This window comes from Paenibacillus silagei (assembly GCF_017874735.1).
Lineage (GTDB): Bacteria > Bacillota > Bacilli > Paenibacillales > Paenibacillaceae > Paenibacillus_AQ > Paenibacillus_AQ silagei.
Genome location: NZ_JAGGLV010000003.1, coordinates 1 through 57,671, shown reverse-complemented (window position 1 = coordinate 57,671; position 57,671 = coordinate 1). Strand labels below are relative to the sequence as shown.

Annotated in this window: 57 protein-coding genes (1 of these 57 running past the window's edge); 14 read left to right on the top strand and 43 right to left on the bottom strand. The window is 52.0% G+C overall.

Going from position 1 to position 57,671, the window contains the following annotated elements; genetic code table 11:
* The 3 genes from J2Z70_RS05785 to J2Z70_RS05775 all read left to right on the top strand — a co-directional run.
* Positions 1–409, top strand: the final stretch of a protein-coding gene (locus J2Z70_RS05785; protein ID WP_209870347.1) for a beta-galactosidase. Its footprint begins 1,655 nt before the window's first position; the window shows 409 of its 2,064 coding nt (coding positions 1,656–2,064); the start codon falls outside the window, past its left edge; it ends in the stop codon at positions 407–409.
* Positions 410–983: 574 nt separating this feature from the next.
* Entirely contained in the window at positions 984–1,748 is a 765-nt protein-coding gene (locus J2Z70_RS05780) for an AzlC family ABC transporter permease (RefSeq protein ID WP_083684804.1), read from the top strand.
* Positions 1,739–2,065, top strand: a complete 327-nt coding sequence (locus J2Z70_RS05775; protein WP_209870345.1) for an AzlD domain-containing protein — start codon at positions 1,739–1,741, stop codon at positions 2,063–2,065. Before J2Z70_RS05780 ends, J2Z70_RS05775 begins: the two co-directional genes overlap by 10 nt.
* 45 nt (positions 2,066–2,110) lie before the next feature.
* Here J2Z70_RS05775 and J2Z70_RS05770 read toward each other — a convergent pair whose 3' ends face one another.
* From J2Z70_RS05770 to J2Z70_RS05740, 7 genes are all read right to left on the bottom strand, one after another.
* Positions 2,111–3,076, bottom strand: a complete 966-nt coding sequence (locus J2Z70_RS05770; protein ID WP_209870342.1) for an alpha/beta hydrolase — start codon at positions 3,074–3,076, stop codon at positions 2,111–2,113.
* A gap of 102 nt (positions 3,077–3,178) precedes the next feature.
* The gene (locus J2Z70_RS05765; protein ID WP_209870339.1) at positions 3,179–3,619 is read right to left on the bottom strand and encodes a MerR family transcriptional regulator; all 441 of its coding nucleotides are present in this window, start codon (positions 3,617–3,619) and stop codon (positions 3,179–3,181) included.
* A gap of 10 nt (positions 3,620–3,629) precedes the next feature.
* The gene (locus tag J2Z70_RS05760) at positions 3,630–4,961 is read right to left on the bottom strand and encodes a hypothetical protein (RefSeq protein ID WP_209870337.1); all 1,332 of its coding nucleotides are present in this window, start codon (positions 4,959–4,961) and stop codon (positions 3,630–3,632) included.
* Positions 4,958–6,046, bottom strand: a complete 1,089-nt coding sequence (locus J2Z70_RS05755; protein ID WP_209870333.1) for a DUF58 domain-containing protein — start codon at positions 6,044–6,046, stop codon at positions 4,958–4,960. Before J2Z70_RS05755 ends, J2Z70_RS05760 begins: the two co-directional genes overlap by 4 nt.
* A gap of 3 nt (positions 6,047–6,049) precedes the next feature.
* On the bottom strand, positions 6,050–7,027 hold the full coding sequence (locus J2Z70_RS05750; protein WP_209870330.1) for an AAA family ATPase: 978 nt from the start codon (positions 7,025–7,027) through the stop codon (positions 6,050–6,052).
* Positions 7,028–7,190: 163 nt separating this feature from the next.
* Positions 7,191–8,168 (bottom strand): aldo/keto reductase, encoded by a 978-nt coding sequence (locus J2Z70_RS05745; protein WP_209871031.1) that lies wholly within the window; start codon positions 8,166–8,168, stop codon positions 7,191–7,193.
* A gap of 112 nt (positions 8,169–8,280) precedes the next feature.
* Positions 8,281–9,141: a DUF421 domain-containing protein gene (locus J2Z70_RS05740; RefSeq protein WP_036728733.1), complete on the bottom strand. Its 861-nt coding sequence runs from the start codon at positions 9,139–9,141 to the stop codon at positions 8,281–8,283.
* 219 nt (positions 9,142–9,360) lie between these two features.
* Here J2Z70_RS05740 and J2Z70_RS05735 point away from each other — a divergent pair, with 219 nt between their 5' ends.
* Positions 9,361–9,567, top strand: coding sequence for a DUF1657 domain-containing protein (locus tag J2Z70_RS05735; RefSeq protein WP_036728736.1), 207 nt, complete (start codon positions 9,361–9,363; stop codon positions 9,565–9,567).
* Between the two features lie 275 nt (positions 9,568–9,842).
* Positions 9,843–11,786, top strand: a complete 1,944-nt coding sequence (locus J2Z70_RS05730) for an AraC family transcriptional regulator (protein WP_209870328.1) — start codon at positions 9,843–9,845, stop codon at positions 11,784–11,786.
* A gap of 90 nt (positions 11,787–11,876) precedes the next feature.
* Here J2Z70_RS05730 and J2Z70_RS05725 read toward each other — a convergent pair whose 3' ends face one another.
* Complete coding sequence (locus J2Z70_RS05725) at positions 11,877–12,947, bottom strand: Gfo/Idh/MocA family protein (RefSeq protein WP_209870325.1); 1,071 nt, start codon at positions 12,945–12,947, stop codon at positions 11,877–11,879.
* A gap of 15 nt (positions 12,948–12,962) precedes the next feature.
* Positions 12,963–13,850, bottom strand: a complete 888-nt coding sequence (locus J2Z70_RS05720) for a sugar phosphate isomerase/epimerase family protein (protein WP_209870323.1) — start codon at positions 13,848–13,850, stop codon at positions 12,963–12,965.
* A gap of 123 nt (positions 13,851–13,973) precedes the next feature.
* Here J2Z70_RS05720 and J2Z70_RS05715 point away from each other — a divergent pair, with 123 nt between their 5' ends.
* A complete protein-coding gene (locus J2Z70_RS05715; protein WP_209870320.1) occupies positions 13,974–14,867 on the top strand; it encodes a helix-turn-helix transcriptional regulator in 894 nt (297 codons plus the stop codon).
* A 568-nt stretch (positions 14,868–15,435) separates the two neighbouring features.
* On the opposite strand, the gene J2Z70_RS05710 is transcribed toward J2Z70_RS05715, so the two are convergent.
* The 5 genes from J2Z70_RS05710 to J2Z70_RS05690 form a co-directional block, all read right to left on the bottom strand.
* Entirely contained in the window at positions 15,436–16,596 is a 1,161-nt protein-coding gene (locus tag J2Z70_RS05710; RefSeq protein WP_209870317.1) for a Gfo/Idh/MocA family protein, read from the bottom strand.
* Between the two features lie 185 nt (positions 16,597–16,781).
* The gene (locus J2Z70_RS05705) at positions 16,782–17,990 is read right to left on the bottom strand and encodes an L-serine ammonia-lyase, iron-sulfur-dependent, subunit alpha (protein WP_209870315.1); all 1,209 of its coding nucleotides are present in this window, start codon (positions 17,988–17,990) and stop codon (positions 16,782–16,784) included.
* Positions 17,991–18,007: 17 nt separating this feature from the next.
* Entirely contained in the window at positions 18,008–18,844 is an 837-nt protein-coding gene (locus J2Z70_RS05700) for an enoyl-CoA hydratase/isomerase family protein (protein ID WP_209870312.1), read from the bottom strand.
* The gene (locus J2Z70_RS05695) at positions 18,834–19,673 is read right to left on the bottom strand and encodes an enoyl-CoA hydratase/isomerase family protein (RefSeq protein WP_036728762.1); all 840 of its coding nucleotides are present in this window, start codon (positions 19,671–19,673) and stop codon (positions 18,834–18,836) included. The genes J2Z70_RS05700 and J2Z70_RS05695 overlap by 11 nt, the downstream gene beginning before the upstream one ends.
* Positions 19,674–19,702: 29 nt before the next feature.
* Entirely contained in the window at positions 19,703–20,929 is a 1,227-nt protein-coding gene (locus tag J2Z70_RS05690; RefSeq protein ID WP_245368045.1) for a M20 metallopeptidase family protein, read from the bottom strand.
* A gap of 225 nt (positions 20,930–21,154) precedes the next feature.
* Here J2Z70_RS05690 and J2Z70_RS05685 point away from each other — a divergent pair, with 225 nt between their 5' ends.
* A complete protein-coding gene (locus J2Z70_RS05685; protein WP_209870307.1) occupies positions 21,155–22,468 on the top strand; it encodes a transcriptional regulator in 1,314 nt (437 codons plus the stop codon).
* 74 nt (positions 22,469–22,542) lie between these two features.
* Here the strand turns inward: J2Z70_RS05685 and J2Z70_RS05680 are convergent, their stop codons facing one another.
* The gene (locus tag J2Z70_RS05680) at positions 22,543–23,424 is read right to left on the bottom strand and encodes a LysR family transcriptional regulator (RefSeq protein ID WP_209870304.1); all 882 of its coding nucleotides are present in this window, start codon (positions 23,422–23,424) and stop codon (positions 22,543–22,545) included.
* A gap of 120 nt (positions 23,425–23,544) precedes the next feature.
* Here J2Z70_RS05680 and J2Z70_RS05675 point away from each other — a divergent pair, with 120 nt between their 5' ends.
* Positions 23,545–24,444 (top strand): DMT family transporter, encoded by a 900-nt coding sequence (locus tag J2Z70_RS05675; RefSeq protein ID WP_209870301.1) that lies wholly within the window; start codon positions 23,545–23,547, stop codon positions 24,442–24,444.
* Positions 24,445–24,924: 480 nt separating this feature from the next.
* Here the strand turns inward: J2Z70_RS05675 and J2Z70_RS05670 are convergent, their stop codons facing one another.
* From J2Z70_RS05670 to J2Z70_RS05635, 8 genes are all read right to left on the bottom strand, one after another.
* Positions 24,925–26,412, bottom strand: a complete 1,488-nt coding sequence (locus tag J2Z70_RS05670; RefSeq protein ID WP_036728772.1) for a DHA2 family efflux MFS transporter permease subunit — start codon at positions 26,410–26,412, stop codon at positions 24,925–24,927.
* A 42-nt stretch (positions 26,413–26,454) separates the two neighbouring features.
* The gene (locus J2Z70_RS05665; RefSeq protein WP_209870298.1) at positions 26,455–27,069 is read right to left on the bottom strand and encodes a TetR/AcrR family transcriptional regulator; all 615 of its coding nucleotides are present in this window, start codon (positions 27,067–27,069) and stop codon (positions 26,455–26,457) included.
* A 204-nt stretch (positions 27,070–27,273) separates the two neighbouring features.
* Positions 27,274–28,050 (bottom strand): stalk domain-containing protein, encoded by a 777-nt coding sequence (locus J2Z70_RS05660; RefSeq protein ID WP_209870295.1) that lies wholly within the window; start codon positions 28,048–28,050, stop codon positions 27,274–27,276.
* A gap of 99 nt (positions 28,051–28,149) precedes the next feature.
* Positions 28,150–28,917 (bottom strand): M15 family metallopeptidase, encoded by a 768-nt coding sequence (locus J2Z70_RS05655; RefSeq protein ID WP_209870293.1) that lies wholly within the window; start codon positions 28,915–28,917, stop codon positions 28,150–28,152.
* Between the two features lie 69 nt (positions 28,918–28,986).
* Positions 28,987–30,321: an FtsW/RodA/SpoVE family cell cycle protein gene (locus J2Z70_RS05650; RefSeq protein WP_209870289.1), complete on the bottom strand. Its 1,335-nt coding sequence runs from the start codon at positions 30,319–30,321 to the stop codon at positions 28,987–28,989.
* Positions 30,321–30,653, bottom strand: coding sequence for a PadR family transcriptional regulator (locus tag J2Z70_RS05645; protein WP_036694109.1), 333 nt, complete (start codon positions 30,651–30,653; stop codon positions 30,321–30,323). The genes J2Z70_RS05650 and J2Z70_RS05645 overlap by 1 nt, the downstream gene beginning before the upstream one ends.
* Positions 30,654–30,836: 183 nt before the next feature.
* A complete protein-coding gene (locus tag J2Z70_RS05640) occupies positions 30,837–32,291 on the bottom strand; it encodes a DHA2 family efflux MFS transporter permease subunit (protein WP_209871028.1) in 1,455 nt (484 codons plus the stop codon).
* A gap of 66 nt (positions 32,292–32,357) precedes the next feature.
* A complete protein-coding gene (locus J2Z70_RS05635; RefSeq protein WP_036728785.1) occupies positions 32,358–32,927 on the bottom strand; it encodes a TetR/AcrR family transcriptional regulator in 570 nt (189 codons plus the stop codon).
* 208 nt (positions 32,928–33,135) lie between these two features.
* Here J2Z70_RS05635 and J2Z70_RS05630 point away from each other — a divergent pair, with 208 nt between their 5' ends.
* Positions 33,136–33,579, top strand: a complete 444-nt coding sequence (locus J2Z70_RS05630) for a DUF4395 domain-containing protein (protein WP_209870287.1) — start codon at positions 33,136–33,138, stop codon at positions 33,577–33,579.
* 174 nt (positions 33,580–33,753) lie between these two features.
* Here the strand turns inward: J2Z70_RS05630 and J2Z70_RS05625 are convergent, their stop codons facing one another.
* The 7 genes from J2Z70_RS05625 to J2Z70_RS05595 all read right to left on the bottom strand — a co-directional run bounded on the left by J2Z70_RS05625 (position 33,754) and on the right by J2Z70_RS05595 (position 40,439).
* Complete coding sequence (locus J2Z70_RS05625) at positions 33,754–34,284, bottom strand: hypothetical protein (RefSeq protein ID WP_209870284.1); 531 nt, start codon at positions 34,282–34,284, stop codon at positions 33,754–33,756.
* A gap of 115 nt (positions 34,285–34,399) precedes the next feature.
* Complete coding sequence (locus tag J2Z70_RS05620; RefSeq protein WP_209870281.1) at positions 34,400–35,332, bottom strand: NAD-dependent epimerase/dehydratase family protein; 933 nt, start codon at positions 35,330–35,332, stop codon at positions 34,400–34,402.
* Between the two features lie 312 nt (positions 35,333–35,644).
* Positions 35,645–36,634 carry an ROK family protein gene (locus J2Z70_RS05615; protein ID WP_209870278.1) on the bottom strand — a complete coding sequence of 330 codons (990 nt, stop codon included), beginning with the start codon at positions 36,632–36,634 and terminating at the stop codon, positions 35,645–35,647.
* A 232-nt stretch (positions 36,635–36,866) separates the two neighbouring features.
* Positions 36,867–37,652 carry an ABC transporter permease gene (locus J2Z70_RS05610; RefSeq protein WP_076077875.1) on the bottom strand — a complete coding sequence of 262 codons (786 nt, stop codon included), beginning with the start codon at positions 37,650–37,652 and terminating at the stop codon, positions 36,867–36,869.
* Positions 37,653–37,660: 8 nt separating this feature from the next.
* Positions 37,661–38,455 carry an ABC transporter permease gene (locus J2Z70_RS05605; protein WP_209871025.1) on the bottom strand — a complete coding sequence of 265 codons (795 nt, stop codon included), beginning with the start codon at positions 38,453–38,455 and terminating at the stop codon, positions 37,661–37,663.
* 70 nt (positions 38,456–38,525) lie between these two features.
* Complete coding sequence (locus J2Z70_RS05600) at positions 38,526–39,581, bottom strand: ABC transporter ATP-binding protein (protein WP_036728804.1); 1,056 nt, start codon at positions 39,579–39,581, stop codon at positions 38,526–38,528.
* 75 nt (positions 39,582–39,656) lie between these two features.
* Positions 39,657–40,439: a GTP cyclohydrolase II gene (locus J2Z70_RS05595; protein ID WP_209870275.1), complete on the bottom strand. Its 783-nt coding sequence runs from the start codon at positions 40,437–40,439 to the stop codon at positions 39,657–39,659.
* A 232-nt stretch (positions 40,440–40,671) separates the two neighbouring features.
* Between J2Z70_RS05595 and catR the strand changes: the two genes are divergently transcribed.
* Positions 40,672–40,998, top strand: coding sequence for a catDE operon transcriptional regulator CatR (catR, locus tag J2Z70_RS05590; protein WP_036728810.1), 327 nt, complete (start codon positions 40,672–40,674; stop codon positions 40,996–40,998).
* A 96-nt stretch (positions 40,999–41,094) separates the two neighbouring features.
* Here catR and J2Z70_RS05585 read toward each other — a convergent pair whose 3' ends face one another.
* The 5 genes from J2Z70_RS05585 to J2Z70_RS05565 all read right to left on the bottom strand — a co-directional run bounded on the left by J2Z70_RS05585 (position 41,095) and on the right by J2Z70_RS05565 (position 45,253).
* On the bottom strand, positions 41,095–41,976 hold the full coding sequence (locus tag J2Z70_RS05585; RefSeq protein WP_036694126.1) for an ABC transporter permease subunit: 882 nt from the start codon (positions 41,974–41,976) through the stop codon (positions 41,095–41,097).
* Positions 41,973–42,965, bottom strand: a complete 993-nt coding sequence (locus J2Z70_RS05580; RefSeq protein ID WP_209870273.1) for an ABC transporter ATP-binding protein — start codon at positions 42,963–42,965, stop codon at positions 41,973–41,975. Before J2Z70_RS05580 ends, J2Z70_RS05585 begins: the two co-directional genes overlap by 4 nt.
* Positions 42,962–44,089, bottom strand: a complete 1,128-nt coding sequence (locus J2Z70_RS05575) for a hypothetical protein (RefSeq protein WP_209870270.1) — start codon at positions 44,087–44,089, stop codon at positions 42,962–42,964. Before J2Z70_RS05575 ends, J2Z70_RS05580 begins: the two co-directional genes overlap by 4 nt.
* A 23-nt stretch (positions 44,090–44,112) precedes the next feature.
* A complete protein-coding gene (locus J2Z70_RS05570; RefSeq protein WP_036728818.1) occupies positions 44,113–44,628 on the bottom strand; it encodes a sigma-70 family RNA polymerase sigma factor in 516 nt (171 codons plus the stop codon).
* A gap of 61 nt (positions 44,629–44,689) precedes the next feature.
* Entirely contained in the window at positions 44,690–45,253 is a 564-nt protein-coding gene (locus J2Z70_RS05565) for a TetR/AcrR family transcriptional regulator (protein ID WP_209870267.1), read from the bottom strand.
* A 165-nt stretch (positions 45,254–45,418) separates the two neighbouring features.
* Here J2Z70_RS05565 and J2Z70_RS05560 point away from each other — a divergent pair, with 165 nt between their 5' ends.
* A complete protein-coding gene (locus J2Z70_RS05560) occupies positions 45,419–46,123 on the top strand; it encodes an NAD(P)-dependent oxidoreductase (RefSeq protein WP_209870264.1) in 705 nt (234 codons plus the stop codon).
* A gap of 109 nt (positions 46,124–46,232) precedes the next feature.
* Here J2Z70_RS05560 and J2Z70_RS05555 read toward each other — a convergent pair whose 3' ends face one another.
* The 7 genes from J2Z70_RS05555 to J2Z70_RS05525 all read right to left on the bottom strand — a co-directional run bounded on the left by J2Z70_RS05555 (position 46,233) and on the right by J2Z70_RS05525 (position 54,612).
* Entirely contained in the window at positions 46,233–47,513 is a 1,281-nt protein-coding gene (locus tag J2Z70_RS05555; RefSeq protein ID WP_209870261.1) for a stalk domain-containing protein, read from the bottom strand.
* Positions 47,514–47,858: 345 nt separating this feature from the next.
* A complete protein-coding gene (locus J2Z70_RS05550) occupies positions 47,859–48,173 on the bottom strand; it encodes a hypothetical protein (protein WP_036728829.1) in 315 nt (104 codons plus the stop codon).
* Between the two features lie 142 nt (positions 48,174–48,315).
* Positions 48,316–49,773 (bottom strand): N-acetylglucosamine-specific PTS transporter subunit IIBC, encoded by a 1,458-nt coding sequence (gene nagE, locus J2Z70_RS05545; RefSeq protein WP_209870258.1) that lies wholly within the window; start codon positions 49,771–49,773, stop codon positions 48,316–48,318.
* A 43-nt stretch (positions 49,774–49,816) separates the two neighbouring features.
* Complete coding sequence (locus J2Z70_RS05540; RefSeq protein WP_209870256.1) at positions 49,817–50,338, bottom strand: PTS sugar transporter subunit IIA; 522 nt, start codon at positions 50,336–50,338, stop codon at positions 49,817–49,819.
* 21 nt (positions 50,339–50,359) lie between these two features.
* Positions 50,360–51,226, bottom strand: a complete 867-nt coding sequence (locus tag J2Z70_RS05535) for a PRD domain-containing protein (RefSeq protein ID WP_036728836.1) — start codon at positions 51,224–51,226, stop codon at positions 50,360–50,362.
* Positions 51,227–51,412: 186 nt separating this feature from the next.
* Entirely contained in the window at positions 51,413–54,145 is a 2,733-nt protein-coding gene (locus tag J2Z70_RS05530; protein WP_209870253.1) for a CHASE3 domain-containing protein, read from the bottom strand.
* Between the two features lie 71 nt (positions 54,146–54,216).
* Positions 54,217–54,612: a DivIVA domain-containing protein gene (locus tag J2Z70_RS05525; RefSeq protein ID WP_036728841.1), complete on the bottom strand. Its 396-nt coding sequence runs from the start codon at positions 54,610–54,612 to the stop codon at positions 54,217–54,219.
* Positions 54,613–54,799: 187 nt separating this feature from the next.
* Here J2Z70_RS05525 and J2Z70_RS05520 point away from each other — a divergent pair, with 187 nt between their 5' ends.
* Positions 54,800–55,363 (top strand): TraR/DksA C4-type zinc finger protein, encoded by a 564-nt coding sequence (locus J2Z70_RS05520; protein WP_036728843.1) that lies wholly within the window; start codon positions 54,800–54,802, stop codon positions 55,361–55,363.
* Between the two features lie 107 nt (positions 55,364–55,470).
* Here the strand turns inward: J2Z70_RS05520 and J2Z70_RS05515 are convergent, their stop codons facing one another.
* Complete coding sequence (locus tag J2Z70_RS05515; RefSeq protein WP_036694148.1) at positions 55,471–55,830, bottom strand: replication termination protein; 360 nt, start codon at positions 55,828–55,830, stop codon at positions 55,471–55,473.
* 666 nt (positions 55,831–56,496) lie between these two features.
* Between J2Z70_RS05515 and J2Z70_RS05510 the strand changes: the two genes are divergently transcribed.
* Positions 56,497–56,949, top strand: coding sequence for a MarR family winged helix-turn-helix transcriptional regulator (locus J2Z70_RS05510; protein ID WP_209870251.1), 453 nt, complete (start codon positions 56,497–56,499; stop codon positions 56,947–56,949).
* Between the two features lie 22 nt (positions 56,950–56,971).
* Positions 56,972–57,490 (top strand): spermidine/spermine N(1)-acetyltransferase, encoded by a 519-nt coding sequence (gene paiA / locus J2Z70_RS05505; protein ID WP_209870248.1) that lies wholly within the window; start codon positions 56,972–56,974, stop codon positions 57,488–57,490.
* The last annotated feature ends 181 nt before the right edge of the window (positions 57,491–57,671 follow it).

Genomic DNA, 57,671 nt, shown 5'->3' with positions numbered 1-57,671 from the left:
TGCAGATGCCTTCAATGACATCCTGCATGTGGAAGAGGACAGTGTGGAGGTCATGGCAACCTATGCGACCGACTACTATGCCGGCAAACCGGCGGTAACCCGCAACACCAGGGGCAAAGGCGAAGTATGGTATTACGGCGCCGTGTTCAATGAGCCTGCTGTGCTGCAGATGCTTGGCAGTCTGGGTCTGGTCTCGCCAGCCGCCGATTGGGCGGAGCTGCCGCCAGAGGTTGAGTTGCAGATTCGTGCTACGGGGGAAGACGCCTCTTCCGGTGTCGCCTTCCTGCTCAACTACAGCGAAGAACCGGCACAGATTGTGCTTAAGACAGCCAAGACGGACCTATTAAGCGGCCAGACCCTGTCAGGGAGCTATACGATGGAAGGGTTCGGCGTACTCATCTTGAAATAACCACGAACTCCAAAAGGGTTCCGCTGCCGCAGATCGCTCTGCGGACGGCGGAACCCTTTTTACAGTTACAGCTAATATTCCCTTGCAATTCGCTATGAATTATTAGATATTAATACAATGTATTTATTATCGGCGATAGTAGAGTATCCGATGTAACTCTGTGAATAGGGTCGAATCCCGGAGGTTCCGTAAAACGAAAATACACCGGCCAGAAGAGTGTGTTCCTAACGGACCTGAGATACCCTATCCCCAGTCAAACGCCACTTTTTGCGGTTTAACGGACTGAGGAGCCCTTATCGTCTCTCTACGAGAGGTTTAGGAGTAGAAAATCCAGGAATAAGCTCCATGAGGTCCGTTACTTGCCCAAGTGGTGACTTTATACTAGAATAAGCGCACCTCAGTCCGTTACGTCAGGCCAACTGTCCCTAATGGACAACTCTCGTCTTCATCTGGGAATGACACCTGTAGGTGTGGCTCCACTCTTGTACTCATTCAGGTATGATAGCGCCCCATCGACTAGTTTAAATCGGACACTATACTAGTCATTATTCCATGAAACAGAAGGAGCATGCCCATGAAGCCAGAATCCATTCATCAGGAGCCGCTATCCGGCGGCAGCCTGGTTACAGATAGCCCAAGTGTGCCGGAGAGCAGTGATACGTTCTGGCAAGGGGTCAAGGACTGCCTCCCCACGCTGCTCGGATACTTAAGCATCGGGTTCGCCGCAGGCGTTGTGGAGAAAACAGCGGGGCTGACCCTTGCCGAAATCGCCATGATCTCTATCATCCTGTACGCCGGTTCGGCCCAGTTTATTGCCGCTGGCATGATTGCCGCCGGGAGCAGCGCCTCCGGTATTGTCATTACGATTCTGCTGGTTAACCTGCGGCATCTGCTGTTAAGCGCAGCATTGTCGCCGTACTTCCGGCATCTGACTCCGCTGCGCAACCTGCTGATCGGCTCGCTGCTTACAGATGAGACCTTCGGAGTAGCCATTCAGAAGAGTGCCGCAAGGAAGCAGATCAGCGAGAGATGGATGCACGGCCTGAATATTACCGCTTATCTGAACTGGTTCCTGGCCAATATCGCCGGGGCTATTCTCGGTCAATGGATATCCAGCCCTGAGAAGTGGGGACTGGATTTCGCCCTGCCGGCTATGTTCATCGGGCTGCTGGTCCTGACCATTATGGGACGGCGCAAGTATAGACTGGATATCACTGTCGGCTTAGCGGCTGTTGTAGTTGCCGTGCTCGTCTCTGTGCTGTGGTCGCCCAGTATGGGCGTCATAGCTGCCGCGTTGGTAGCCTCAACGATTGGAGTGGTGATGGAACAATGGAAATAAGACTGGATATTGCTGTAATCATTCTTGGTGCCGCGCTCGTTACCTTCATTCCCCGTGTCCTTCCGCTGATGCTGCTAAGCCGGATCACGATCTCGGAATGGGGCATGCGCTGGCTGAGCTATGTGCCGATTGCTGTCATGGCTGCGCTGGTTGCCCAAGAGCTGCTCGTAACCGGCGGCAGGTTCGCAGTCCTGTCCACCAATGTGGAGCTAATCGCCGCCCTCCCCACTTTCTGGGTAGCCGTCAAGACCCGCAGCCTGCTGGCCACCGTATTGACCGGTATTGTGACGCTGATGCTGCTGCGGCTGCTGTTCTGACCCTGTTCACTGGTGCGCTGAACGATCACTTTCAGGCTACGGGTGCTAATCTTGCCTGCCCTCCAGCTGCAATACTCTCTTAATGAAGCTGCCTATGTTCCCGATGGCCTGCTGCGCTTCAGGAAGCATGGCAGCCATCAGCTGAAAGGCGCACCACATGTTCTTCCAGATTTGAAGTTCTACAGTGATGCCCGCCGCCTTTGCCTGTTCAGCCAAGCGTTCTGCATCACTCAGCAGCACCTCATGATCTCCCGCCTGTATGAGCAGGGGCGGCAAGCCCCGGAGATCCATTCTTAAGGGTGATAATATTGCAGGCCACGCACCGCCATAGTCCCCCATATATTCCTCAATCATTCTCTGATTCGCTTCCCGGCTTCCTGTCGGGTCCGTTCCCGCACGGCTGTCATAAGACTCCCCGTCCAAATGAATAAGGTCGGCATGGGGAGATAGCAGGCATGCACCGGCAGGGAGCTTATCCCCCTGGTCCCGCAGCGTAATTAATGTCATCAGCGCAAGCGTGGCTCCGACGGACTCTCCGCAGACTATAATATTCCCGGCAAGAACGCCCCGTTCCAGTAGCCAGTGGTACGCTGCAAGGCAATCCTCATTGGCTGCAGGGAAGCAGAACTCCGGTGCAAGCCGGTACTCCACAGTTAAAATGGCAATTCCCCCAGCTGCTTCAGATAGGCGGGCTGCCAGATCCCTATAGATCTCGCAGCTGCCAGACACAAACCCTCCGCCGTGATAATAAAGAATTACCTTGTTCTCTGCGGGTTGCGATTGTCCTTCACCTTGTAGACTTTTCTCCTCCGCTCTGACCCACTCTCCGCTGAAGGTCTCCACCTCAACCGGTTCAACCTTCACGCCTTCAAGAAAGGGTAATTGCCTGGAAGCTTCGAGAGCCGCCGCACGGATCTCCTGAACCGGTCTTCTGGAGTAACTATTATTGCTTTTCAGATAAGCTGTAATGGCCTGCAACTGTTCAATTGGGGTACTGCTCGAATACAACATACGTGTAATTCCTCCTGTTATCCCGGGATGCCCATACTATAAACCCTGTAGCAATGTACAGAGTCAAGCGGCAATCCCGGCAGAATTACAGGTGGCAACAGATTAATCATTCATGTTCAACATATTAAGAGTATCCTGCACGCCCGGGTGCCTGTCCTGAACCAGAAGGCCGGACTTCAGTGCTTCAAGCCGTCTGCGTGTCTCGTTCCGCCGGGCAATCTCCAGATCGACAGCGGCGATCTTCCGCTCAATGACTTGGGCGAAATCACTGATGCCAATGCTGCGGTCTGCCGATTTATCAAGTGCTTTCTTAATCTCCTTAAGCGTGAATCCGCAGCTCTTGGCATTACGGATAAAAGCAATCCGGAGGAGCGTCTCCTCCGGATACAGCCGATAACCGCCTGCTGAACGCTGCGGCAGCGGAATCAGCCCGTTTTTCTCATAAAACCTGAGCGTCTCCATATTAATCTGAGCCTCTTTAGCCAGCTCACCGCGCAGATAAGGGGTCATGCCTGCCGCTCCTTTCCAGTATTCGCTGAACATAATGATTCAGCTACAGCTTCAGCTGCTCCTTAAGCGCCGCCGCCTCAGCGGCAGTAAGTTCAGGCAGCTCCTCCTCGGTATAGCGGGCCCTGTGGTATAGGCCCAGTAGACGGTCATTGACAGAGGCATCTCCGCCAGGGTGCTTGCTCGAACGCTTCTGGCCTTGCGACCAGGCGGCTACATCAGCTGCTGTCTCCTGCGGGGTCAGGTAGGGCTTCACCTCATACCCTTCCGCATGTCTGGCCCGCAGCCAGTGCCGGTACAGCCAGCGGATGCGCTCGCGGCTTCCGTCCATCCCTTCCCAGCGGTCCCTGCGGCTGGCAGGTGTCAGCTTGGAACGCACGTATTGGCGGAAGTCCTGAACGGTCTGCTCCCAGTTGAACAGGCTGGTCTCCTCATCCTGATACCCTGTGACCGCAGGAGTCTCTCTGCGCAGGAGGGACAGCAGCCTGTCCATCGCTCTGCGCAGGATGCCTCCTGTATTTCTGTACAACCAACGCAGGATAAAATACAGTACCGCAAGAATGGCTGCCGCTCCTAGAATATAGAAGCCTATATTTAGAATCATCGACAGCAATCCCGGTTCACCCGGCTCCGCAGCCGGCATGGCAGGGATGGCCTCAGGCAGAGCTTCTGCTGGCGGTGCCTCCTCGGAACCGGAGGATAACCGGCTGAGCCAGGCGAAGAATGCCCGCACCATATTCCACAGCAGCATCCCAACCGCCCTACCGCCCCCCGCTGCAAGCAATGCTGCCAGGATAATAAAGCCAATCACGAATACCCGGTTATGCCGCCGCAGTCCTTGAGGCAGATTTCCTGCACCTCCGTTCAAGGAGCTATAACGCAGGTGGGTGCTGTTCGTAGCCAGCAGTGCCAGGATCAGGCACAAGCTGCCGCTCCAGGTAAGCACCGGGGCACTAGGCTGTAAACCGGGTATGCGCGAGAAGGCAATGGAAGCTACAAAATACAGTATGATCCCGCTGATATACAGCCACAGCCGGTTGACCCGTGTGGCTGCTGTCATGCCAAGGAAGGCAGACACAGCCGCTCCGGCTGCCAGCGGAAGACCTATAAGTGTCAGCGTACCGGTTAACGCCGCAGATATAGCTCCGAGAATTAGCGCCGCGAGCAGCTGCTTCCAGCGGCGGTTGCATATCTCCCGCAGCAGCACACCGGCTGCGGCCAGTACCGGCAGCAGATAGATCCAGCGCAGCGCCTCGGCCTCCGGCTGGAAATAAGTCTGGAGCACCAGCCATACCGGGAGCAGCAGCAGCCATTCGATGAAGGCTGCCATCCATATGGCGTAATTTTCTTTGAAGGCATCCGGGATTCGGGAAGTCATAGCTCACCGCCCCCTTCAGAAGGAATATCCAGCCACTCTACACCGTTTCCGAGGAAGCTTAAGCCTGAGGCTGCCAGCTGAAGCTCTGCCCCCCGGTGACAGGTAATGATCAGATAATCCTTATCTGCCTCCCGCTTGTCCGCTTCAATCTCCATCAGCCTGCTCATCGGCACGGTCCGGTCCAGATTCAGTCTGGCCAGCAGGCCAAGGAACTCCTCGGTATGAACAATGGACCAGGTGTCCACCGAATCTCTCGCCCCGCTCCCCTCCAGTCTTCCATTGCTGAGCAGCCGCACCTCAATACCGTGGCTGATCGCATACTCGGCTACAGTCGCTGCATAGCGGATTCCCAGCTCTATACGCTGCACATCGGTAACCGTTCTCCACATGGACTCACTCGTCTCCACGTTGAGGCAGATGACCAGCCGGGAATCGGCGGTGTAATCCTTTTGATGCACCTGCATACTTCCCGTACGGGCTGTCGCTTTCCAGTTAATGCTCGCCAGAGAATCCCCGGCGCTGTATTCTCTTGTACCGGCGGTCAGGAACGGATCTTCGACAATCCAGCGCTTGACCGGCAGCTCTCCAAGCCAGCTGTGAACCGGCAACGGAAGGTCATGGAAACGCAGCAAACCGGGGTAGACCAGCAGCTCCAGATGAAGCGGGAAGGTCTTGGCGCTGCGGCTCAGTCCGAACAGATCGCCGGTAGTCATGGTTGCCGTCTCAAGGACGAACAGCCCCCGCTCCCTGCAAGTGATATTATGCCGCCGTTTGATATGGCGGAAAGACCTCAGGAAGAACAGGCTGACATGATTCTGGGAAATCTCTCCGCTGCTGATGCCCAGATTCTCCTGGTTACCGAATTCAAGCCCCTTAGCTATGCTGGATTCCAGCCGCAGCCACGGCAGCGGCAGCAGCTTCTTATTCATGATCTCCTCAACCATCTCTACCTGTTCACCGGCGTACACCGCTTTGGCAGAGAAGTAACGGGTATAGCTGACCTTCTTCAGCGCATGCCGGTCATAGACCAGCGAGATCAGGACCAGCAGGATGAACGTGCTTGCAATGAACCACGGCAGCGACATGGATCACTCCACCCTTCCGCCTCTGGACAGGACAGCAGGTTCAGCCGGCACCTCAATTTCACGCAGCACCTGAAGCACTACCTCTGCAGACTGGCCTTCACGGACTCCGGGACCGCGCTGAAGAATCAGCCGGTGCGCCAGCACAGGGACCGCAACCTCTTTGATATCATCCGGGATACAGTAGCTTCTGCCCTGGATCAGTGCGTATCCCTGCGAGGCGCGCAGTAAGGCGAAAGCTGCCCTAGGGCTTGCTCCCAGCCGGACTGCCGGGGAGGTACGGGTAGCCTCAACCACGCGCATCATATAAGCGAGCAGCTCGTCACTGACAGTAACCTCCGCAGCCAGACGTTGGATGTCCTGAATCTGCCGGGCTGTGGCCACCGCAGCGGTATCCTCCAGCGGGTTATTCTGGCGGAATCTCTGGAGGATATGTACCCCTTCCTCAAATGTCGGATATCCGCTGGTAATCCGCATCAGGAACCGGTCCAGCTGCGCTTCCGGCAGCGGAAAGGTCCCCTGGCTGTCCACCGGATTCTGGGTAGCAATGACCAGGAACGGCCGCTCCAGCTCATGCGTCACGCCGTCAATTGTAATCTGCCGCTCCTCCATACACTCCAGCAGGCTGGACTGGGTGCGCGGCGTGGCCCGGTTGATCTCATCCGCAAGCAGAATGCTGGCAAATACCGGACCGGGACGGAATTGAAATTCGCCGCTCTTCTGGTTATAGTAATTGATGCCGCTTAAGTCAGACGGCAGCAGGTCAGGCGTGAACTGAATCCGCTTGAACGTGCAGTCCAGGGAGCGGGCCAATGTTTTAGCGAGCAGGGTCTTTCCGGTACCCGGCACATCCTCCAGCAGCACATGACCATTGGCCAGCAAAGCGGTCAGCAGCAGGTTCACACCGCTCTCTTTGCCCACGATAACTTGTGCCAGATTGCTTCGGATCGATTCAATTAGAGCGGTTGCATCTTGAAGATTCATGAATAATAACACCATCCTATTCCAAAAAAAGGTATGTACATATAAACTAATCATACCAGAAAGCGTCTACATTATATAATAGCGAGTACTCCAAGCTGGAACGAACAAATAAGGAGCCGTAATCCGGCTCCTGTTCAAGTCACATTATCATATAATGCCAGTGCTAAAAGCCCATCACCGGATGAGGCATGTAAGGCTCCTCAAGCCGGCGGATTTCCTCATCAGTGAGGGTAACCGATACGGCTGCGGCAGCATCCTCCAGATGGCTCATCCGGGTTGCTCCGACAATCGGCGCTGTGACAGGCTTCTTCTGAAGCACCCAAGCCAGGGCCACCTGTGCACGGGGAATCTCCCGCTGCTCCGCAATCTCCTTCAGCCGCAGGGCCACCATCCGGTCAGCTTCCTCCGTCTGTGCATACAGCAGCTTGCCGAACTGATCACTCTCCGAGCGGGCGCTCGTCTCCTGCCAGTCCCGGGTCAGACGGCCGCGGGCCAGAGGACTCCAGGGAATCACGCCGATCCCTTCCGCTTCACACAGCGGCAGCATCTCCCGCTCCTCCTCCCGGTACAGCAGATTTACATAGTTCTGCATCGATACGAACCGGGTCCAGCCATGACGCTCTGCGGTGTGCAGTGCCTTGAGGAATTGCCATGCAGGCATGGAGGAAGCGCCGATATAGCGGGCTTTGCCCGCTTTTACCACATCATGCAGGGCTTCCATCGTCTCCTCAACCGGCGTGGACGGGTCCCAGCGGTGAATCTGATACAGGTCCACATAGTCTGTGCCCAGCCGCTTCAGGCTGTGATCGATTTCGCTCAGGATGGCTTTACGCGATAGTCCTCCGCCATTGGGGCCGGGACGCATGCGCCCGTGCACCTTGGTGGCCAGCACGATCTCGTCACGGGTGGCGAACTCCTTGAGGGCCCGTCCGACAATCTCTTCACTGGTGCCATCCGAATAGATATTAGCTGTGTCGAAGAAATTAATGCCCAGCTCAAGCGCTTTGCGGATAAACGGCCGACTCTCCTGCTCGTTCAGCGACCAGGGATGGGTTCCGCGCTCCGGCACCCCATAGCTCATACATCCCAGGCAGATCCGTGATACATCCAGTCCGGTCGTCCCCAGCTTCACATAGTCCATAATCGGCAGCATCCTCCCTATACTTGAAGTAGATCCTATGAATTCGATTATAGTATACCTCTACAGCGCCTGAATGGAAAACCTCCCCTTTTGTCCGCACGGACAACTACTGTCAGTTCTGGATAAAAGGCTTCAGCTTCTGCAGCAGCTCCTGCAATTGCTCTGAACAATTTCCGTACATTTGCTTCGCCGCTTTGTTCTTGGTGGACAGACCGAACAGCTCCAGATCGGCTTCACATTTCTTCAGCAGCGCATATAGCTGAGGCTTATCCTGCGGCTGCGGCACCTTGACTTTGTCAGCATAGAGATCCACGGTAAGCTCACCGTAAGAGTCTACCTGGCCGAGGAAGACATCCTTCACGGTCAGATTCAGCTTTTCCAGCTCGGTCTGCAGCCACTTCCGGGACAGATTCAGAGTATCCAGAGGCTCGTCCAGAATCTCACCATCCATAATCACAGCGAGCGTCTCCTTCTCCGGTGCAACCTTGATTCCCAGATCCTTGGGGGTGAAGGGCTGATTCTCCTTGGTCAAAAGCACGTTAATCGCACCATCCGATTCCATAATCGCAAATTCCACATCGGCCACCTTGAAGACATCCTTTTTGCGCAATTCCTCCAGCAGCTCGTCGACGCTCAGACGCTCTTTTTTCATATTATTCTCGAGAATCTTGCCGTCCTTAATCAGCACCGTCGATTTGAAGTCAATGAAATCCCTGGCCTTTTTGCTCTTGATTTGCAGATATTCAATTCCCAGCGAACAGGCAACCCAGACGCCTAAGGCAATCAGGCCCAGATGCCAGGTCTTATCCGTGTCCAGCGAGATATAAGCAGCCAAGCTCCCCACCGTAATTCCAGTAATATATTCAAAAAAAGACAGCTGCGAAACCTGCCGTTTGCCGAGTATCTTGGTTAGAAAAAACATTACGACCACAGCAAACAAGGTCCGCAAGACAACCTCCAGCGCTTCAGGCATTCGAATAACCCCCTGTATTGTGATATTTCATGCCCTGTGTACTCAGGCATTCTGCTTCAGTATTTGTCAAACCAGGGGTGAATTAACCACAAGATTTCGTGCCGGCTGATTATGCTCCCGTGAGGCTGGAGTGATTTTCCAGAATATGAGCTGCAAGAATGCAGATACTAAAAACCGTGGATTATGATCCATTTCTATGATATGGAGGAGGGTATACCGATGACTGTCGCCTCACAAGTCAAGACGTGCGTAGCTTCGCTAAAAAGCGCCCAGGCCAGCCTGGAGCAATTCGCCATGGAAACGCAAAATGAAGAAGCCAAGACCCTGTTTACCAATGCCGCCGAGCAGACTCAGCAGATTGTTCAGCAGGTAGAAGGACGCGTAACTGAGCTGGAAAAGGAAGAACCGCAATACCGGGGCTTCTAGCCCGCCCGGGCGGGTTGAATGAAGGACAGGCTGATCTTAACGTAGCGAATCGTGCTGCGGGGATCAGCCTTTTTTCCAGGTGCGGATGCTGGGTGTCATCTCTTAAAGGCATCCACAATCAGCGAGACTTCCTTACACATATCTGGAATGCAGTGATGTGAGGAGGATATGGAGTTATATGACTTTCTGTGTAGCAAGTATTATTCAGACTGTCATTGATAATAGTTATCATTTAAAATGAGGAGTAGACAGATAACGGAGGGGAATATCGCATCATGCACATCAGCAATCAATTATTACTTTGGGATCAGGCTGCAATTACACTGGTAGATATCCGGCAGAAGGAGTTAGCCCAAGGCGAAGTTCTTCCTCCATTTATAATACCTGCCAATATATTTTTGCTATCGGTACAAGGAAGCGCACAAGTTCAGTCAGACCAGGCTGAATTTGCTTGGACAGGATTTCAACTTTTACATAGCGGCAAAGGGGCCATCCTAAGCATCGTTCCCATAAAAGATAAATTTATTTACTATATCATTTACTACAAAGCCTTGCTCCATGAAGCGAATCCTCTTCAAGAGCAGTATTGCTTTAGCCCTGAGGCTCCGCTTTTACTCTATAACAAAATTCAGCAGATGCATCAGAAATGGGATCAGCCGGAAGAGCGTCTTCATGTAAAAGCACTTTTTTACCAATTCGTTCATCTGACGTTAAAGGAATTGCGCCTGCAAGAGCATGAGACCGAGGTCAGAACAACTTCTGTTGCAGTGCAGGTAATCACTTATATCCGGGAGTATTATGCGGAACCTATTACCTTAGACTCACTTGCGGAAGTGTTCAATTTCAGCGCTTATCACTTGTCATCCTTATTTAAAGAGCATACAGGCGTCAGTCCGATTGATTACTTAATCCGCTACCGGCTTGACCTTGCATCAGAGCTTCTAATGACAACTAATGCTTCAGTCGGGGAGATTGCGGCGAGTGTCGGGTATAAAGACGTGTATTATTTCAGCAGGATTTATAAAAAGCGTAAGGGTGTAGCCCCTGCTTATCATAGAAATAGCGAGCAGCTGCAGCACAAAGTTGCTGAAAGTCCATTAAACTTCCCCACATCCTCTATTTCTGATAATGTTACTGATCTGTATATTAATAATGATAATCATTATCATAATACGGACAAAGGGGAAATACATATGTTTACATCAAAACCAACCAGATCTGTAGCCATGGCTGCAATCCTGCTGTGCGGCTCCCTGCTGCTCAGCGCTTGCTCCAACGGCACGAACACAGCGGCGAAGAATTCAAGCAACGCAAACAATAAAGTTAATCAGGCAACTCCGATTGCCTCAGAAGAAAGTCCGAAGACGCGGATCGTATCCACGCCAAGAGGAGACATTGAAGTACCCGCAGAGCCGGTAAAAGTCGCGGCAGACCAATATATGGGTCATTTATTGAAGCTGGGCATTGTCCCTATCGGGGCAAGAACATTCATGCTCGACGAAGGCTGGATGGACAAGGCGGAGATTCCACAAGAAACACTCGATACGATCGAAGATTTAGGGGAATTCCCGATGAATCTGGAGAAATTGACCATGCTGGAGCCAGACCTCATTATCGGTTCCATCGAAGATTACGTTGACCAATACGAGAAGATCGGCACCACTGTTTTTCTGCCATACTGGGAAGAGTTGTCAACAGCCGGGCCACTTGATAAATTCAGACGAGTAGCCTCGATATTCGGAAAAGAACAGCAGGCTGAGGATTGGATTGCGGAATACGAACAGAAGGTTGTTGAAGCAAGGTCAAAGGTATCTAACGTCATCAAGGAAGGGGAGACGGTATCCATCGTTCAGTTTGCCGAAAAAACAGTATATGTGTTAGCAGCAACGGGCGGAAATTATGGTTCCTCCACGATCTACGAAATGCTGCAGCTGCCTCCAACAGAAAGTGCCTTACATATGAAAGAGGGGTTCGAATCAATCTCCCTTGAGGTGCTTCCTGAATACTTAGGTGATTATATCTTTGTCTATAATGGCGATGCTGAGATTACGAACCAAGCAATGGAAAGTGATATATGGAAAAGTGTACCTGCTGTGAAGAAGGGCAAAGTATTTTTATACGGGGATAATTATCATGATGAATTCGTCATGGAGGACCCCTATTCTTTGGAGCAGCAGCTGGATACGGTTGTGAACTTGTTACTGGGGACGGATAAATAACCAGAATTGAGAAGACGGCGGTAAAAGAAAAGGCATGGGGCTTTCCCCATGCCTTTTTGCATTCCATTTTGCTTCTTCTGCTAAAATTCCCTACCCCTTACTCCCCGCCAGCTCAGCGCCCTCTATGAATTCGGCAATACTAAGCTTGCGGCCAGTCCGCGCACTCTCCAGAGCGCCCAGCACCATGGCCATGCTGTAGCGGTTATCGCGGCAATCTGTCTCGGCGGGACGGCCCTCGGCCAGCGAACGGAACATTTCATCGAGACAGCCCTGATGGAAGGTCTCCTCCATCTGTACCTCCGGCGCTTCCACCCGCTCGAATTCATGGAGGAACTGGCCGGAGTGTTCACTCCCGGCGCTAATTACCTCGGCAAACGGCTGATCCCGGCCATCCCAGATCGCAGCACCCTTTTCACCTTGAACCCGCCAAGAAGCTTCCCAGGACGTAGGCGCGCCTTCCGCACACCAGGAGCCTTGATAGCAGAACACGGAGCCGTCCGACATTTCAAAAATACAGACCGCCGCCGCATTCCCCGCATACCACGATCCTGGCGGATTGAACTCCTGGCAATACACACTTACCGGATTAGCGCCGCTGATATAGCGGGCCTGATCGAAGGTGTGGATCGCCATATCCAGCAGCAAAGGGCTGTCCATCGCATCCCGGAAGCCGCCGAAATGCGGAGCCAGAAAGAAATTCGCGCTGATTGAGCCTGTCCGCCCTATAGACCCTGAAGCGATCAGCTCCCGCAAAGAGCGGATTCGCGGATCATACCGCCGGTTCTGCATCACCGCATGGCTCCTGCCGGTACGTTCAGCGATGCTAACGATCGAATTGCACTGCTCCATCGTCTCCGCCAGCGGCTTTTCCGCGAACACATGGCAACCAGCCTCAAGCGATCTGCTGGCAATATTGTAATGGCTAGCCGGCACCGTCACATCAAATACCAGATTAGCCGCTGTATCGGCAATCGCCTGTTCCACATCAGTAAATACCGGACAAGTAAGCCCGTGCTTCTCTGCCATGGCCTGAGCGGACTCCCGCCGGATATCCACGAGCGCTACAATCTCTATTTCATCAGTATGCTTCAGTGCATAGGTAATCCACTCATTAGCCATTGCCCCACAGCCCGCCACAACCACACGATGTCCTGCTGTCATCACTCTTTCCTCCAGTTACACCGGGTTCGGGATGAAGCTGCCGCCCCGGCAGGTTTTGAGATAATTCAGTGCATGAACCTGACCGGTCATCTCCAGATCGTCACGATAGACAGGGTCATGCCAGCCTTCAATATCAATCGTGCCCTTGTATCCAGCTTGACGGAGAATCGAGATCACATCTGTCCAGTTCGTATCCCCGAAGCCCGGCGTCCGGTGCCATACATACGGCTTAGGCCCGTGGATTCCGTATTCCTTAATAATATCCCAAGCGATAGTTGCGTCTTTGCCGTGGACATGGAAGATCTTGTCCGTCCATTTGCGCAGCTGCGGGATCGGGTCAATCAGCTGCACCATCTGGTGGCAGGGCTCCCATTCCAGGCCGAGATTATCGGCATTGACCGCGTTGAACATTTTCTCCCAGGCTGTAGGGTTATGCGCAATATTCCAGTCCCCTGCCTGCCAGTTCCCATCCATCGAGCAATTCTCAAAAGCGATCTTGACTCCGCGCTCCGCCGCCCGCTTCGACAGCTCACCGAACACCTCAGCGAACTTCGGAATCGACTCATCTATAGATACGCCGGGCAGACGTCCGGTGAAGCCGGAGACCAGGTCCGTCCCGAACAAATGGGCATGGTCGATCAGCCGTTCCCAGCTGGCCACCGTATCCGCATTGTCGCCTGTTCCTGTAAGCGGATTCCCGAATATGCCGATTGAAGAAATTGTGAAATCATGCTCTGCCGCCAGTTCACGCACCCGTGACGCTGTTTCTGCCAAATCAGTAGTTCCTGTAGTCTGCCAAAAGGTTAAGCTGAAGGATTCGAAGCCATGTCCAATAATCTGCGGAATGACTCTGACTGCATCCCCGCCCCCTACCAATGTTCCAATTCTTAATGTATCCTGCATCTTGTATGCCACTCCAATATTGGTTTATAGTTAATTCAACATTCCTAGTATATCGCTCATATTGGGCAAAATCTCTACTTATCTTGTGCTAAACTAGCTGAATCTTGCGGGAGTTGAATAAAGATGACCTATCCGAAGGAACTTAAGGAATATCCAAGGCTGGAAGAGAAAACGTATCCGTTCCGTCTATTCTTCAACACCTGCCGGGAGGTAACGCCTGAACAGAACATCCTGTTTCTGCACTGGCATGAGCATTTCGAGATCATTATTATGCGCGAAGGCCAAGCTATTTTTCATGTGGACAGCAAGCCATATGAGGCCGGTCCGGGAGATGTCCTGATGGTGCCGTCCGGCGGGCTTCATGTCGGCTATAGCCAGTGCAGCGGTGACCTGTCGTATGTCTCGATTGTATTCCATGCCTCGCTGTTCAAGGACCGGAACCAGGATTCCCAGCATGAGCAATTTGTAGCTCCGTACCTCAATAATCTGAATCAGTTCCCGGTTATGCCTGCCGCCCAGCAGCCTGAATGCGCTGCGTATTATCATTTGCTGGAGCGGGTGATTGCCGAAGTGGAGGCGAAGCAGCCGGCTTTTCAGCTCGTGGTGAAGAATCAGCTGCACCTGTTCTTCACCCTGATGTCCCGGGCCTTCCCGGCCCGGCAGCGCAGCGAGCGGGAGCACAGCGAACGCCATTCGATCTACCGGGAGCGCTTCAAGCCGCTGCTGGAACACCTGGAGAACCATGCAGATCAGAAGATGTCGATTGAGGCTGCTGCCAGGTTCGTGAATCTGAACCCTTTTCATTTCTGCAAAACCTTCAAAAAGCTCACCGGGCGGACGTTCATCGACTATGTGAATTTCTGCAGAATGGATGAGGCGCAGCGGCTGTTGCTGGAGACCAATCTGACGATTACCGAGATCTCAGGCCGGGTCGGCTGCGACAATCCGAATTACTTCACCAAGCTGTACAAGCAGTACAAGGGTCTAACCCCTTCCCAGGCACGGAAACAAGAGTAAATCCAAGTGGGTGCTCCGGCCAACCATCAGGCTTACGTGGCGCGCACAGTCCAATTGTGGTCGGTTTTTCGACTACATTTGGCCCGCACACCACTCACAGTCCAATTGTGATCGGTTTTCCGACTACATTTGGTCCGCACACCACTCACAGTCCAATTGTGGTCGTTTTTCCGACTACATTTGGTCCGCACACCGCTCCCGGTCCAATTGTGGTCGGTTTTCCGACTACATTTGACCCGCACGCCACTCACAGTCCAATTGTGATCGGTTTTCCGACTACATTTGGCCCGCACGCTACTCACAGTCCAATTGTGGTCGGTTTTCCGACTACATTTGGCCCGCACGCCACTCCCGGTCCAATTGTGGTCGTTTTTCCGACTACATTTGACCCGCACACCGCTCTCGGTCCAATTGTGATCGGTTTTCCGACTACATTTGGACCGCACACCACTCATAGTCCAATTGTGGTCGGTTTTTCACACACATTTGGCTAACGCCCCATCGCCCCCTGACATTCAAAAAAACACCGCAGGCCATCAAGCAGCCGGCGGTGTTTCCCTGTCTTCCCTTACATCTCTGATATCGGAACCCAGCGCCGCTGCTCTATGGAACGGTCCACGGCCTCCAGCACTGCCTGGCATTTCACGCCATCATTGAAGTTCGGCTCCGGCTGACGGCCTTCCTCAATGGCATTCGACAGCTCCAGCATCTCATGGATGAAGGTATGCTCGAACCCGATGGTGTGGCCCGGCGGCCACCAGGCCTCCGCATAGTCATGGGACGGATCGGTGGCAAGCACCCGGCGGAAGCCCTGCACATCCTCGTCATCCGAGGTCAGATAGACCTCCAGCTCGTTCATCCGTTCAAAATCAAACTTCACACTGCCCAGGCTGCCGTTGATCTCGAAGGAATTGGTTGAGCGGTGTCCAGCGGCGAAGCGTGTCGCCTCGAAGCTGCCCAGCGCACCATTCGCGAAGCGGGCCAGGAACAGCGTCGCATCGTCCACGGTTACCGGACCGTGCGGCGCATCCTTGCCTGCCTTGGCACTAAGCCCGGTCATCTCCGTTGCCAGCGGCCGCTCCTTGACGAAGGTCTCGCTCATCCCGATAACCTCCTCCACATCCCCTACGAGGAAATGGGCCAGGTCAATCAGATGCGCCCCCAGATCACCATGCGATCCCGAGCCTGCAATCTCCTTCTGCAACCTCCAGACCAGCGGGAACTCAGGGTCCAGAATCCAGTCCTGCAGGAACCACGCGCGGAAGTGATAGATTGTGCCCAGCCGGCCGCTCTCGATCAGACGTTTCGCCAGCCGCACCGCCGGGGAGAAACGGTAGTTGAAGCCAATCATATGCGCAATTCCAGCCTTTTCAGCAGCCTCCAGCATCTCGCGGGAATCCTCCAAATTCAGCGCCAGCGGCTTCTCGCAGAAGATATGCTTGCCTGCGGCCGCAGCCGCCAGGGCAATCTCTTTATGGGCATTGCTTGGCGCATTAATATCGACCAGATCAATATCGCTGCGTGCGATCAGCTCCTTCCAGTCAGTCACACTCTCTGACCAGCCAAGCTGTGCTGCCGCCTCTGTAACCGCTTCCTCATTACGTCCGCAAATGACCGACATATGCGGCTTAACTGCCTTGGGGAAGAACATCGGCAGACTGCGGTAAGCGTTGCTGTGGGCCTTGCCCATAAATTTATAACCTATCATTCCAATGCGTAGCTGTTTCATTTGGTGCCTCCTCACTGAATAGACTACTCGATGTACACGCATACATTTTCTCATTCAGGCCGCGCTTAAGTCAAATCCCTTCTTGCCGGGCGGCCAGATCTGGCTTACATAACCACAATTAAAAACGCCCCTATTGCCAACCGGCAGCAAGGGACGTTCCTCTTATATAGCGATATCATTATCAGTTAACTGCCCATGTTGTAGAACTTAGCAAGCCCGCCTTCCGAAGTTTCACGGTACCTGCTGTTCATATCTAAGCCTGTCTGATACATAGTCTGAACAACCAGATCAAAGGATATTTTACGGGTACCCGACAAGAATTTGGCCAGACTCAGCGCATGGATTGCCCGCATCGCACCGACCGCATTCCGCTCAATGCAAGGGATCTGAACCAGTCCGTTAATCGGATCACAGGTTAACCCCAAGTGGTGCTCCATGGCCACCTCCGCCGCATACTCAATCTGGTCGATCTCCATCCCGGACAGTTCAGCCAGTGCAGCCGCTGCCATAGAGCAAGCCGTGCCCACCTCCGCCTGGCAGCCGCACTGAGCGCCGCTGATCGAGGCGTTATGCTTGACCAGATTGCCAATGAGCCCGCCGACGGCCAGCGCCCGGAGAATCTGTTCGTCCGGGACCTGCAGCTTCTCCTGCATATAACGGAGCGAGGCGGGAACAACACCGCAGGCACCGCAGGTTGGAGCCGTTACGACTGTACCGGCAGCCGCATTCTGTTCATTGACGGCAAAAGCGTACGCGCTGACGATCCGGTTCTCCCGCGTCTCCGGGCTCTCATCCACAGTCCCCTGATGATACAGATATTTCGCCTTGCGCTCGACATTCAGGCCGCCCTCCAGAATACCTGTGACAGACAGTCCTTCGTCGATCGACCGCTTCATCGCTTCCCAGATGCCTTGGAGGAACTCCCAGATCTGTAGGCTTTCACGCTGCTCGACGTAATCGCTTAAGCGGATATGATTCGCTTTACAATAGGCGCTGATCTCGGCAAAGCTGTTCTCCGGGTAGACATCAGGTCCCCGCGTCTCCTCCCGCCCATCAATCACGATCTCCCCGCCGCCGATACTGGCAACACGCATGGAGGCTGTTTGCTGACCGTCTTTGTAAGCGAACAAGTCCATTGTATTGGGATGAAGCAAATCAAAGTCAGGCTGCGGAACAAATTGAACCTCCGTCCGGACGGGATAGAGTGCCCGAATAATAGCCTTGTCCGTCATATGGCCTTTACCTGTTTTGGCAAGGGAACCATAGATCCGTGCCTTGAACTGGTCTGCGTCTTCATTTTCTGCTTTGAAGATTCCGGCCGCTTTCTCCGGTCCCATGGTATGGGAGCTGGACGGTCCGCTGCCAATCTTAAATAGCTCAGTCAACGATCTCATAGCACCCTTATCCCTTCTCAGTTGTCATTCCTCTGAAAACGTTCCTTAAGCTTCATCAGCCGCTCATGAATCCCCTCTTCATCAATCGCCATGTCAACCAATTGGTGAGTAAGCTGAAGACCTTGATTCTCTGCCAAAGCTTGTTTCCACGGGTGCGCCACAATCGAATGCGTAAGATGCCTTGTAGAGCGGGGGGCCTGCATGATCAGCTCTGCCAGCTCCCATGCCCGGGGAATTAGCTGTTCACGAGGCAATACCTCACTGACCAGACCGAGGTCTAGTGCCTCCTCTGCAGTAATGTTCATCCCCGTGTATGCATAGTATGCCGCTTTCTTGGTTCCCAGTATCCTTTGAAGTGCCAGGACGATTCCATCTCCGGGCGGAACACCGCCCAGATAATGGGCATCGAAAACGGCCGTGTCTTCCGTACAGATGGTAATATCACAAAGTGTTCCCAGCTGCCAGTGTGCGCCTGTGCCATTGATCGCCCCAATCGTGGGGATGTCGATGCATTGAACCATATTTTCAATCATCCGGAGTGATTCATGGTACATTTCCAGCTTCCGGCGATTCGGCCAATCCATAAATTTGGTGGTCCAGACTTCAGGATTGCCGGTCTGCCACAGCTCTCCTGTCCCTGTAAGAATCATAACCTCATTCTCAGGATCACGGCCAATATCTGACCATACATGACCATATGCGGCTTGGACCGGCCAGTCGAATTGTAACGGTCCCCCGTCAGTGTGCATACGCACTTCGAGGATGCCGCCGCGGCGGGTCATGAGGAATAAGTCCTTGTACTTCTCCGAGTACTCTTCGAGCCGGGTAGGTCCCGTCATCTTTCTATTGAACATCGTTGCCCATGAGGCGTCCCTGCATTTTCTTCAGCCGCTCCAGCGCTCCTTCTTCATCAATGGCCATATCGTACATCTGGTGGGCAAGCTGGAATCCCTGATCGGCGACCAGAGCCTGCTTCCATGGCCGGGAGATAATGGAGTGAGACAGATGTCTTGTTGAACGCGGTGCCTGCATGATCATCTCCGCAAGCTCCCATGCGCGCGGAAGAAGCTTTTCACGGGGCAGCACTTCACTAACGATACCCAGATCAAGTGCGGTCTGACCATTGATATTCTTGCCGGTGTAGGCGTAGTAGGCTGCTTTCTTGAACCCGATCATGCTCTGCAGTGTGAGCAGCATTCCATCTCCCGGAGGCGTGCCTCCCAGATAATGCGGATCGAAAAAGTCCGCGTCTTCCGTACAAATGGTAATATCGCAGAGCGTTGCGAGTTCACAGTGCGTTCCCGGACCGTTTACCGCCCCGATGGTCGGAATGTCAATGCAGAAGATCAGATTTTCAAGCAGTCTCAGCGATTCATGATACTGTTCGAGCTTCTTTTGCTTCGGCCAGTCCATGAATTTCGTATTCCAGACCTCAGGGTCGCCAATCAGCCATTTATCCCCGGTTCCCGTAATAATCATGACTTCGTTCTCAGGGTCACGGCCAATATCTGACCAGGCATGAGACCAGGCGGTATGAGCTTCCCAATTGTGCGTGTACGAATCTCCACCCGTGTGAAGACGCACTTCAAGGATTCCGTCACGGCGGGTCATTAACAGGAATTCCTTGTATTTCTCCGAGTACTCTTCGAATTTGGTGGGTCCAATCATACGTCTCTCTGTCATTGTAATTCCTCCTAAGTTTGGTTTAGAGCTTATCTGTTTCGTTCAAGCCAGTCTCTGGCAAAAGCTGCATACGCCGCAGCCCCTCTATGAAGCACCTCATCCGAGAACATCGTCTTAGGATGGTGTACGGGGTAACTATAACCTTCTTCGGCATTGCCTGCGTTAAGAAACACCGTGGTACTTGGCACCGCCTGTGAGACAAATGCGAAGTCTTCCGAGCCCATTAATTTCCCGCCGGGTACCAGCTCAGTGATACCGATATAGGAGCCGGCGCCAAAGGTATTTTCAATTGAAGCCCTCATTTGCTCATTAAGTCCGCCATCCGTCTTCACCTCAGGACACCCCCGCGTATAGATCACTTCCACCTTGGCCTGAAAAGTTTCTCCGATCCCTGCGGTAATTGCGCGGATACGGGCTTCCACTTTATCCCGCAAAGCGGCGTTAAAGGTGCGTACACTGCCCTTCAATCTGGCCGTATCGGGAATCACGTTGTTCGTAGTTCCGCCTTCCATCACGCCAATGGTAAGGACTGCATGTTCAATCGGCGAGATTTCCCGGCTAAGGATACCCTGCAGTGCCAGATGAAGATGAGCAGCCACATTCAAAGGGTCCACTGCGGCCTCGGGCATAGCGCCATGTGAGCCCCTCCCCCGGATGATGATTTCGAACCAATCCGACGAAGCTGAAATCGCTCCACCTTCCTCAGGTACTACAAATTGTCCCAGAGGCAGCGGCATTCCGGTCAACACGTGAAGCATCATGGCTGCATCCACCTTGGGATTGTCGAGAATCCCATTTTCCAGCATCATCTGTGCCCCGTGCAGCGTCTCTTCACCCGGCTGGAACATCAGCTTAACTGTCCCGCGAAGCTGCTGTTCGCTCGCCTTCAGAATCTCCGCCGCTCCCAGCAGCATGGAAGTGTGCATGTCATGACCGCAAGCATGCATGTTTCCGCTCAACGATGCGTAAGACAAATCCGTTTCTTCTTGAATCGGCAGCCCGTCCATATCCGCACGGATCAGAACTACCTTCCCTTCATGCTGTCCGCCAATGGTAACTGTTAGCCCAGATTCCCCGACGAGAGTGGGCTTAAGCCCCATCGATTCCAGCGCCTCTTTCACGTAGGCCGTTGTCTTGGGCAGACTTAGATCAAGCTCTGGAACCGCATGAAGATGATGCCTGTACATGACCATTTTGTCCTGCAGCTGATGAGCCATACTCATTAAGTCTTCAGCTTCTTCACTCACAATGAACATCTCCCAAAACATAAATTGAATGAACGTAAGAACAGTGCGGGCATTCCCTCCTTTTCATTTTAAGACTTTTTAAGAACACTTTTATCGTACTGGCATTTTCATACCCTGTCAAGAGATATTAAGACATTTTAAGAACATTATTTTAAGAGGCTGCCGGAACATTGTAATATCACATTTATTGTGATATAACTCTTTTGATTGAACTGTTCATGAAAGGAATCTATTATGAAAATCAAGCTGGGTATTATCACGCCAGAGTCCCATATGGATTATTTCCGCGCCATTGAAGAAGAAATGCGGCCCCTATGCCAGTTCCGCTTCCTTACCATCAGCAATTTCCGGGAAACAACGGACATCTATCTCAAAAACCTGGATTCAGTGGATGGATTTGTGATCAGCGGGAGGATGCTTTACGAGGCCATTGACAAGGAATGCCTGGATGACAAGGTACCTGTTCACATTTTGCATGATGATGAGAACCTGCTGTACAGAGAGCTTTTCCGGTTGCTGGTTACAGAACCTGGACTTGATATCTCCCGGATCTATGTGGATTATGCGTATATCATCGAGTCTTTCGGCGAATTCCAGCAATACCTGACTCATGAAGGAAAGCCCGTGAACAGCGGAAATCTGCTGGAGCGGGTGGAGACCATGCTGGAGAACCATATCACGCTATGGGAAGACAAGAAAATAGATCTGTCCATCACGGCCTTCGGCCACTTTGTTCCGGAACTCCAGAAGCACGGCGTCAAATATATCTTAATTCGGCCCACACTAGAGAGCGTTAAAGTGACCATCAGCGAGATCATCAACGAAATTACCATCCTCAAGCTTAAGAACCAGAGGGCAGTGGTTGCGTGCTTATCGGTCCAATATGAGCAGCACTTCTCCGAAGAGGAGCTTCATGAGCTGAAAGTCCTTGTCGGCAATTTTCTGCGCAGCGTGAATCTGGCAGACACGGCCCAAATCTCAGAAGGCTATGTCAGACTGTACACCACCTTTGGCCATTTCATGAGGATCACCTCTAACGCTCATAACTGTTCCCTGCTGGAGTATCTGGAGGAGCGTATACAGGGCAAGGTAAAGATCGGCTGGGGCTCGGGGCATGAATATTTTCAAGCGAACGTCAACGCCACCAAGGCTCACAGACAGGCGGAAGCCTATACGGGCAGCAGCAGCTTTTTTATAGACGAGAATCAGAAGGTTGCCGGCCCCATGCGGAGCATGAATGTCATCCAGTTCTCCGAGCAGGGGGACCCGGAAATCCTTGCGTTAGCCAAAACCATTGGAATCAACAACATCAATTTGCAGAAAATCATGTCCTACGCAGAAATCATGCGAACCAATAAGCTATCCTCTGAGGATGTTGCACAGTGCCTGTCCATGACCGTTAAAGGTGCAAACCGAATTCTTAACAAAATTGAGGAAAGTAAACAAGTACAAACGGTATTTGAAAAAAGGGACAACAGTAAGGGGCGTCCCAAAAAATACTACGAGCTGTTGTTTCTCGACCATGAAGGGCGCAAATTAAGCGAATGATACGCGGATACGTATTGGCAAAAAGGCATGTTTTCTATTTTGAAAACATGCCTTTTTTTCGCTTTTTCAGCAAGTCAAATGGCTCCTTGGCTGGAAGACCAGTGCTGCACATGCTGTAAGAACCGCCGCGTGGCAGGTGAAGCATATTTCATCGAGTTGACTGCGATGCCCAGGGAACGGAAGCTCCGCTCCTCCAGCTCAAGCATGGCTACACGCTCATACTGGAACCGGGTGACCAGCTCTGGAAGGATGCTGATGCCCAGGCCTTTTTCCACCATGGCAATAATAGCGTAATCGTCCCCGGCCGAGAACTTGATGTTCGGCTTAATCCCGGCCTTCTCCAGCACCCGCTGCACATCATAATCCGAGCCGGGCTTCGGAATGATGAAGTCCTCGTAGGCGATCTGGGCCAGCGGCATATAAGGGGCCTTACTAAGCGGATGGCCGAGCGGGAGGATCGCCAGCATCCGGTCCCGCTTCAGCGGAATGACCTCGAACCGCTCCCTTGTAGGCAATGAGAGGAAGCCGCAATCAACCACCCCAGCCTCGATCCACTGCTCAATCTCCAGATAACCACCCTCCATCAGCTTGAACTCAATGTACGGATATTCCTCACGGAACTGCTTGATGATATCCGGCAGCCAATGCACAGAGACGCTGGTGAAGGTGCCTATCGTGATCGTCCCCGTCTCCAGGCCGTGAATATCCGTTACCTGCTGCTTAAGCTGCTCATTCCAATTCAGAATCTCCCGGATCGGCTGAAGCACCTGCTCCCCGTTCACCGTCAGCTTCACGCCCGATCGGCTGCGCACGAGCAGCGGGAAGCCGAACTCCTGCTCCAGACTGCTGATCGTATGGCTGATGCCGGATTGGGTAAAGCCCAGCGCCTCCGCTGCCTTCGTAAGACTGCCCAGCTCCACCACTTTCAAGAACACCTCGTACTTAATCAGACTCATGTCCAGCCCCCTCACTTAGCATGACAATTTCTCATGTATCCTATGATAAACATTCAGTTACCTTATGTATTCGAGCGTATTATACTATACTCACTTGAAATAAAGAAGGATGATGACTGAATGAAGCCGCTTAAGGCCGAGCTAATGCTCATTGTAGTAACACTGTTCTGGGGCTCCTCCTACCTGTTCATGAAGCTGGGACTGGGTACACTGGGAGAATTCAATCTGATTTCATTGCGCTTCGGGCTTGCGTTCATCCTGGCGGGGCTGCTGTTCCGCAAACGGCTGCGCAGTGTGGATGCCAGAACCTTGAAATACGGAGCCTTGCTCGGCTTCCTGCTACTTGGCGTATTCACTTGCATCACCTTCGGGCTGAAGACGACCACGACCTCTAATGCCGGATTCCTGGTTGCGTTGACCGTTGTCTTTGTTCCTATGCTTGAGGTTCTGGTGTTTAGAAAAAAAGTCGCGCCCCCGCAAATCTTCGGCACTGTGCTCGCCATCAGCGGCATCGGGTTGCTTACGCTAAACGGCTCGCTGCAAATCCGGCCCGGTGATCTCCTCTGCATTCTGTCAGCAGTATTCTATGCGGTGCAGATTCTCGTGACGAGCCGGGCGGTTAAGACCTGCGACTCACTGAATATCGGCATTCTGCAGCTCGGCTTCGCCGGGGGCTATGCCCTGATTCTATCTGCTATCTTCGAGACGCCTTCGCTACCGTCCACCCTCCCGGGCTGGATCGCGATTCTGGCTCTGGGGATCTTGTGCAGCGCCTGCGGGTTCATCCTGCAGCCGGTTGCCCAGAAGTACACTACACCGACCCGCACCGGTCTGATCTTCGCCCTTGAGCCGGTATTCGCTGCCTTCTTCGGCTACTTGTTCGTACACGAACAGCTTTCGCTCCAGGGCTACACCGGTGCCGCCCTTGTGCTACTGGGCATTCTGGCCTCTGAGCTGCTGGGCAAGCTGCATATGGTTCCTCCGGCAAGGATGCTGAAGAAGCGGCGGGCGCATCTGTAGCTCTTCTTCTGCTAGATTGAGTGGAAATGGAACAAACATCTTAGACATCCGTCCACTTTTGGGGTATCCTACGAATTCAGGGGCACTAGTGCTCTTCATTTGCTCCTTTCGCCCATATCCCGCGAATTCAGGGGCACTAGTGCTCTTCATTTGCTCCTTTTGCCCACATCCCGCAAATTCAGGGGCACTAGTGCTCTTCATTTGCTCCTTTCGCCCACATCCCGCGAATTCAGGGGCACTAGTGCTCTTCATTCTTCTACCTTCAGCCTTGAGCTGGTCCAGCATCCTCCCATGCACCCCCTCACCCGCACATTGTATTCAGTTTTCCACATACATCCGGCTCGCACCCATGGCCCCTCTATATCTCTTATCCCCACCTGAGCGTTCAAAAAGCACAAAAAAACGTCCCCCTGCCAACCGGCAGTCAGGGACGTTCTTTGTTAGTCTATAACATGTGTCGCCTATAACAGCTGTGGCCGATTAATGCCCCATCATCATAGCGGCATCTGTCTGCTGTTCTTCAGGAGAAGGTGCAGCGCCTGCTGTCTTCGGACGGCGCAGAATCAGACTGAGGACCACTCCGGCCACGGCGATGCAGCCCGAGAGGAAGAAGACATCCCCGAAGCCCTGTACGGCAGCGGCAAGCGGATTGCTTCCGGCCGTCATTTTACCCATATGCACCGCAATCTGGCTGGTCAGGTACCCGGTCATGCCGGCAACAGCGAACGATACCACAACCTGCTGGGCAGCGGCGGTAAGCGGGGTAACCCGGTTCACCCATTCACGCGGCGCAGAGTTCAGAACATGGGTGTTGACCGGCATCATCGACAGACCCATTCCCAGGCCCATCATGACCAGAGACAGTATAATAACAGGAAGACTGGTGTCTACTGTAACTCCTGAGAGCAGGAACAGTGCCGTCGATATAATACTGAGACCTACGAACACTAGCGGACGCGCTCCGATCCGGTCGAACAATCGGCCGCCCAGCGGCATCCCTACTCCGGAAGCCAGCGCCTGCGGAAGCAGGATCAGCCCGGTCTCCAGCGGTGTGTAATTGCGGATCTGCTGGAGGTACAGCGGAACGAACAGCATGGAGCCGAACAATGCCGCCTGTGTGACCCAGGACAGAATAATCCCGCGCGTAAAGTCCGAGGAACGGAAGACGCGCAGCTCCAGCAGCGGATGCTTTTGCAGCAGTTCAACAATGACAAAGACGATCAACGCGGCTCCGCCAACCGACAAGCCTAGGATAGCCCCGGTTGAAGTCCAGCTCTCTCCGCCGCCCTGATTGACGCCATAAGCCAGCATCGAGAACGCAAGCGGAGCCAGAATGATTCCGAGGATATCGAGGTGGGCTCTTCCCTTTTTCTCGGTCACCGGCAAATACTTAAGGCCAAGAATAATACCTACAATACCGATAGGCAGGTTAATCAGGAAAATCCAGTGCCAGCTCACATACTCCACCAGATAACCTGCGAGGATCGGGCCAAGGGCTGGAGCCAGCAGCATTGGAATACCGAGCATCCCCATGATCGAGCCTCTGCGTTCTGCCGGAGCGAGTCTGAAGACCATCGCCATCCCGATCGGAGCGACCATGCCGCCGCCAAGACCTTGAATGACGCGGAACAAGACAAGCTGCCCCGAAGTCTGAGCTACCGAGCATAACACAGAGCCAAGCACGAACATGGCAATGGTCGTTAGGAATACCTGCTTAGACCCGAACCGGTCGGTCATATAGCCTGCCAGCGGAATTACAGCAGCGAGCGCAAGCGTGTAGCCGGTAATCGCCCATTGAACAGTCTTCAGGTCCGTATCGAAATACTGCACCAGATTCGGAACGGCCACATTGACTGCGGTGCTGTCCAGAATAACCATGATCATGCCGACAATAATCGCCAGCAATGATGGAATTATAGCTCTCAGCGAGAACGGCGCCTCTGCGGCGGCGGTGTTACTTGGATTCATAGGTTTTGACATTCTCTTGTCCACTCTTTTCTCTATTCATGATTAGTTATACTTGTGAAAATACAGCTCAAACAACCCGTCAATCTGCTCCTCCAGCGGGGCCAGCTTGAAGATCTGCTGAAGATCCTCACGCTCCTTGGGGAGACTGCTCACCATAATCACCGGAAATACAATGGCCCCGTAGATCTGCAACGTCATCGTCATCAGCTTGTCACGGTCCTGCTCTCCGGTAATCTCGGCAAGTGCATCAAGAATCCGTTCAATTCTCATCAGCTTGGAATATTTCGCATATTCATCGTGGGAGCCCATAATATGGTGTCTCTGATCCAGCATCTGCCGGGCCATCCCGGGATAACGGCTAAGATTCATAATGTAACGGGTAAAAAACAGCTTCATGCGCTCCTTCGGCGGCAACGAAGTGTCCTCCAGTGCCTTAAAAGCATCGTCAAAGGTCGCCACGAGCTGCTTCACAGCATCGCCGAACAGCTTCTCCTTGGAGCCATAGTGGTAGTTCACCAGGGCCAGATTGGTCTCAGCTCTTGCCGCGATACTGCGCAGGGTAATGCATTGGAATCCGTCCTCACGGATCAGCGCAACCGTGGCATCGAGGATAAGTTGCTTCGTATCTTTATCTGAAGAATCAGCTTTGTTGCCCAATTTAACCATAATGCAGCTTGTCGCCCTCCTCTGTCACAGAATCTTAATCATTGATCTAATCAACGATTTAAACATTGTTTAATTCGAATTTAAAATTACTCTCTTTCCGGCATTCTGTCAACAGAAAGTTAAAGGGAGAATTCCTGCAGCTATACTTAAGCCGTGGAATTCTCCCTTGGGAGCAGAGTTATGTCATATGCGAATCTAGGATGGGGCCGGGCCGGCTAATACTTCACTGGCTGCCTGGACCGGCGTTAGGGTTAGCTTGGTGAGCTTGCCTGAAGCGCCTAGTTCCAGAGTCAGTACAGCCTCCGCTTTGGTGAAGGACAATACACTCACAATCGTGATTACTCCATCCTGCTGTGTGCTGGTGGTCGATTTCACTCCGCGGTAACTGCCCGCCAGCATGTTAATCCCTTCCCAGCTCTGCTGGAGAGCCGGAAGAGCAGCGGGTTCTGCGTCCTTGGCGTAATACCGCTCCTTCAGTGCCGGATAGTTACCAGCTGCCAGCAGACCTGCTACGGCACTTGCCATTACCTCCCGTGTGTATACTTCAACCTGAGCGGTTTCCGGATTATAAGAAGTAACCAACCCGATCGCTGCAAAAAAAGACAGCGGCGCGAACGCTTTTTTTTGTTTTAACTCAAAGCCGCCTGTAAACGGTACTTTGTTCTTGCCGTCCAGCACAAGCTCCTTACCGGATAATCTGAACTGAACACTCTCCTGGAACCGTTCCAGCAGGAACGTCCCGGTAGCTCCACTGAAGGAGACCTTATATTTGAGGGCCTCTACCGTCTCCCGCAGCGGGAGCATGACGTCCGGTCCGTTGGTATAGGCCGATGTCTCACCCGTCTGCAATTCCTGACCGTTCACGATAATCCTCAAGCTTCCGGCGGCACTAACGTTATTACTGGTCAATACACCTGCTCCTGCTGCAAATAACATTACACTAAGGAATACGGCTGCGATTCTTTTGAACAAATCGATCCCACCTTTCCTATATTCGAATATTATGCACGCATGCTTCAGAGATTAACCTTGCCTTATTCATTAACCGTTCTATACTGCTTTGGAACAGCCCTACTCCACTTTGAAGTTGAAATATTGCTTCGGGTAAGGCTCCTTGATCAGTGTGAAATGCCACCATTCCTTGGCGTACGGCTTGAAGCCCTGCTTCACCATCGCATCCTTCAGCAGCTTCCGGTTCGCATGTTGGGTGCTGCTGATAAGATTCGTATTATAGTAAGAGATTTCGCCGAAAAAATCATAAGGACTGCCCATATCCACCAGCTTGCCTGTACTCTTCTGAGCCAGCGTCAGGTCGATCGTGCTTCCCCGGGAATGCCCGGATTTCTTGGCGATGAAGCCCAGCTTGAACAGATTCCGCTTGTCCAGCTTCGGATAATACTGCGCCTTCATCTTCAGATCACCGGCGTCTTGTGACCAGCGCACGAAGTGATTAACGGCTTGCTGCGGACGGTAAGCGTCATAGACTCTCAGAATATAGCCTTTCTGTTCCAGATCTTCGCTAACCTTCTTCAGCGCAGCAGCGGCGGTCTTCGAGAAGATCGCGAGCGGGGCCTTATATCCGTCCACCCTGGTGCCGGTAAAATTATTCTCACTATAGTAACGGATTTCATATTGCGCCGAGGGAATAACCTCATCCAGATAGACAAAACCGCCGGGGAGATTGTTTTTCTTCACAACTGTGCTTGGTGTAAACGGTGTCTCAGGAGTCACGGATGCTGCTTTTGCCGTTGTCATGGCGCCCAGAAGTGCAGCCCCGCTTACAATCATTGCGCCTAACAGTAATCCCAGTCTTGTGCCTCTAAATCGCAGCTTATTCACAATGTTTACTCCTCACCTGCCTCATCCCATATTTACCCTTCCAGTATACGGTGCAGCCCCAGGGAGCGTCTATAGCGAAGATGGAGCTTGCCCCGCCGGGAGCATATCTTTGCGCCTGTAGACCCCCATCAGCAGCCCGAGAGCCGCGAATTCAATGAACACATGCTGGCCGTAGCTCAAAAACGGGAACGGTATGGAGATCAGCGGCATTCTGCCGGTGAGAATAGTCAGGCCATAGATTAGACGAATGGAGAGCATCAGAGCCAGTGCCAGAATCAGTGCCCGTCCATAGGTATCGCTTACGGTGCGTGCAGAGTATAACATTCTGAGCACAAACCAGCAGACCAGCACAAGCAGCAGCAGACCGCCAGCCCAGCCGAAGCTCTGAACCAGGTACACAGGGAAAAAATCTGTATACGGATAGGGCAAACGCTTATCTTCTGCTAACTCGACAATACCTTGTCCTCCCCAGCCTGCGGAGGTCAGGGTGCTGTGAATCATCCGGTTAAGAAAACCTACGCCATTCTCCGCATCATTGATAAATAAGTATCTGTTGAACCGGTCGCGCAAATACGTTTCACTCCAAACATAGAGGGCAAGGCCAGATACACAGCTTGCGGCAACAACCACCGCTCTGCCCCATCTCCGGGTAATCCACACATATAATGGTAAAGCAACCGCCAGATATACAACCAGTTCGGCAAAAGAAGGTATGACAAGATAGATGGCCGCAGGCAGCAGCAGCAAGCCTACCTCCTTCCAGTTTCTAATCCGGCTGCCTGAAGCATTCTGCACCCCGGGTCTTTTCAAGAGCCCTGCCAGTCCGACTATAAAGAGATAAGGACTATATCCAATGAGATCGAACCGGAAGCCCAGAATGAAAGCATAACGCCTCGTGCCGTTTATCATATTCGGATTAAACCACATAACGACGGCAATCAACAGCAGCGCTCCGCCATAGATCCACCCCGAAGCCCGCTGCAATTGCTTGAAATTGATAAAATACATGATAGCCATGACCGCGATCCCAAGAACGATATACACAGATTGGCGCAACATAAGGGCATCAGGAAACTTGTAATAATCCCCAAACCCCGCCTCCACAGCTGCCATCCCCAGCAGACTTACCACCGACAACAAAATAACACCCGCCAGCAGCGACCAAGGAATCCTGGGCTTGTGAATCTGGTGCAGATCCCGGCCGATGGCCTGCGGATCACCCAATTGTGCAATTGCATACTGCTGCGCCTCTTCTTCGGAAGCCCCCTGCTGCTGCCTCTCCATCATCAGGTCGGCGAAATGTCCGCTCAGCTCCTCCCGGATCTCATCGTGCATTCCTTTAGCCTTTACTTCGGCGCACACCCTATTCAAATAGCGGTTCAGCACCTTCTGATTTGGTTCCATCAGCCGCTGCCCTCCCCCAGAACGGTATCCATAGCACCCTTGAACAGTGCCCATTCCGCCTTCTTCTCCTGCAGCTTGTGCTTGCCCTCATCCAGTAGCCGGTAATACTTGCGTCTGCGTCCGTCTACCTCCATCCAATACGCTTCCACCCAGCGTTCACTCTCCATCGCATGGAGAATCGGGTAGAGCGTACCCTCCTTCAGGGCAAAAACTCCCTGTGAGCGCTGCTCCAGCTCCTTAATCAGCTCGTACCCATACAGCGGCCTGTCGAGCAGCAGAGTGAGGATCATCGTCCCCGTGCTCCCCTTCAGCATTTCTTTGCTGACCTTCATCGGCATTTCCTCCTGTTTGTTTCGCCTATACATCGTTAATCTATGCTTAATATACAGTATTAACCAATTGAAGTCCAGCCTTTCCGACATCCGCCTCCATACATTAACACGCACAAAAAAACCTCTCCCGCCAAATGGTTGCCCATTTTAGCAAGGAGAGGTTCTTATTCAATTCCATGATAATTAATGCATCGAAGCCTGAGTCTTGTGCGATACGATGACACGCTTCAGGAAGAACGCAATCACCAGACCTATAATAGCCATGACCATCCCGAAGATGAAGGCATTCTGCACTCCATGAGTGAAGGCAGCGCCGATGTTCAGCGGATCAGCCGGGTTAGTGACGGTCTGCATGTAGCTTTTGGAGCCGGAGGTCATGATGCTTACCGCCAGCGCTGTACCAATCGCACCCGCTACCTGCTGAAGTGTATTCATTATGGCTGTACCATGCGGATAGTATTCCAGCGGAAGCTGATTGATACCATTCGTCTGTGCAGGCATCATAATCATAGAGATTCCGATCATCAGCACACTGTGAAGCACGATCACGAAGACAACGGTCGAAGTAGCTGTAATTCCCGAGAAGAACCACAAGGATACGGCGACGAGCGCCAGCCCTGGGATAACCAGCCATTTCGGACCGTATTTGTCGAACAGACGTCCCATGACTGGCGACATCAGCCCGTTGATGATTCCGCCCGGCAGCAGCAGCAATCCTGCCTTGAAGGCTGAATACCCTTGTCCCTGCTGCAGATACATAGGAAGAATCAGCATCGAGGAGAGAATAACCATCATACAGATGAAGACCATCAGTACCCCAACCACGAACATCGGGAACTTGAAGGCGCGCAGATCAATCATAGGCTGCTTCATCGTCAACTGGCGGATACAGAACAGAATAAGGGCAATCGCACCGATCACGATGGCAATAATAACCTTCGGACTTCCCCAGCCTTCCGCTTCACCGGCACTGCTGAAGCCGTAGACAATACCGCCGAAGCCGAAGGAGGACAGAATAATGGACAGGACATCAATCTTAGGCTTCGTCACTTCCGTGACGTTCTGCATGAAGAGAATTCCGCTAATTAGAGCCATTACCAGGAACGGCAGGGACAGCCAGAAGATCCAGTGCCAGCTCAGGCTCTCAATCAGCAGACCGGCAATCGTAGGTCCAATCGCTGGAGCTACCATAATTACCAAGCCGATAAGTCCCATCGCCGCCCCTCTTTTCTCAGCGGGAATGATGATTAGAATCGTATTGAACATCAGCGGCAGAAGCAGCGCGGTTCCCATCGCCTGCACCACTCTCGCAGTGAGCAGAAACTCGAAATTCGGCGAAATCGCCGCAAGGAACGTGCCCAGAATAGAGAAGCATAGGGCTGCGACGAACAACTGTCTTGTGGTGAACCACTGGAGAAGCATCCCGGAGATCGGAACCAGAATGCCCAGCGTCAGCAGATAGGCGGTAGTCAGCCACTGCGCCGTTGATGGTGTAATTTGCAGGACATTCATAAGATCACTTAAAGCTACATTTAGGGCGGTCTCACTGAACATGCCGATGAAGCCGGCAATCAGCAGGGAGATCAGAATGGGTAAAGTCTTGAATTGCCGGGGCTTACTTGAACCCTTGTCAGTCATAGTTGCATTCACTCTCGTATCCTCCTGGTATCTGTGTATATCTCTCTAGGGTCTTGCGTATTACGGTTAAGCCAGTATTGCCGGAATGCACTCTGCTGCTGCTTCCAGCGGTTGAATATTTCTGCAGGTCAACGCCTGCAGCAGCGCCCCCTCGAACAAGGAGACCACCACCGAAGCTTTGCACTCTGCCGTTTCCTCCTGTACCCCCTCCCGGATCAGACGCTTCGCAATAATATCCTGCCAATCCCTGAAGACACACTGGCAAGCAGTGCGCAGCTCATGGCTGACACAGGAGGTCTCCACGGCTACCCAGAAGCTGAACGGAACCAGTCCTTCAAAAGAGGATTTCTCCGCCTCATTTGCCATAGACATGATGAAATTCTGCACAGCCTGAGCCGGCACCGCTTCACTCTCCATATAATGGCGCAATAAACGGGCTACCTCTTCACTAGTCCGGTTAATGCAGGTCAGGGCCAGCTCCTCTTTGCCGTGGGGAAAATAATAATACAAGGAACCCTTGGGCGATTCGCTGTCTTTAATGATCTGATTCAGTCCGGTAGCATGGTACCCCTGTGTAAAAAACAACCTGGAAGCCGTATCCACAATGGCTTCGCGTGCATTAGGCTTGTTCGACAAGCTCTACACTTCCTTATCTTGACGATCCAACCATTATAACAATTGGTCTACATAATAAAACCACAAAAAAACTCCTCCTGTCAATGGATAATAATTTTAAATTTTAATTTTCACTGTTGGTTCATAAGACTTAAGGATTGCCACGCATCCGTTCTGCCGCTATAATCGAATTAAAATTAATTATTCCAATGTGAAAGGTGTGATTACAATGAGTCAAAAGCCTGCAATGCAGGGAATTCCCAGCCCGCTAGTGAAGCTCAATCAGGCCTTCATTGTCATATCTGTATTACTGGCCTTGCTCACAGGCCTCCACTGGATTCTCGCCTTCCCGCTTGCCGCCGGATTATCAGGTCTAATCTTCGGATATCATCCCGTCATCAGGCTATGCAGCCCGCTGCTGACGAAGCCGCGCTCCGCCTATGTGCTTGAAGACCCGGAGCAGCAGCAATTCAACCAGAAGATTGCCGTCTTCTGTCTGGCGGGCGGACTGGTCAGCTTTCTGGCCGGCTGGACGATTGCCGGATATATCTTCACCATGATGGTCGGAATCGCAGCAACGGTTGCCATTCTCGGCTTCTGCATCGGCTGCTTCATTCATTATCAGTGGAGAATGTACACTTACAGACGCAAGCAGGCCGGGCTTCACAAATAATCCGGGATTTCCTTCCTGCTGCATACCTCTACCCCTTGTACAGAACAGGCCAGCCAGTCCTTGCAGCAGTGGAACACTACTGTCAAGGCTTGGCTGGCCTGCGCCCTCATCCATATTAAGAATCAGGCCTTGGGAAGCGCCTGCCGGAATGAGACGGACTAAGGTGTAGCCCGTTCAGCGTTCCCTGCCTGCCACATCCCAGCGGTGACGGAACTTCTCGAGGCGCGGATGGACCTCAGCCGGCGCTTCGGAGAGCAGCAGACGCAGCTTGACGATCCACTCCTCGAAGGAGGAGAAGGAGGCGAACAGATTCGCCATATCTGGAGTCAGATAGAGAAAATACGGCGCGGGGTAAATGTCGCTGATATGACGCAGTGCCGAATCCAGCGGGGTATACTTCTTACGCTTACCTTCGAGGCTCTCTACCGTGATGAAGGACTGTCCCTGCTCTTTTTTCCACGCATGCAGCCGGTCATCCCGCTTATACCAGGCCTTCACCGGCTCCTTCGTCATCCGCCGGACGGTTTCTTCATGCAGCGGGTAGAGCACCAGCTTCGTGAACTTGCGCTCCACTGCCGTCTCCGCCGCCTTAAGCAGCTCCATATCCGATATATGCTCGAACGAATCATAGAAGATCAGCGTTCCCTTACGCTCACTGGCTGGCGGTTCATAGCCATAAGGCATATGTTGTATGTCACGTGTCATCATATTACCTCCCGTGTATTACTGCCTATAGCATATCATGCTACCCGGGACGGCGTACAATTCTGCAAGCTTGTCATGAAAAAGCACTGCTGCTCATTTCCCTTGGCTTCATCCGCTAACCCAGCTCTTCACGGAACCATTCTATGGTTTCCCTAATGGCCCTCTTATACGATGTCGGATTGTATTCGGGGAACCGCATCATGAATTTATTATCATTCAGCAGAAGCGGATACTCGAATTCGTATAGAAGCTCATGGAATTCGCTTATTTCCTTATTGAACACACCGGCTAATCCGACTGCCCAGCTCGGCACCGCACAGCACTTTCCCGGACTGCCAGCCGCATGGTGGATATTCATCAGAAATTGCCGCCCCTCAATAGCTCCGGAGCCGGACACATGCCACTCCCCCTGCTCACCGCTCTCCGCCAGCAATACAGCTGCTCTGGCCGCATCCCGGATATAGACCAGATCATGCGGAACGTCCAGCTTCACCGGCCACTTAATCGTCTTCGCCTGGAGGGCTCCGCTAAAGATCGGTCCGAATAAGCGGTTCGTGACATTGGGACCGTAGTAATTCGGATATCGCGGAATCACGTAACGGAATCCCCGCCGTTCAGCCTCCGTCTTCAGCAGCTCCTCCAGTTGATTCCGCAGCTTCCCCTTGCGGGTTCGTGCCTCCTTCGGATGGCGTTCATCCGCCGGAAGATATTGGAGCTTGCCGTAACCGTAGATATTGCCCGGAAATACCAGGGTCTGGCCGGACTTAAGCTGACGGGTTACCCGCTCCAGCGCCTCTGGCATGACAGAGTACCAATCCTGATACGGTACATTAAGGCAGAAATAGACGGTTGTTACCCCATTCAGCGCTTCAGCAAGCACCTTCTCATTCCTTACATCTACTGCCGCCAGGGTCAACAGCGGGCCTCTCAGCCTGTGTAAAGCCTGGCTGGAACGGTGGTAGGTAGCCTTCACCAGTCTGCCCCGTGACAGTAATTCTTGTGTGATGGAATGGCCCAGACCGCCATTGCCTCCAATTACGAGATTCATAACATTAACGGCTCCTTAACGAACGCATGAATACCTTCAGCAAGCTGCATGACGGTCCATTCAATCTGCCCGTGAGTATGGTTCGCAGTCATGATGAACCGGAATATCCATGTTGCTTCCTCAAGAGATGCAGGATATATATACCAGTAAATATGCCACTGTACCCAGTATACCGCCTTCAAGTTCCTGTATTCATTGGGTTAATTTGACGATTAATGTCGATTTCGAGCTTTTATATGGACATATGGTGAATTATTGAAAATCAATAGTTTTGCATCAGGCAGGTGCAGCCAGTAGCACGCGAATTTCCGCTCAATTAGAATGGTCTAGTTGTACATGCTTCTGTTTCTGATAAGCATATACAGCCGCACCCAGCGTACCTGCACGGCTGCCCAGTTCAGCCTGAACAATCCGGCACCGGCTTGCGGACAGCTTCAGCGCATGGGCATTTACAGTATCGCGGACACTGTTCAGGAGACGGTCTCCTGCTGCGGCCATGCCGCCCCCGATAATAACCAGCTCCGGGTTCAGCAGATTAATCACATTCGCCAGCCCGTATCCCAGCAGCTCCCCCGTCTCATGCATAACCTCAATGGCCAAGGGGTCTCCAAGATCATAAGCCTCTGAGATCATCTGCGCCGTAATCTGCTTCTGGGTCTGCTTGGTCCAGGTCTGAATCAGGCTGACCCTACCTGCCTCCAGCTTCTCCTTGAAGGTATTCACCATCCCCACCGCAGATACATACCTCCCCAGGCATCCAGAGCTTCCGCAGCGGCAGGGACGTCCCTGCCGGTACATATTCATATGTCCGATTTCACCTGCGCTAAAGGTTGTCCCATACAGCACCTTGCCGTCATGAACCATACCGGAGCCGAGACCGGTCCCGAGTGTGAGCAGTATCAGATGCTTATGCCCTTGTCCGGCACCATGGTGCCATTCTCCGTAGAGATTAACCCGCACATCATTATCTATGTAGACCTCGAAGTCGTAGTAAGGCTTCATTTCGTTGACCACATGGACCTGCTCCCAGCCGGGAAAATTCGGTGAGAAGACCGACAGGCCCTCCTCCGGGTCGAGCAGACCAGGGATTCCCATTCCCATACAGGCAATCTGCGACTCGTAAATTCCGCTTCCCGCACATAGCTGTGTAACAGCAAGCCTGATCCGCTCCAGCACATGTGCCGGACCCTTCTGCGCTTCTGTGGGTATCGACAGCTCCTCTAGCGCTGTGAAATGCTCATCGAATAAGCCTGCCTTGATATTGGTTCCGCCCAGGTCAATGCCGACTATGTATTTATCCATTCTGTCCCATCCTTCTTTCCCTATTAGAATGCTGTACCTCTCTTCTCTTATTATGCGCTTTCAACATTTAGATAAGTAGCATTTTCCGAGCATCTGGATAGTACGTTTCACTTGAAAGCGAACATCCTGCGGATAGCGATTGCTGTTATTTTATTGACAAAGAGGGCTGCCCCGGCAGCCAGACCTATGCTGCGGGACAACCCCCATTGTATAGCTATTTCATTCAAGCGTCTTAAGACCCGGCGCCCTTATACCGCTTGACGCCATAGCTCCAGGCCATCAGGCCGATGCTGAGGAAGACCACGCCGACCAGCGGGGTCAGCAGGGCCATCGTCCGCATCTCATCGCGGTGCAGGAACAAGGCTGCCGGATAGATCCCGACAAAAGCGAACGGGATAATCCAGGTAAGCAGCACCTGAATCGCCCGGTTGTAGATCGTTACCGGATAACGTCCGTACGTCTGAATGTTATACATCAGCGGCAGAATGCCTGTAGGCGCATCCGAATAGAACGACAACGAGGTCAATGTCGTATAGATCCCTGTATAAATGGCTACAGCGCTGAGCGTCAGAAGAATCAGCATCGGCAGGGTCCACCATTCAAACGGCAGGCCCAGATTGCTGCCGCTGATCGCCATGACAATCAGCCCGATGAAGGAGCCGAACAGGGATGGCGGGTCCACATTCTCCAGGAAGATCTGGAACAGGTTATGCGCCGGACGGGTCAGGATGCGGTCCATTTCGCCTTTGACAATATACCGCTCACTGAAGCCCCACATATTGACGAAGCAGCTGAACACGCCGAACGGTACCATGAAGAAGCCGTAGACGAACACCACTTCGTTCTGATTCCAGCCGCCCAGGCTGTCAGTATGCATGAAGATGACCAGGATGAAGATAAAGTTCGTCGCCTGAAACAGCAGGTCGGAAATGACCTCCACCCAGAAATCCGCGCGGTAGGTTAACCGTGTTTTCATATAATTCTTCAGATATTCAATCAATAAGCCCAGGTAGTACATAGCTCAGCTTAACCCCCCTGCACGAACAGCCGCTGACGCGCTGCGTGATTTAGCCAGACAATCGGAATGAGCAGAATCAGGAACCAGATGACCTGGATACCCAGCACATTCCAGATGCCCACCCCCTGCACCCGGCCTGTAAATACAGAGCCCGGCAGATAGGTAATCGCTTGGAAGGGAAGAACCTTAAGCACGGAGGACAACCAGTCCGGGAATAAGGTAATCGGCACAATCAGCCCCGAGAACAGATCGACGACCACACGCTTCATGCGCATCATCCCCTCATTGTTCTCCACGAAGAAGGCTGACAGGCCTGTGATAATATTAATCTGCGAGCTGATCAGGAAGCTGAAGAACAGCATGACCAGGAACCCGGCCCAAGCCGAAGGCTCCGTAGGCAGCTGTACCGGAAACAGCAGAGTGGCAATCACCATGCCCGGGATCATCAGCATCATGAAGCGGAACAGGCCTTCGCCGAGGCCCTGCATCATTTTGACCAGAACATAATTATAAGGCCGGATGAACTGGATCGCGATGCTTCCGTCACGGATATCCGTGGAGATCTCCCGGTCCAGATTGTTGAAGTAGAAGGCCCGCGCCATCCAGGACACCGCCACATACGTGGTCATCTGCGCCCCGGTAAAGCCGCCGAGCGATTCACCATCGCCATAGATCGCTCTCCAGGTGAAATAGTTCACCCCGATATTGAGCGTGTAGATCAGAATCCCCGAATAGTAATTCACCCGGTAAGCAAGCATCGTCAGGAACCGGATGCGGATAAAATCAAAATAAGCGCCAAGCAGCAGCCTCCGCCCATTCTCCCCGGAACCGCCCCGGGAACCTCCGGAGGAGGGAACTGCCGTTGCCAGCTTCTCAGACATGGATAACCTCTTTCTCATCGCTGAGAGCGGCGATCCGCTCCTCCGGCTTCTCTGCCGAGCCTGACTGATAAATACTGCGGACGATGTCATCCGTGTTTGTTTCGATGATTTTGATGTCTGTAATATCGGCCTGTCCGACGACCCGGCCCAGCACATCCGATACATTCAGCTCCAGCGGAATCCAGACCTTGGCCGCCAGCTCATTCTCTGCGGTCCAGGTCACCGGCATGCCTTCCGTCCAGCCGATCAGCTGCTGCAGCTTCGTGGCTGTTCCGAACTGGAACTGCACCTCACGCCCGGTTCCCCAGCGCTGCTTCAGATCATCCAGACCTCCGTCATAGATAATCCGCCCGTCATCCAGCATGATGACCCGCGAACAGAGCGCTTCGATATCCTGCAGATCATGAGTCGTCAGCAGGATGGTTGTGCCATGCTCCCGGTTCATATCCTTCAGGAATTCGCGGATCTCCGACTTCACAACAATATCCAGTCCAATCGTGGGTTCATCCAGGAACAAAATGGACGGATTGTGCAGCAGTGCCGCTACAAGCTCGCAGCGCATACGCTGGCCCAGGCTTAATTTGCGGACCGGACGGTTCAGCAGATCCTGAAGCTCCAGGCGTTCCACCAGCTCATCCAGCCGTTTTTTGAAGTCCTGTTCGGACACGCGGTATACCTTGCGCAGTAGCTGGAACGACTCAATCACGCCGATATCCCACCAGAGCTGGCTGCGCTGACCGAAAACAACGCCAATGTTCTGCACGAACTTCTCGCGCTCCTCGTACGGCACGAAGCCGCCGACAGTCAGACTGCCGGCGGTGGGGACAAGAATTCCGGTAAGCATTTTGATCGTAGTAGACTTCCCTGCCCCGTTCTCCCCAATATATCCGCAGATTTCACCTTCGGGAATGCTGAACGAGATGTCCTTCACTGCTGTTACTTCGGAATATTGCCGCTTAAACAAATCAGCGAAGGCCCCTTTGAGGCCCTCGCGGTTTTTTTGGACTTTGAAGGTCTTGCGCAAGTCCTGCACTTGTATAGCATTCATAGGTTACCTCACTAAGCTAAGTATTGGGTTCAGTACCCCATTATAATGGAACGGATGCATATCCGTCCAGCCTGCTTATTTAGCCACTCTTCCCTCAAAAAACTCTGCACCCGGCACAGCCTCCAGATGTCCGGAACGGGCCACCTTGGTCCGCAGGTACTTCTCATTGAAGGCCGATACGTCGCCCCATAGCGGCACCCGCTTCACTGTATTCATTCCGGCAGCCCGTAGTGCTTCCAGCTTCTTCGGATTGTTGGTGATCAGAGTCACAGGATGGCTGCGCAAATGCTGAAGCACGCTGATCGCATCTGTGTAATCTCTGGAATCATCGGCGAACCCCAGCTCCAGATTGGCCTCTACGGTATCATACCCTTCTTCCTGAAGAAGATATGCCATTGCTTTGCTGAACAGGCCAATGCCTCTTCCTTCATGATTCGCCAGATAAAAGAGGGCCCCGGCGCCATGCTGGGCAATCATCTTCATCGACTGGTGCAGCTGGAAGCCGCAATCGCAGCGCTTGCTGCCGAAGATATCCCCGGTATGGCAAATGCTGTGCATCCGGATCAGCGCATCCTCGGAATGCTCGAAATCTCCGTAGACCAGGACACTGGACTGCTGTCCATCCGCAAGCTTCATCGATGACAACCGGCTGATGAGCAGCTCGGTAGCCTCCTTACCTTCAGCGCGCTGAAGCTCTTCGTCCGTCACATTCAGCCAGCTATACCATTTGAAGGTGATCGTCTCCCCGTCCAGATTGACAGGCAGGGTAATAGGTCCGACCAATATATTCGTGGAATTTCCCATAGGAATCCGGCTGATTTTGTTCTGTAGTATAGATAGGATATCTGGGTTGATCATAAGAGCACCGTCCTAAAAGTTTGATAGCATAAGCTTCTTCGATTCCATTATGCAAACTTGCTGTGAAAAGAATCCACTTCGCTTTAAATTTTGATATTTTATTTTCTTCATAGTAACTATTTGTAAGTTAGTTTATCATTGTAATATAACTTCGTCAAGTTATAATATATATTTAAATATTTATAATTACTTATTGTAAGTTTATGATATAATGAATGCTGAGGTGATCCTTATGAATGATTTTGAGATGTGCCCGCGGTTTGAGAAAGCGGTAGATGTGCTGAGTAAGCGGTGGGTCGCCCTGATCGTATTCGTCCTGATGGATGGTCCGCGGCGGTTCGGAGAAATTGAGCATTGCTTGTCCAACCTTAGCGGCAAGGTTTTGTCAGACCGGTTGAAGGAGATGGAGACGGAAGGGATCATACAGCGCACTGTATATCCTGAGATGCCCGTACGAATTGAATATTCGTTAACCGATAAAGGTACGGCCCTGGCTCCCATTCTTGGAGAGATCGGTAACTGGTCTACGGATTGGATCGAGATCGGCGTGACCAAATGATTCCCGCACGGCACGCGAAGCAGCGCCCTTGAAGCTCCTGAACAGGAACCTTCGGGGCGCTGCTTTGTTTGATTTTATAATAAGCATGGTCGATTCCTACAGATCCTTACGCTGAAAGCGCAGAAGCCCCAGCCCAAAGATAACCACAGTGTAGATTGCAGCGTATACGACAAAGGTATTAGACGGAAATGAATTGAAATTCATCAGACTAAGCGCCCCGCTATCCATCGATAACATACCATTCATATCCTGTAAGCTGAACAGCTCGACAGTCATCCGGCGCTGCAAGGTATCTGCGGGCATAATCATCGAGATCATTCCGGTCAGATTATTCAGCACCTTCAGTCCGTCGTCCTCCAGTCTCAGCGAACCGCTAAGCTTATCTACCATCCCTCCGAGAAATCCCGCCCCGTAGAGCATTGTCATGAACACACCGTTGCCAAGCGCCGAGAATAGTCCTGAACCCAGCATGGATACGGAGATTAACAAGGGAACTACAGAGGCGAACAGCAGGAATGACTTCGCAAGCACGACTGCATCTCTGGGAACATTCGCGTGGGCACTTGTAATCAGCAGAATTGCAGTGAACAGAATGAGGGCATACATCGTTCCCAGCGTGACAAAGCCCAGCCAGCGGCCAAGATACCATTTCCAGCGCGGCAACGGCCGGGGCAACAGAGCCTGCATGACCCCCTGCTCCGCTTCACCAGCAATCACCGAGAAAGAGCTGAAGATCGCCAGAAAGGCAATAACGAACGCGCCGAAGAAGAAGCCCAGACTCAGAATAAAAGCGCCGTTCATGTACTGCATGAACAACCCGCTGCCATTTCCCAGCGTTCCGGCCCCTTGATCGTTCGTTCCTACGGTATCGGCCACAAACCAGAAGGCAATCAGGAACACCAGGGTAAGCAGGAGGGTTAGCAGCATCACTTTTTTGCGCAGCATTTCTTTCCAGGTCATTGCTAATATGGTTCTCATTCCTTCTCCCCCCTATGACTGAGCCCGGCTACCGCATCCATGAACCAGTCCTCCAGCCGTTCAGTCTGGCGGCTTACCTGGTACAGCGTCATCCCTTGCTCCACCATCAGCCCGTTCAGCCAGCCTGCCTGCTCCTCATGATCCAGCTCCGCCTCCAGCCACACGACGCTTGAATCTGACTCCTCCTGTGCCGGATCATAGCCCGATTTACCCGCCGCAGGCACGGATTCCCGGATGGATAGCCCTGTATGCTCATTAAGCCAGGACAGCAAAAAAGGCGTGTATCCGCCCACTTTGAAATGCCAGCTTGTCCGTTTGTTCAGCATCTCCGCTACTTTGCCGTGCCGCAGGACCGCTCCGTTACTCAGCAGAGCCATCCGGTCGCACAGCACTTCAACATCCTCAAGTAAATGAGAGTTGAGAAAAATAGTAATTCCCCGGTCCTTCAGCCGCTGCAGAATCTTCCGCACTTCCATTCTCCCGATAGGATCAAGGGCTGAAGAGGGTTCATCCAGGAACAGAATCTCCGGGTCATTCACCAGCGCACACGCAAGACCCAGCCGCTGCTGCATTCCCTTGGAATAATGCTTAACCCGGTCCCTTCCGCGCAGCCCGATACCTACCTCCTGCAGGAGGTGAGGGATTCTCTGATCCATGACGGATTTCGGAATCCGGCACAGCTTGGCATGAAGCCTGACCACCTCTTCACCGGTCAGCCAATCCTGGTAGCGGTACAGCTCCGGCAGATAGCCAATTTTCATTTTGGCTTCCATAGAGCCCAGCGGATGGCCCAGGATGGAAGCATGGCCGCCTGTTGGTGAGATGAGTCCAACCAGCATTTTGACAAAAGTACTCTTGCCGGCACCATTGGGGCCGAGGAAGCCGAAGGCTTCCCCTTTCCCCACAGTCAAGGTAACATCCCGGCAACCGCACCCGTTCGGATAAGCTTTGGTCAAGGCGTTCGCATCAATCGCAGGGATACTGCTCATTGTGTGATCAACTCCTGTACCTTCTGAATGAACTGCTCGCGCTCAGGATAGATATCTCCGCCGCTAAGCTGCAGAAGCTGCCCCTTCTGCACCCAGACAGCCGTATAGCTGTTGCCGTTACTGAACTTCATTTCAGTAAGAATGACCGGCGTACCAGCCACCGTAATCTGTTCATCATGATTGCCCTTAATCAGCGGCATCGGCAGATCGCCGGACAAAATCCGGCTCTTCTGCAGACTGCTTCGCAGATTGTCGGGAATCAGCGGGAAGTTCACAACGGCATCAATCGCTTCGTCCAGATCCACAGAAGGATCTACGGTAACGACAGGTGTGTTCATCTGTGACAAGGCTCCCCAGTGCTGATCGCTGCCCAGATCGTAATTCACCTGCTCGGGGATATGAAGCGTAATCGGCTTGCCATCTACAGATGCAGGCAGCAGATTGTCTGAACCAAGGCGTTTCATTGCCTTGTTCACTTCATCCACCTTCAGGTTCAGTGTGATATCATGGGACCCGCTGACCTGAACAAACTTGACTGAATCCATAGCGGACCCCTTCAGCGGCTCGTAGCCCAGCAAGCCTTGGATATCCTTGAGCGGAACATTCTCCTTCATCTCACCATTGGTGATGGAGATGTCACCGAAGGCCTCAAGGGATTGCTCAATATTGCCATTGCCATTCTGAATTATCTGATAGAACATATCCCGCAGATCGCCTTCTTCAACAACAGTAGCCTCCTGCATCTTGAACTGGTTCAGCAAGGCTGCCATGGCTGTATTCCCTACCGGAGTAGCCAGAATTGCTGCGAAAATCGCTACGCCCGCTGCCGCAGCGGCCCACTTGCGGCTGCGGCTCATCATAGGCAGGCGTGACTTCCGCCCTGTATTATGCACTGGCTCCGCTGCTGCAAGGTTATCCGCCTTAGCTGCCTGAAGCACAACATCTGCTTCCGGTTCTGTTCTATCTGATCTATCAGCCTCGACAGTCTGTTCCTCTATAGGGGTCTCTTGCTTGCCCCATGTAGCCCACACCGGATTGACCGGCTCGTCTTCCAGCTTCTCCTGTAATTTAGCCCAGGCTTCATCTGTGTTCTGGGGCTGTATCTGCCCGTTTGCTCTATTCATGGTTTCTTTCCTCCCGGATCTCATTATTCTTGCGGAATGGATTTCACCGCATGGTGTTTCAGTTTGGCTGTCGCCCGGCTTAACAGGGTTCCGACTACTGGCGGCTTCACTCCCAGCTCCCCGGCGATCTCTGCATAGCTGTAGCCCGAATACTTAAGCAGCAGGGCCTGCCGGTCCCGTTCGGGAAGATCCTCCAGCCAGCTCCGCACATCTTCCTGATCCAGCTTGCTGAGGACTACTTCTTCCCCTGTAGGAGCAGAAGCACCCGCATCATATAACAGCTCCTGTTTGTTGATCAGACGCCGCTCTCTCACCCGCTGGTTCAGATAATCATATCCGATCCGTGTTAGCACTCTATGCAGCCACGCCCCCAGAGCCGCGGGATCATCCGGCGGATTTCTGTAGAGTCTGATAAAAACCTCCTGCGCCAGATCATCGGCAGCACTCTCGTCCCTCACAAGTGCCGCCAGCTTGCGGCGTACACTCGGGTAATGCTCATAAAAGATTAATTTGTATGGGTCTGATTCCGGAATATTCATTAGGTAAATCCTCCTTATCCGCTGCAGCTATAAGTAAGACGAAGGCTAAGGCGGATTTGTATCACCTTGCCTCAAGATTTCTCTCCAGCAAGTTCCCGATCCGCTGCGCCATTACGTCTGGAGGGAGCGGCTGTCCATTCTTGAACCACCATTCCACTACCCCAACGATCGCCGATCCCAGAAACTGGATGTCCACGTTTCTGATGTTGGCTGAATCCTTGTCGCTCCCTCCAGACAGGCTGTTATCCTTCTCCAGCTCGCCGAGGAAGAATTCAAGAAACCGCCCGCGGAAAAACACGCTGCCTTTACTCCCCAGCAAAACAGAGAAGAACATCGAATGCGTCTCAAAATATTCAAACCACACCAATCCCATTTCGGTATATCCGGCGGCATCGTCTGAACTTTCGCAGATTTCGCGTATATTGCTGATATGCTCTTCTATGAGCTTGTCCAGAAGATCAAATTTATCTGTGTAGTGAAGATAAAGGGTTCTACGGCTGACATCCGCTCTATCAGCAATGTCCTGTATTGTAATTTGATCAAAATCCTTTTCCAACATCAGCTCAATAACAGCCTTTTTTAGGGCTTCCTGGGACTTGCGTATTCTCCGGTCGATCTTTAACACTCTATCCTCACCAGCTTTCCTGCAGATTACTGCACAATTCCGTTGAAGTCGTGAATTAATGCACAGAATCAGGCTTTTTAAGACTTGTATCGATTCTTGTTCTGCTTATTATTATACATACATGCTTATTAATTCACGACTGTGCATTTAAAGGAGAATATTATAATGAAACTTGCAATTATCGGAGCCACTGGAGGAACTGGAAGAAAAGTAACGGAGCTGGCACTTGCAGCGGGACACGAGGTGATAGCTGTGGTACGCAGACCGGAGGCGCTCTCCCCTGCAGCGGGGCTCACTATCCGGCAAGGGGATGTATTCGACAGATCCAGCATGATCCTGGCCCTCGCCGGAAGCGAAGCGGTCATCAGCTGTATTGGTCCTCCAAGCAACTTCTCCCCGGATGCTGCCGGCAAGAAGGGCCTTGTAAATCTTAAGGCAGGCAAAAATGTCATGGCAGCGAACTTCTCGCCGGGTACCGTCATGTCAGAAGGAATTCCAAATATCCTTGCAGCCTGTCGGCATCATGGAGTTCAGCGGCTGGTGATGCAGAGCGGGATTAATCTGAGTGACGGGAGGGAGTTGTCACTCGTCAACCGCTGGGCTGTCCGCTTGATGCGCCGCATGTTCCGCAAAGCGATTGAGGATAAGGCAGCCGCTGAACAAGCAGTAATGCGCAGCGGATTAGACTGGGTAATCGTACGGGCATCCGTGCTTAAATACGCAGAGAGTTCTTCTAATTATACGGCAGGCCCATCGGCCCGCATCCATCCGCTCCAGGCGCTGCCTTATGCTGCCTGTGCCGATTGCCTGCTGCGTGCGGCAGGCAGCGAACCGTCCTGGACCCGCAAGGTGATCAACGTCGGACGATAAGGAGCAAGCGGACGAATGAGCAAAGTACGGCATGGCATATTCAATATTCTTGCCAAAAAAACGGTCCTCCGGTACATCCCGGGGACCGTTTTTGTATTGCTGCGTCTTGCTATTCCTTTTCATAATTCTCATCGCCAACCTGAATGCTGCCGTCATCATGCTGGAAGAATAGAGAACTGGATACCTTGCCGTTACCAAAAGCGAATACGATAGTATTCCCGCTTATCTTGTATGAACCAGTGTCAGAACCGCCGGCCCCGCCTGTTGTGGGCGCCCCGCCCTGGACGGTACCCAGCATCAGGTTATCGCTGGTGAAGGTTCCATTGCTGTTCAGGGTCAGCGTCCGTGTCCAGGAGGTCGATCCGGCTGAGATCCCAGCCAGCCCCTGGAAGCCGCGATGGACATAAGTGCCGCTTAGGGTCAGCCCTTTCTTGACCGTCTTGACCCTGCTGAGCTCAACATCATCAATATGCAGCTTGCCGGATTTGACTGCAAGGTCATAAGTCTTTCCATTACTTAACTTGATCTTCCCGTTCTGTACCGTATAGGTCTGGCAGCCGTCACGCGAGCAGTTGATCGTCTCCGGTCCGCCTTGCTTCGGAGCATCAACAACTACTTTATTACCCGGCAGGAAAGTGATGATATTCCAGCACATCCCGCCGCATTCATACCCGTCGTAGTCCGGGCTGAAGCCGTAATACATTCCCTGCAGGTTGCTCAGGTTCACTTGGTCTGAAGCGGCTGGCTTATAGGAACCATCTCCGGCAGGAGCATTCGGCACAGTCCCTGGAGCTGGCGGCTTGGGCTGTTGCGGCTGGCTGGCGATCTGCTCGTCATATACTTTTTTGAATTCGGCAATTTGCTTGTCAACCGCCGCCTTCGCTGTTGCTTTGGTCAGGCCGTTCGCCGCTAAGTAAGGATCGGTATAGACGAGAATTTGCGGCTTATACGGGTTCCAGGCCACCAATGCTTGAGTGGACTCCCCGACGAAGCGGAGCGGGACCATGGTGTAGCTGTCTATAATTGTTGGCGCTTGCAGAAGTTGAACATTGGTGCCATTGACAGTAGCCGTCTTGCTGCCTATCTTCATGACGATGGTTAGGCCTTCCTTCGTACCGGTTACTGTCTGCTGTGCGGGATTCCAGCCTACCTTGAGGCCCATCGCTTCGAACAACGGACGGAATGGAACCATTGTTGTCCCTTTATCCAGCAAGGGAGCTTTATCAAAAGATAACGGTTTATCATCCAGATTGACCTGGATCGTTTTGCCCGCTGCCGGTGAAGCTTCCGCTTGGCCCGCTGATACACTCAGCGCTACGGCTACCCCTAGCCAGATGACAGCCATCCATATCCGCCGGATTACAGGCCCGGACATTTGCCTTTTTCTCACCTATACCCATCCTTTCCCAAAACAAATGGATTTTTAGTTTTATAACCCGTCAGTCCCGCGTTTAAACAGAACCAGTCAAAAAATGATTTCTTGACGCACAGAAAAAGCCCTCCCGCACGCGGTAGGACTGATATCTAGTGTATATCCATGTGTATGACCATGATGCGTAATGGAATGGAAATGTCCAAGTAAGTCCAAGTACACGACGGCAAGCCCTTGAGAGTGAATCTGCGAAATTCACCTTTACTGTGCATGTCATGGCTGAGCAGACTAACTGCATGCCATTTTTTAGTAAAACTATATTATCTCTATATCTACCTCTTCATATCTCCGATTGTTACTTCTCTATCTAATCTTGATATACCGCGCTTGAAGCTGCTTGGCCACGTGAATCCTCTCCATCTTCAGCTCCCAAATCCGCTCTTTCCACAGAGCGCTATCCGGTGTATCCTCATGCTCTCTCAGCTTATCGAATAATTGCATCAGCAGTCCGTTAATATCATCGAACCGCGTCCATAGCGCTCTCACGCTATCCACTTGTTTCTTTTCTTCGACAAGCGCCTCATAGTTCTTCAATTGCTCCAGGAGATCAGCCTGCCACTGTTCATCGTTAATTGCCTTGGCATAATTCAGCAAATCCAGATAATCATCTATAGACAAAGGTACCGACTCCTTTTTTCTTTATACCAAGTATTATACTCGGTATTGTAGATATTGCAATAGTCTGCGCACAAAAAAACAGACATCCTGTGAAGGATGCCTGCATGGAATTCCCTATTCTGCTGTGCTAACAAGCTTCAAGCTACATCAGCTTCTTAATATCATCCTTCAGCTGCTCGGACTGTGGTCCGAACACAATCTGTACGGCACCCTGACCAAGCCGCATGACACCGGAAGCCCCCAACTGCTTGAGCGCGGAGTCCTTAACCGCCTTGTCATCATTTACGTTAAGGCGCAAGCGGGTAATACAGGCGTCAATGCTGCGGATATTCGCAGGACCGCCAATGTTCTCCAGAATCTTGGCGGCTCTGGAAGAGGACGACACCGTTGTACCGCTCTTGGACAGATCAATCAGGTCATCATCATCCGTCTCATCCTCGCGTCCGGGAGTTTTGAGGTTGAACTTGACGATGATGAAGCGGAATAACACATAGTAGAGGACGAAGAAGCCAAGCCCGACCGGAATCAGCACCCACGCATTGGTGGACTGCTTCATATTAAGCAGGTAATCAATGAGCCCGGCGGAGAAGCCGAACCCCAGCTTCACATCCAGCACATACATCAGGAATCCGGCAAAACCGGTCAGCAAAGCGTGTACCAGATACAGCAGCGGTGCGATGAACATGAAGGAGAATTCCAGCGGCTCCGTAATCCCTGTCAGGAACGAAGCAATCGCTGAGCCGATGAAGATGGATGCGACCATTTTGCGTTTCGACGGTTTGGCTGTATGAATGAACGCCAGGGCTGCACCCGGCATAGCGAACATCATAATCGGGAAGAAACCTGTCATGAACATTCCCGCAGTCTTATCTCCGGCGAAGAAGCGCGTCAGATCTCCGTGAACAATATCTCCGGCAGCGTTCGTGAAATCACCGAGCTGGAACCAGGCGATAGCGTTGATTACATGATGCAGGCCGAACGGGATCAGCAGGCGGTTAGCCGTCCCGAACACAAATGCCCCAGCACCGCCGAGACCTACAACCCAGGTGCCGAAGTCACTGATAACATCCTGAATCGGGCTCCAGATCATACCGACCAGCACAGCAAGAATCATGGTAGTGATAGCGGTGATAATGGGTACGAAGCGTTTGCCTGCAAAGAAGCCAAGCCAGTCGGGCATTTTGATAGTATGATATTTTTTGTATAAGTACGCAGCCCAGGCTCCGGCAAAGATCCCGCCCAGCACGCCCATATTGAGCTTCACATCATCGGCGATGAACGGCATTTGGGCTGGAAGCACCTTAAGAATACTGTCCAGCACCTGATAAGCAATGAGGGCGGACAGCGCGGCAACCGCATCCCCTGCGAACCCGATCGCTACCCCAATTGCAAAAATCAGCGCCAGATTACCGAAGATTGCACCCGCACCTGCATTCAAGAAAGGAGCCACATACTGGTTGAGAAATCCCCCTACGGTACTGCCCAAATGGAAGTCCTTCTCATAATTAATCAGTCCGAACCCTTGCAGTATCGCTGCCGCCGGTAAAGTTGCGACTGGAAGCATCAGAGATTTCCCTAACTTCTGTAGAAAAGCCAACATAATGAAATCATCCCCCTGGTTTCATATTAAATACATGTATGTTCTAAGGCTGTGAAGCTACTGCTGTTGTAAGAATACTGCTTGTTCCTGCCGTAACCTGGCCGTAATGGCAATCCACTTCCGGGGTGTCCTCCCCGTTGCCCGTTACAATTACCGGAGTGATCGTACGATAACCCGCAGCGCGGATTGCCTCCAGATCAAATTCGATCAGCGTCTGCCCTGCCTGCACTTCATCTCCGGTGGCAATATGGCTGATGAAGCCTTCGCCCCGCAAGCTGACCGTATCAATTCCAATGTGCATCAGCAGCTGTAACCCGGAGGCATGCTCCAGGATTAGAGCGTGATTGGTTTTGACCACATGCGCAATTTTTCCGTCAAAAGGGGCCGTTAAACGTCCCTCTATAGGTTCTATGGCGATGCCTTGGCCCATATGCCCACCGGCAAAGGTCTCATCCGGCACTTCCGTTAACGGTACGGACTGTCCGCTGACCGGAGCGTATATCTCCAGGCGGGTTACCGCCTCAGTAGGTTTCTCTTCTTTTTTAGCTTTCCATCTCGAAAACATAAAAGTCACTCCTTGTTGCTGCTATTTATTCTTCTCTATGGTCTGGAACAGCCGGTGCAGATGCATAGCCAGGAAGCAGATTTCTTCTTCGGGTACGTCTACACTGAGCTTGCCTTGCATGACTTTGCCCATCCTTTGCGCGAGCTTGTATTCATCCTTGTATTCCTTCTTGATATGCTTCACAAAAGGATTGTCGATGAGCGAACCCTGCAGAATCCGTTCAATCGAGAATCTCAAGTGAACCATCAGCCGGACATGATTCATACTGCCCTGCTCAAAGCGGATCTTGCGTTCACTGCGGATCATCTCCATCAGCTCACTGACAATGTTGGAGGCCTTCACAAGCTGGCCTACCGGCACATTGCTGACCGCAGAATAGACGTGGTAAGTAAGGAAACCGACCTCGTCCTCAGGAATCTGCACTTCAAAGCCTTCGCTGATCTTCCCCGCCGCCTTGGAAGCGATCTCAAATTCCTTGGGGAACGTCATCCGGGTCTCCTCCAGGAATGGATTCACAATGTCCATCCCGCTGCGCAAGCGGAAAATGGTGAATTGGATATGGCTGGGGAGCGCCAAATAGATCTTGTCGTTTAACTTGCCGGGAAACTCACGGGCGATATCAGAGATAATCTCATCCGTAATCCTCATGACCTTGGGATCAATGTCCTCCAGCAGAATCTGATACTGACTCCATTCCTCCCGGTCCTCCAGCCGAAACAGCTTTTCAATCCGGGGATCATCCGAATCAATAACACCCGTATCCTTAAGCGCAAACCCGATGCCCTTGCCGATAATTACATATTCCTTGCTCTTCTTGCCGCCCTCTACCATTACGACATTATTCCCAATCACCCGCAGCACCTGAAATTGTTCAGTGTCCCTCGCCAAGTTCCCCCTCCTTTCCGCCCATATCCTGATTTTTTGCACAAAAAAGAGCCAAGACTGGACTCAAAGTATTGAGTACGAATCTTGGCTCATGCCCTGTTAAGGTAACACGCCACTGCATATAAATGATCATTTATGAACCCATCATAAAGCATACCTTGTATTCCCGTCAATGGGTTTTTGGAAAAGTCAAATGTACCTGCACATTCGTGTAATAACGTCCTGTATCAATACCGGCTTGCTGATGAAATCAGTGGCTCCGGCGGCCAGGCAACGCTCACGGTCTTCCTTCATCGTCTTGGCAGAGACCGCAATGATCGGGAGGTCGGTGAGATGCATCTCCTCACGGATAATAGACAGCGTGTCATAGCCATCCAGAACCGGCATCATAATATCCAGTAGTACGATATCCACCTCCGGCTGCTCTCTAACCACTTGAAGACATTCATACCCTGTCTGAGCGGTAATGATGATCATTCCGTAAGGCTCCAGACCCTTCTGCAAGGCATAAATATTGCGCATATCATCATCCACAATCAGGACAGTTCTGCCTTGCAGCATGGCGTATTCTTTCTCGAACAGGGAGTCCCCGCTATTACCCGCCTGCCCTGCATCATGAACGGTTCTGGAGTGCTCCGACCCGGCTGCAGTCTGAGCCAGCTCCGCCGGATGGAACGGTTCTTCTTCACTGTCCAGTTCACGGCAAGGGAGATACAAGGTGAATGTACTGCCCTTGCCCTCTTCGCTCTCCAGGCTGATATGCCCGCCCAATAGCTGAGCCAATTGCTGGGAGATGGACAAGCCCAGACCGGTTCCCCCGAATTTGCGGGCAGTCGTTCCGTCCACCTGGCGGAAGGCCTCGAAGATCAGCTCACGGTTCTCTTCAGAGATGCCGATTCCGGTATCCTGGACAGCAAAGGCCAGTACCGGCCCCTCTGCTATGTAACTCTGATCTGAATATGCCGCCAGCTTGGTAATCTCCATGGTAACAGAGCCCTGCTCCGTGAATTTGAAGGCATTGGACAGCAGATTCCGCAGAATCTGGTGCAGGCGCATCTCATCGGTGAAGAACAGATCCGGAACCTCGGGGTTCAGGGTCACGTTAAACTCCACATTCTGCGCTTCTGCAAGCTTGCCGAAATAACCCTGCAGCAGCGAGGGCAGCTCGGTGAGATTGACCGCATCCATTTCCACCAGCATTTTGCCCGCTTCCACCTTGGAAAGATCCAGAATATCGTTAATCATACTAAGCAGATCACTGCCGGAATTGTAAATGACAGAGGCATAGCCCAGTTCTTCCTCGGTTAACGTATGATTGCGGTTCTCCGTCAGCAGCTGTGAGAGAATCAGCATACTGTTCAGCGGTGTCCGCAGCTCATGCGACATATTGGCCAGGAATTCAGACTTGTAGCGCGAGCTCTGTTCCAGCTGTTCATTGTACCGCTCCAGCTCGATCGCTGCATTCTCGGCTACATATTTCTGATTCTCAAGCTCCTTGTTCACGGTTAGCAGCTCGCTGGTCTGACTCTGAAGCTCCTCCGTCTGCATCTGCATCTCCTCGGACTGAGTCTGCAGCTCTTCGGATTGAACCTGAAGCTCTTCGTTCATCACCTGTGATTCATGCAGAAGCCTCTGGATCTCCATGCGGGTCTTCACCGAATTCACGGTAACCCCCATCATGTCCAGCAATTCCTTCAGCAGCTCGAAATGGTAAGGCGCCCAACGGGTCAGCGCAGCAATCTCCAGTACAGCAACAGTCTTGTTCTCAAAAATAATCGGAGCAATCACAGCGAACCTCGGCGGCGTTCTGCCCAGAGCGGAGCTGATGGAGATATAGTCATCAGGCAATTGCTCAATCACATTCATCCGCTGATCCAGTGCACATTGACCTGCCAGGCCTACTCCCGGCTGAATAACCTCGGGCCCTATGCGTTCTTCCTTATTCTCTGCGCCTGCATAGGAATAGATTCGCTCGAACAGTTCCTCGTTATTCACGACGTATATAGTGGCATACTGCATTTCCAGCATAACCGACAACCGGCTGACAAAAATTCTGCACAGCGAAGGCATATCAATGGTCTCTTGCAGGGCAATCGACATTGAGGTGAGCTGTTCGCTCGTCCACTGCTCCCGCTGCACGTTATCCAGCAGCCCGTTCGTCGCTTCGCCCAGGTCATAGATTTCATCCAGCGTCTTCACCTTAATGCGCTCCGAGCGGTTACCGCCGGAGGCAATACTGTTGATGGCCTGTATGACGCTGTGCAACGGATTCACAATGCTGGCCGAGAGCAGATAAGTGATGAGCAGCGCAAGTACGACCACCAATCCCCACAATATGTACATGGTAATCAGCAGCTTATGATTGCTGTCCTTCAGGTTGCTGATCCGGTCGTTCGTGAGCGTACGTTCGATGTCACGGAAGTAATCGGACTGGGAACGGATCGTGTCGACCAGACTTTTTCCCATATCGTTGCGAAAAAAAGCGTTGACCGCCTCCGTATGGCCATTCTTCTTCAGCTCAACCACATGCTGTCCGGCGATATCGACCCACTTCTCAATATTATCCGTAATCGTGTCCAGATTCCGCACCTGATTCGGGTTGTCGGCGATAAGATTATTCAGCTTCGCTGCATTAATCCTCCACTGCACCAGCCCGTCATTATACGGTGCCAGATAGGACTCATCATCGGTAAGGACATACCCCCGCTGTCCAGTCTCCATATCGAGTACATTTTTCTCAATTTGATATGTAAGTTCATGAACTTCTATATCATGATCGCTCAAGAACACGGTTTCTTTCTCCAGGCTGTTAATCCGGCCAGAGACTATAATCAGAAATAGCCCCAGCATTAATAATATGATGACATATCCAAGTGCGATTTTGCCGCGGATCTTCAAGCTCCAAGCATGCTTCTCCGGCAATGGTCCTACCCCCGTCCAGAGTTATACTTATGCTGCATATTGTTGTCTCTCACGCTGTGGCTGCACAGGGCTTACAAATACCCCTCCGTGCGGGGAATGGGCAATCTGTCCTTGAGCTGACGCACATTGGCTTCCAGCTTGATGATAATATCTTCGAGATCCTGCGGATCAATGCCCTTAATAATCGGCACAGGGGCCGGAGTGGCTGCGGTCTTCACCTCTGCCTTCAGCTCTTTCATCTCAATCTGCTGCTCCTGCCATTTATCCATCAGATCCGCTATGGTAGCATAGAACCGTTCATAATCCTTAATGACGCTGTCCAGGAACGTATCCACCTCTTCGGCATCATAGCCGCGAAGCTTCATACTGAATTCCTTTTCATGAATGGTAAGTGCATCAAGTGTAATACCGAGCTGGCTGAACAGCTTTCTCTGCTTATCCAGCCGCCGTTTCATATGTTCGTCCATTTCATAACCTCCAAGTGTATGCTGCATTCATCCGGCAGGTATTATTATAACAGGGTGAAAGCAGCATGAAAATATCACTAAAGTTACAATTCAGCATAGGGATGCCTGCTGATTGCCCTATAACACATTAGGGTAAGGAAAGATTACGACAGTATAACTACTAATCAAGCTGAAAGGAAGATGACAGATGAGCCACTTAACCAAAGACCAATTGACTAAGCTTAGAGCCTCGCTTGAAGAACGCAAGGCAGAACTGGAACAGCATTTCTCCGGCAATGGAGCAGAAGACAGCCTGCTTGGCGATTCCCTTATCCTCTCAACGGGCGAGCTCTCTTCGGTCGATAACCATCCCGCCGATACAGGAACAGAGACGTTTGAACGCAGCCGCGACCTGTCCATCAACACCTCGCTATCCGAAGAATTAACGGAGATCGAAGCTGCTCTTGCGCGGATGGATAACGGAACGTACGGCATCTGCGAAGCCAGCAAGCAAGAGATTCCTTATGAGCGGCTTGAGGCCATCCCCTACACCCGCTATACCGTGGAACATGCCCCAACCAGCAATGACATTGACGCACGTCCTGTGGAAGAAGAGGTCATGACCCCGCCGCCAGCCGGTGCAGGCGAAGGACGTCAGCAGAATAGCGGAAGATTCGATGACGCCGGTGCCTGGGAAGCCGTCGAGGATTATGGCAGCGCAAGCTCGCCGGTAACCCCGCCGGGCCAGGATTCTGAAGATGAGGATTCCTGAGCCGGCTGTTCACGACTTGTGAGGCTTCTGGATAGACTGATATAGATGAGTCCGCCGGAACGTGGCCAGATCGATATGCATGAGCCCGCCAGCTCGTGGATCTCCCATCAGAAGTTGTCTGCTACTGCCTTATTAAGAATACCAAGACAACGGTCCAGATCGGCCTTCACCTGCTTCTTATATAGTTTGGCCTTCTCCTCCCCGTCCGAAGTGAAGTGATACAGGACAATCTCCTGAAAATCGACCTTCGGATCGCTCCCCTTAAGCTGCTTGGTACGGTAAAGTATCCCTTGCTGCACCAACTCATGCAGAGCACGGTAAATTTCACTTTGGGGAGGCGAATAGCCATGAGCTTTGAAATCTCTGCGCAGATCCTCCAGCATCTGATAACCATAACCCTTGTGTTGCTCCACCATCGTAATCAGATATACCTTTATAAACGCCCGCTGAGCAATCATAAACGCCATAAGACACCTCCCGGGGTGTTTTTTTGTTAGAATCCTTAAAGAAGAACAGCCATAGCCCCTTGTCAATTAATTCCGGCAGTCAAATGATGTGGGTAGCATTTCCAGCTACAACTCTAGTATAAACTCTATTTCCCAGTTTTCACAACAAGTTATATTTTATAGTTTCATTTTTTCGGTGTGGAGTTTAGGTTTACTTTTTCCGTTTTGAAGAAGATAGGTACGCATATGGTGAGACGGTTAGATGGTATTAGTAGATACGGCTGGTGTCTTTATGTACTCTATTGTGAATTTTTCATGTAATGAAATTATATTAATAGAATGCGACTTTAACTTTCGGCGCCTGACACCCGTTGCTTATTACCTATGCAGAATAAAGGTTATTGTGGATGCAATAAGTCTTTTATTAATATTTGGGGTCATTATTATGAATTTTTCATATGATGAAATGACATAAATAACTTCACTCCTCGCCCTCCTCACAGAAGATCACTCTTATGTATAGAAGGGCCGTTCTGAGTGCGGCAATACATTGATCTTGAGGGGGGAGGTACGCATGTAGTTTGATTGCTTGGTGTTGTAGATTTATTTTGTTGTAATTGCAACAAAAATCATGTATTATTTTAAAACTATAGGCTTGGAAAATACATGCTCAATGGGGCTGTGATTATGAAGGAGATTCTACGCGAGGTTGGAATGATTGCCAGGTCCCTGGACTCTATAAGCAATATTGAATTTAAGCAGTACGACCTTACCAGGGGGCAATATTTGTATCTGGTGCGGATCTGTGAGCATCCGGGGATGATCCAGGAGAAGCTGGCTGAAATGATTAAGGTGGACCGGACAACGGCTGCCCGTGCTATACAGAAGCTTGAGATTAACGGTTTTATTGAAAAAAATGAAGATCAGCATAACAAAAAAATCAAGCGGCTGATCCCTACAGAGAAAGGGCAGGCCGTCTACCCTCTGATCAAAAGGGAAAACGATTATTCCAATAGCGTAGCGTTGTCCGGCTTTTCCGGAAGTGAGGCAGAAACCCTGGTAAAACTCCTGCAAAGAGTCAGGTCCAATGTGGAGAAAGACTGGGAATATGTAAAAAAGGGAAACAAACGGGACTATTGATTATACTAAAGGAGATTTATAGATGACTATTTTGATAAAGAGATGCTCTTCCGGCGATCTGGAGACCTTGCAAAAAATCAGTATCGAAACGTTTACGGACACCTTCAAAAATCAAAATTCACCAGAAGCTATGGAAGCTTATTTGAAAAGAGCATTTAGTACAGAGCAATTAAAAAAAGAATGCGCCAACCGCCATTCTGAATTTTATTTCATCTATTATAATGAAGAAATTGCCGGGTACCTTAAGGTTAACGCCGATGATGCCCAAACTGAACATATGGACAAGGACTCGCTTGAAGTGGAACGGATCTATATTAGAAGGCCCTTTCATAGGCTGGGGCTAGGGAAACAGCTGATTGAGAAAGCGGTGGAAATCGCGGCCGAAAAGAATAAGAGGAAGCTCTGGCTGGGGGTTTGGGAACAAAACGGAAACGCAGTTGCCTTTTATACAAAATTGAATTTCGTCCAGACAGGTACTCACTCTTTCTATATGGGTGACGAGGAGCAAACAGATCTGATCATGACCAGAATCATCCTCTAGCACAATTAATTTAATCAGCACAAAATCACTCTGCCGGGCGAACGATGCTAATGCCTCTCTCACCGGCCGCTTTAAAGGAGCTGTAATGTTGGTCGAGTAGGCGGGGCCTTTCCTTCGTGGATTGTGCCCCTACCCCTCACAGATCCGTACGTGCGCAATTTACGCATACGGCTCTTCACCC

Coding starts and splice junctions, on each gene's coding strand:
- J2Z70_RS05780 (WP_083684804.1), top strand. CDS start 984: ATGAAGCCAGAATCCATTCATCAGGAGCCGCTATCCGGCGGCAGCCTG.
- J2Z70_RS05775 (WP_209870345.1), top strand. CDS start 1,739: ATGGAAATAAGACTGGATATTGCTGTAATCATTCTTGGTGCCGCGCTC.
- J2Z70_RS05770 (WP_209870342.1), bottom strand. CDS start 3,076: ATGTTGTATTCGAGCAGTACCCCAATTGAACAGTTGCAGGCCATTACA.
- J2Z70_RS05765 (WP_209870339.1), bottom strand. CDS start 3,619: ATGTTCAGCGAATACTGGAAAGGAGCGGCAGGCATGACCCCTTATCTG.
- J2Z70_RS05760 (WP_209870337.1), bottom strand. CDS start 4,961: ATGACTTCCCGAATCCCGGATGCCTTCAAAGAAAATTACGCCATATGG.
- J2Z70_RS05755 (WP_209870333.1), bottom strand. CDS start 6,046: ATGTCGCTGCCGTGGTTCATTGCAAGCACGTTCATCCTGCTGGTCCTG.
- J2Z70_RS05750 (WP_209870330.1), bottom strand. CDS start 7,027: ATGAATCTTCAAGATGCAACCGCTCTAATTGAATCGATCCGAAGCAAT.
- J2Z70_RS05745 (WP_209871031.1), bottom strand. CDS start 8,168: ATGGACTATGTGAAGCTGGGGACGACCGGACTGGATGTATCACGGATC.
- J2Z70_RS05740 (WP_036728733.1), bottom strand. CDS start 9,141: ATGCCTGAAGCGCTGGAGGTTGTCTTGCGGACCTTGTTTGCTGTGGTC.
- J2Z70_RS05735 (WP_036728736.1), top strand. CDS start 9,361: ATGACTGTCGCCTCACAAGTCAAGACGTGCGTAGCTTCGCTAAAAAGC.
- J2Z70_RS05730 (WP_209870328.1), top strand. CDS start 9,843: ATGCACATCAGCAATCAATTATTACTTTGGGATCAGGCTGCAATTACA.
- J2Z70_RS05725 (WP_209870325.1), bottom strand. CDS start 12,947: ATGACAGCAGGACATCGTGTGGTTGTGGCGGGCTGTGGGGCAATGGCT.
- J2Z70_RS05720 (WP_209870323.1), bottom strand. CDS start 13,850: ATGCAGGATACATTAAGAATTGGAACATTGGTAGGGGGCGGGGATGCA.
- J2Z70_RS05715 (WP_209870320.1), top strand. CDS start 13,974: ATGACCTATCCGAAGGAACTTAAGGAATATCCAAGGCTGGAAGAGAAA.
- J2Z70_RS05710 (WP_209870317.1), bottom strand. CDS start 16,596: ATGAAACAGCTACGCATTGGAATGATAGGTTATAAATTTATGGGCAAG.
- J2Z70_RS05705 (WP_209870315.1), bottom strand. CDS start 17,990: ATGAGATCGTTGACTGAGCTATTTAAGATTGGCAGCGGACCGTCCAGC.
- J2Z70_RS05700 (WP_209870312.1), bottom strand. CDS start 18,844: ATGTTCAATAGAAAGATGACGGGACCTACCCGGCTCGAAGAGTACTCG.
- J2Z70_RS05695 (WP_036728762.1), bottom strand. CDS start 19,673: ATGACAGAGAGACGTATGATTGGACCCACCAAATTCGAAGAGTACTCG.
- J2Z70_RS05690 (WP_245368045.1), bottom strand. CDS start 20,929: ATGTTCATTGTGAGTGAAGAAGCTGAAGACTTAATGAGTATGGCTCAT.
- J2Z70_RS05685 (WP_209870307.1), top strand. CDS start 21,155: ATGAAAATCAAGCTGGGTATTATCACGCCAGAGTCCCATATGGATTAT.
- J2Z70_RS05680 (WP_209870304.1), bottom strand. CDS start 23,424: ATGAGTCTGATTAAGTACGAGGTGTTCTTGAAAGTGGTGGAGCTGGGC.
- J2Z70_RS05675 (WP_209870301.1), top strand. CDS start 23,545: ATGAAGCCGCTTAAGGCCGAGCTAATGCTCATTGTAGTAACACTGTTC.
- J2Z70_RS05670 (WP_036728772.1), bottom strand. CDS start 26,412: ATGAATCCAAGTAACACCGCCGCCGCAGAGGCGCCGTTCTCGCTGAGA.
- J2Z70_RS05650 (WP_209870289.1), bottom strand. CDS start 30,321: ATGGAACCAAATCAGAAGGTGCTGAACCGCTATTTGAATAGGGTGTGC.
- J2Z70_RS05645 (WP_036694109.1), bottom strand. CDS start 30,653: ATGAAGGTCAGCAAAGAAATGCTGAAGGGGAGCACGGGGACGATGATC.
- J2Z70_RS05640 (WP_209871028.1), bottom strand. CDS start 32,291: ATGACTGACAAGGGTTCAAGTAAGCCCCGGCAATTCAAGACTTTACCC.
- J2Z70_RS05630 (WP_209870287.1), top strand. CDS start 33,136: ATGAGTCAAAAGCCTGCAATGCAGGGAATTCCCAGCCCGCTAGTGAAG.
- J2Z70_RS05625 (WP_209870284.1), bottom strand. CDS start 34,284: ATGACACGTGACATACAACATATGCCTTATGGCTATGAACCGCCAGCC.
- J2Z70_RS05620 (WP_209870281.1), bottom strand. CDS start 35,332: ATGAATCTCGTAATTGGAGGCAATGGCGGTCTGGGCCATTCCATCACA.
- J2Z70_RS05615 (WP_209870278.1), bottom strand. CDS start 36,634: ATGGATAAATACATAGTCGGCATTGACCTGGGCGGAACCAATATCAAG.
- J2Z70_RS05610 (WP_076077875.1), bottom strand. CDS start 37,652: ATGTACTACCTGGGCTTATTGATTGAATATCTGAAGAATTATATGAAA.
- J2Z70_RS05600 (WP_036728804.1), bottom strand. CDS start 39,581: ATGAATGCTATACAAGTGCAGGACTTGCGCAAGACCTTCAAAGTCCAA.
- J2Z70_RS05595 (WP_209870275.1), bottom strand. CDS start 40,439: ATGATCAACCCAGATATCCTATCTATACTACAGAACAAAATCAGCCGG.
- catR (WP_036728810.1), top strand. CDS start 40,672: ATGAATGATTTTGAGATGTGCCCGCGGTTTGAGAAAGCGGTAGATGTG.
- J2Z70_RS05585 (WP_036694126.1), bottom strand. CDS start 41,976: ATGAGAACCATATTAGCAATGACCTGGAAAGAAATGCTGCGCAAAAAA.
- J2Z70_RS05580 (WP_209870273.1), bottom strand. CDS start 42,965: ATGAGCAGTATCCCTGCGATTGATGCGAACGCCTTGACCAAAGCTTAT.
- J2Z70_RS05575 (WP_209870270.1), bottom strand. CDS start 44,089: ATGAATAGAGCAAACGGGCAGATACAGCCCCAGAACACAGATGAAGCC.
- J2Z70_RS05570 (WP_036728818.1), bottom strand. CDS start 44,628: ATGAATATTCCGGAATCAGACCCATACAAATTAATCTTTTATGAGCAT.
- J2Z70_RS05560 (WP_209870264.1), top strand. CDS start 45,419: ATGAAACTTGCAATTATCGGAGCCACTGGAGGAACTGGAAGAAAAGTA.
- nagE (WP_209870258.1), bottom strand. CDS start 49,773: ATGTTGGCTTTTCTACAGAAGTTAGGGAAATCTCTGATGCTTCCAGTC.
- J2Z70_RS05540 (WP_209870256.1), bottom strand. CDS start 50,338: ATGTTTTCGAGATGGAAAGCTAAAAAAGAAGAGAAACCTACTGAGGCG.
- J2Z70_RS05525 (WP_036728841.1), bottom strand. CDS start 54,612: ATGGACGAACATATGAAACGGCGGCTGGATAAGCAGAGAAAGCTGTTC.
- J2Z70_RS05520 (WP_036728843.1), top strand. CDS start 54,800: ATGAGCCACTTAACCAAAGACCAATTGACTAAGCTTAGAGCCTCGCTT.
- J2Z70_RS05515 (WP_036694148.1), bottom strand. CDS start 55,830: ATGGCGTTTATGATTGCTCAGCGGGCGTTTATAAAGGTATATCTGATT.
- J2Z70_RS05510 (WP_209870251.1), top strand. CDS start 56,497: ATGAAGGAGATTCTACGCGAGGTTGGAATGATTGCCAGGTCCCTGGAC.
- paiA (WP_209870248.1), top strand. CDS start 56,972: ATGACTATTTTGATAAAGAGATGCTCTTCCGGCGATCTGGAGACCTTG.